53 protein-coding genes (2 of these 53 cut by a window edge) are annotated in these 57671 nt (G+C 46.2%); 2 read left to right on the top strand and 51 right to left on the bottom strand.

Features of this window, described 5'->3' with window-relative positions; all coding sequences use genetic code 11:
• Positions 1-277: the beginning of a YneB family resolvase-like protein gene (locus MTR82_RS01815; RefSeq protein WP_246807494.1), read on the bottom strand. It extends 377 nt beyond the left edge of the window; 277 of the gene's 654 nt are visible here — the first part of the coding sequence; it begins with the start codon at positions 275-277; its stop codon lies beyond the left edge, outside the window.
• Positions 274-591: a cell division suppressor protein YneA gene (gene yneA, locus MTR82_RS01810; protein WP_246807493.1), complete on the bottom strand. Its 318-nt coding sequence runs from the start codon at positions 589-591 to the stop codon at positions 274-276. The genes MTR82_RS01815 and yneA overlap by 4 nt, the downstream gene beginning before the upstream one ends.
• Before the next feature lie 165 nt (positions 592-756).
• On the opposite strand from yneA, the gene lexA reads away from it, so the two are divergent.
• Complete coding sequence (lexA, locus tag MTR82_RS01805; protein WP_052651332.1) at positions 757-1377, top strand: transcriptional repressor LexA; 621 nt, start codon at positions 757-759, stop codon at positions 1375-1377.
• Between the two features lie 41 nt (positions 1378-1418).
• On the opposite strand, the gene MTR82_RS01800 is transcribed toward lexA, so the two are convergent.
• The 8 genes from MTR82_RS01800 to MTR82_RS01765 form a co-directional block, all read right to left on the bottom strand.
• On the bottom strand, positions 1419-2150 hold the full coding sequence (locus MTR82_RS01800) for a class I SAM-dependent methyltransferase (RefSeq protein ID WP_246807492.1): 732 nt from the start codon (positions 2148-2150) through the stop codon (positions 1419-1421).
• 66 nt (positions 2151-2216) lie between these two features.
• Complete coding sequence (locus MTR82_RS01795; RefSeq protein WP_052651330.1) at positions 2217-2411, bottom strand: hypothetical protein; 195 nt, start codon at positions 2409-2411, stop codon at positions 2217-2219.
• Between the two features lie 58 nt (positions 2412-2469).
• Complete coding sequence (locus MTR82_RS01790; RefSeq protein ID WP_052651329.1) at positions 2470-2895, bottom strand: hypothetical protein; 426 nt, start codon at positions 2893-2895, stop codon at positions 2470-2472.
• Positions 2896-3017: 122 nt separating this feature from the next.
• Positions 3018-3224 carry a hypothetical protein gene (locus MTR82_RS01785; protein ID WP_052651328.1) on the bottom strand — a complete coding sequence of 69 codons (207 nt, stop codon included), beginning with the start codon at positions 3222-3224 and terminating at the stop codon, positions 3018-3020.
• A gap of 124 nt (positions 3225-3348) precedes the next feature.
• Positions 3349-3573, bottom strand: a complete 225-nt coding sequence (locus tag MTR82_RS01780) for a hypothetical protein (RefSeq protein WP_246807491.1) — start codon at positions 3571-3573, stop codon at positions 3349-3351.
• Positions 3574-3678: 105 nt separating this feature from the next.
• Positions 3679-5013: a type I glutamate--ammonia ligase gene (glnA, locus tag MTR82_RS01775; RefSeq protein ID WP_052651326.1), complete on the bottom strand. Its 1335-nt coding sequence runs from the start codon at positions 5011-5013 to the stop codon at positions 3679-3681.
• A 41-nt stretch (positions 5014-5054) separates the two neighbouring features.
• Positions 5055-5438, bottom strand: coding sequence for a MerR family transcriptional regulator (locus MTR82_RS01770; protein ID WP_052651325.1), 384 nt, complete (start codon positions 5436-5438; stop codon positions 5055-5057).
• Positions 5439-5559: 121 nt separating this feature from the next.
• Positions 5560-6792, bottom strand: coding sequence for a methionine gamma-lyase family protein (locus MTR82_RS01765; protein ID WP_246807490.1), 1233 nt, complete (start codon positions 6790-6792; stop codon positions 5560-5562).
• A gap of 109 nt (positions 6793-6901) precedes the next feature.
• Between MTR82_RS01765 and MTR82_RS01760 the strand changes: the two genes are divergently transcribed.
• Positions 6902-7507, top strand: a complete 606-nt coding sequence (locus MTR82_RS01760) for a trimeric intracellular cation channel family protein (RefSeq protein ID WP_052651323.1) — start codon at positions 6902-6904, stop codon at positions 7505-7507.
• Positions 7508-7552: 45 nt separating this feature from the next.
• Here MTR82_RS01760 and MTR82_RS01755 read toward each other — a convergent pair whose 3' ends face one another.
• From MTR82_RS01755 to dxr, 41 genes are all read right to left on the bottom strand, one after another.
• Positions 7553-7852: a rhodanese-like domain-containing protein gene (locus MTR82_RS01755; protein ID WP_246807489.1), complete on the bottom strand. Its 300-nt coding sequence runs from the start codon at positions 7850-7852 to the stop codon at positions 7553-7555.
• A 113-nt stretch (positions 7853-7965) separates the two neighbouring features.
• Positions 7966-8190 carry an RNA chaperone Hfq gene (hfq, locus tag MTR82_RS01750; RefSeq protein WP_052651321.1) on the bottom strand — a complete coding sequence of 75 codons (225 nt, stop codon included), beginning with the start codon at positions 8188-8190 and terminating at the stop codon, positions 7966-7968.
• A gap of 23 nt (positions 8191-8213) precedes the next feature.
• Positions 8214-9161, bottom strand: coding sequence for a tRNA (adenosine(37)-N6)-dimethylallyltransferase MiaA (gene miaA / locus MTR82_RS01745; RefSeq protein ID WP_246807488.1), 948 nt, complete (start codon positions 9159-9161; stop codon positions 8214-8216).
• Positions 9154-10074, bottom strand: coding sequence for an alpha/beta fold hydrolase (locus MTR82_RS01740; RefSeq protein WP_246807487.1), 921 nt, complete (start codon positions 10072-10074; stop codon positions 9154-9156). The genes miaA and MTR82_RS01740 overlap by 8 nt, the downstream gene beginning before the upstream one ends.
• Positions 10075-10126: 52 nt before the next feature.
• A complete protein-coding gene (gene mutL, locus MTR82_RS01735; RefSeq protein ID WP_246807486.1) occupies positions 10127-11980 on the bottom strand; it encodes a DNA mismatch repair endonuclease MutL in 1854 nt (617 codons plus the stop codon).
• 4 nt (positions 11981-11984) lie between these two features.
• Entirely contained in the window at positions 11985-14510 is a 2526-nt protein-coding gene (gene mutS / locus MTR82_RS01730) for a DNA mismatch repair protein MutS (RefSeq protein ID WP_246807485.1), read from the bottom strand.
• Positions 14511-14768: 258 nt separating this feature from the next.
• Complete coding sequence (locus MTR82_RS01725) at positions 14769-15194, bottom strand: YlbF/YmcA family competence regulator (protein ID WP_052651316.1); 426 nt, start codon at positions 15192-15194, stop codon at positions 14769-14771.
• Positions 15195-15342: 148 nt separating this feature from the next.
• Positions 15343-16140: a TIGR00282 family metallophosphoesterase gene (locus MTR82_RS01720; RefSeq protein ID WP_246807484.1), complete on the bottom strand. Its 798-nt coding sequence runs from the start codon at positions 16138-16140 to the stop codon at positions 15343-15345.
• A gap of 66 nt (positions 16141-16206) precedes the next feature.
• Positions 16207-17766 carry a ribonuclease Y gene (gene rny, locus MTR82_RS01715; RefSeq protein WP_052651314.1) on the bottom strand — a complete coding sequence of 520 codons (1560 nt, stop codon included), beginning with the start codon at positions 17764-17766 and terminating at the stop codon, positions 16207-16209.
• A 234-nt stretch (positions 17767-18000) separates the two neighbouring features.
• Positions 18001-19062, bottom strand: coding sequence for a recombinase RecA (recA, locus tag MTR82_RS01710; RefSeq protein ID WP_052651313.1), 1062 nt, complete (start codon positions 19060-19062; stop codon positions 18001-18003).
• Between the two features lie 173 nt (positions 19063-19235).
• The gene (locus MTR82_RS01705) at positions 19236-20489 is read right to left on the bottom strand and encodes a competence/damage-inducible protein A (protein ID WP_246807483.1); all 1254 of its coding nucleotides are present in this window, start codon (positions 20487-20489) and stop codon (positions 19236-19238) included.
• 32 nt (positions 20490-20521) lie between these two features.
• Positions 20522-21100, bottom strand: a complete 579-nt coding sequence (gene pgsA / locus MTR82_RS01700; protein WP_246807482.1) for a CDP-diacylglycerol--glycerol-3-phosphate 3-phosphatidyltransferase — start codon at positions 21098-21100, stop codon at positions 20522-20524.
• Positions 21101-21147: 47 nt separating this feature from the next.
• The gene (locus MTR82_RS01695; RefSeq protein ID WP_234398942.1) at positions 21148-22026 is read right to left on the bottom strand and encodes a helix-turn-helix domain-containing protein; all 879 of its coding nucleotides are present in this window, start codon (positions 22024-22026) and stop codon (positions 21148-21150) included.
• Between the two features lie 8 nt (positions 22027-22034).
• A complete protein-coding gene (locus MTR82_RS01690; RefSeq protein ID WP_052651310.1) occupies positions 22035-22832 on the bottom strand; it encodes a YmfK family protein in 798 nt (265 codons plus the stop codon).
• A 190-nt stretch (positions 22833-23022) separates the two neighbouring features.
• Positions 23023-23742: an elongation factor P 5-aminopentanone reductase gene (gene ymfI, locus MTR82_RS01685; RefSeq protein WP_052651309.1), complete on the bottom strand. Its 720-nt coding sequence runs from the start codon at positions 23740-23742 to the stop codon at positions 23023-23025.
• Positions 23739-25040, bottom strand: coding sequence for an EF-P 5-aminopentanol modification-associated protein YfmH (yfmH, locus tag MTR82_RS01680; protein ID WP_246807481.1), 1302 nt, complete (start codon positions 25038-25040; stop codon positions 23739-23741). The genes ymfI and yfmH overlap by 4 nt, the downstream gene beginning before the upstream one ends.
• Positions 25033-26307 (bottom strand): EF-P 5-aminopentanol modification-associated protein YfmF, encoded by a 1275-nt coding sequence (yfmF, locus tag MTR82_RS01675; protein ID WP_246807480.1) that lies wholly within the window; start codon positions 26305-26307, stop codon positions 25033-25035. The genes yfmH and yfmF overlap by 8 nt, the downstream gene beginning before the upstream one ends.
• A 124-nt stretch (positions 26308-26431) precedes the next feature.
• Positions 26432-27391 (bottom strand): ABC transporter permease, encoded by a 960-nt coding sequence (locus MTR82_RS01670; protein WP_052651306.1) that lies wholly within the window; start codon positions 27389-27391, stop codon positions 26432-26434.
• Between the two features lies 1 nt (position 27392).
• A complete protein-coding gene (locus MTR82_RS01665) occupies positions 27393-28439 on the bottom strand; it encodes an ABC transporter permease (RefSeq protein ID WP_052651305.1) in 1047 nt (348 codons plus the stop codon).
• Positions 28429-29973: an ABC transporter ATP-binding protein gene (locus MTR82_RS01660; RefSeq protein WP_246807479.1), complete on the bottom strand. Its 1545-nt coding sequence runs from the start codon at positions 29971-29973 to the stop codon at positions 28429-28431. The genes MTR82_RS01665 and MTR82_RS01660 overlap by 11 nt, the downstream gene beginning before the upstream one ends.
• 165 nt (positions 29974-30138) lie before the next feature.
• Positions 30139-31221: a BMP family lipoprotein gene (locus MTR82_RS01655; RefSeq protein ID WP_052651303.1), complete on the bottom strand. Its 1083-nt coding sequence runs from the start codon at positions 31219-31221 to the stop codon at positions 30139-30141.
• A 48-nt stretch (positions 31222-31269) separates the two neighbouring features.
• A complete protein-coding gene (locus MTR82_RS01650) occupies positions 31270-31998 on the bottom strand; it encodes a GntR family transcriptional regulator (protein WP_052651302.1) in 729 nt (242 codons plus the stop codon).
• A 176-nt stretch (positions 31999-32174) separates the two neighbouring features.
• The gene (locus tag MTR82_RS01645) at positions 32175-34496 is read right to left on the bottom strand and encodes a DNA translocase FtsK (RefSeq protein WP_246807478.1); all 2322 of its coding nucleotides are present in this window, start codon (positions 34494-34496) and stop codon (positions 32175-32177) included.
• A 168-nt stretch (positions 34497-34664) separates the two neighbouring features.
• Entirely contained in the window at positions 34665-36332 is a 1668-nt protein-coding gene (locus tag MTR82_RS01640; RefSeq protein ID WP_235196556.1) for a ribonuclease J, read from the bottom strand.
• A 129-nt stretch (positions 36333-36461) separates the two neighbouring features.
• A complete protein-coding gene (locus MTR82_RS01635; RefSeq protein ID WP_246808544.1) occupies positions 36462-37472 on the bottom strand; it encodes an aspartate-semialdehyde dehydrogenase in 1011 nt (336 codons plus the stop codon).
• 111 nt (positions 37473-37583) lie between these two features.
• Complete coding sequence (locus MTR82_RS01630; protein WP_246807477.1) at positions 37584-38810, bottom strand: M16 family metallopeptidase; 1227 nt, start codon at positions 38808-38810, stop codon at positions 37584-37586.
• Between the two features lie 144 nt (positions 38811-38954).
• A complete protein-coding gene (gene pnp / locus MTR82_RS01625) occupies positions 38955-41069 on the bottom strand; it encodes a polyribonucleotide nucleotidyltransferase (protein WP_052651295.1) in 2115 nt (704 codons plus the stop codon).
• Positions 41070-41217: 148 nt separating this feature from the next.
• Complete coding sequence (rpsO, locus tag MTR82_RS01620) at positions 41218-41487, bottom strand: 30S ribosomal protein S15 (RefSeq protein ID WP_052651293.1); 270 nt, start codon at positions 41485-41487, stop codon at positions 41218-41220.
• A gap of 137 nt (positions 41488-41624) precedes the next feature.
• Entirely contained in the window at positions 41625-42575 is a 951-nt protein-coding gene (ribF, locus tag MTR82_RS01615) for a riboflavin biosynthesis protein RibF (RefSeq protein ID WP_246807476.1), read from the bottom strand.
• Between the two features lies 1 nt (position 42576).
• Positions 42577-43506: a tRNA pseudouridine(55) synthase TruB gene (gene truB, locus MTR82_RS01610; protein ID WP_279576951.1), complete on the bottom strand. Its 930-nt coding sequence runs from the start codon at positions 43504-43506 to the stop codon at positions 42577-42579.
• 177 nt (positions 43507-43683) lie between these two features.
• Complete coding sequence (gene rbfA, locus MTR82_RS01605; RefSeq protein ID WP_052651284.1) at positions 43684-44037, bottom strand: 30S ribosome-binding factor RbfA; 354 nt, start codon at positions 44035-44037, stop codon at positions 43684-43686.
• An 18-nt stretch (positions 44038-44055) separates the two neighbouring features.
• Entirely contained in the window at positions 44056-44334 is a 279-nt protein-coding gene (locus tag MTR82_RS01600) for a DUF503 domain-containing protein (protein ID WP_052651282.1), read from the bottom strand.
• Positions 44331-46589: a translation initiation factor IF-2 gene (gene infB / locus MTR82_RS01595; RefSeq protein ID WP_246807475.1), complete on the bottom strand. Its 2259-nt coding sequence runs from the start codon at positions 46587-46589 to the stop codon at positions 44331-44333. Before infB ends, MTR82_RS01600 begins: the two co-directional genes overlap by 4 nt.
• A gap of 4 nt (positions 46590-46593) precedes the next feature.
• Positions 46594-46911, bottom strand: coding sequence for a YlxQ family RNA-binding protein (locus MTR82_RS01590; protein ID WP_052651278.1), 318 nt, complete (start codon positions 46909-46911; stop codon positions 46594-46596).
• On the bottom strand, positions 46911-47192 hold the full coding sequence (gene rnpM / locus MTR82_RS01585) for an RNase P modulator RnpM (RefSeq protein WP_052651276.1): 282 nt from the start codon (positions 47190-47192) through the stop codon (positions 46911-46913). Before rnpM ends, MTR82_RS01590 begins: the two co-directional genes overlap by 1 nt.
• A 20-nt stretch (positions 47193-47212) precedes the next feature.
• A complete protein-coding gene (gene nusA, locus MTR82_RS01580) occupies positions 47213-48370 on the bottom strand; it encodes a transcription termination factor NusA (protein WP_052651274.1) in 1158 nt (385 codons plus the stop codon).
• 24 nt (positions 48371-48394) lie between these two features.
• The gene (rimP, locus tag MTR82_RS01575) at positions 48395-48880 is read right to left on the bottom strand and encodes a ribosome maturation factor RimP (RefSeq protein WP_246807474.1); all 486 of its coding nucleotides are present in this window, start codon (positions 48878-48880) and stop codon (positions 48395-48397) included.
• Positions 48881-49004: 124 nt separating this feature from the next.
• A complete protein-coding gene (locus MTR82_RS01570) occupies positions 49005-53312 on the bottom strand; it encodes a PolC-type DNA polymerase III (protein WP_052651270.1) in 4308 nt (1435 codons plus the stop codon).
• Between the two features lie 270 nt (positions 53313-53582).
• Positions 53583-55286: a proline--tRNA ligase gene (locus MTR82_RS01565; RefSeq protein WP_246807473.1), complete on the bottom strand. Its 1704-nt coding sequence runs from the start codon at positions 55284-55286 to the stop codon at positions 53583-53585.
• 97 nt (positions 55287-55383) lie between these two features.
• Positions 55384-56643 carry an RIP metalloprotease RseP gene (gene rseP, locus MTR82_RS01560; protein ID WP_246807472.1) on the bottom strand — a complete coding sequence of 420 codons (1260 nt, stop codon included), beginning with the start codon at positions 56641-56643 and terminating at the stop codon, positions 55384-55386.
• Between the two features lie 42 nt (positions 56644-56685).
• Positions 56686-57671, bottom strand: the 3' portion of a protein-coding gene (gene dxr, locus MTR82_RS01555) for a 1-deoxy-D-xylulose-5-phosphate reductoisomerase (protein WP_246807471.1). The gene runs 160 nt beyond the window's last position; 986 of the gene's 1146 nt are visible here — the last part of the coding sequence; the start codon falls outside the window, past its right edge; it ends in the stop codon at positions 56686-56688.

The following is a 57671-nucleotide window of genomic DNA, read 5'->3' as shown; positions in this document are numbered from 1 at the left end:
CATGCAAGAGCGCAATACGGGCATGCCCTCTCCCTAGGCGTGTTTCATCTTGGATAAAAACAGCGTCAAATTTTCCGGTCTTTATGCAATTGAGCATCTCTAATAAGCCTTCGCGGTCCATTTCGTAGCCGCTATGCTGATCTGAAAAGATTTCTTCCACAATATAGGATTGCTCAAATGCAAATTTGAGCAATTCCTCTTCTTGCCGTTCAAGCGAAGTTTCTTGAGTGTCTTTCGTGGTGCTGACGCGGCAATAAATCAACGCAGATTTCTTCATTCTGCATCACCCGCCAGTTTTACAGTTTCGTCTGGGGCATATTTAAGTTGATCGCTTGGAATCTTAATCGATTGGCCAACGATAATTTTTGGGGTCTCTAATCCATTTTCCTGCATAATGTCCTCTATCCATTCATGATGTGGGATATCGCCGCTGAAAGATTCAGCCAGCGTCCATAACGTATCGCCTTCTTTGACTTGCACTTGGCTCATCGTTGCTTCACTGCTATTGTATGAAAAAATCGTATAAATAGATACTAGCAGAACTAATAGGAAAAATGCTGTAAGATAAGAATTTTTTTGGATGAATGTCATATGAACCGCCTCCTAGGAATGTGTGTTCGGAATGTATGTTCTTATAATAATGCGAACAGGTGTTTTTGTCAACAAATAAATTCGAACCTATGTTTGCATTTCATATCCCAAGTTGGTATACTTATGGTAGAAAACATACTGAACAACTAAAAAGAGGTGAAACTGTTGAAAAAAGTATCAAAACGGCAGGAAGATATTTTGACATTTATAAAAGACGAGGTCCGGGCTAAAGGCTATCCGCCTTCCGTACGGGAAATCGGAGAAGCAGTTGGTTTGGCATCCAGTTCGACTGTCCATGGACATCTAGCGCGGCTTGAAAGCAAAGGCTTGATCCGCCGAGATCCAACAAAACCGAGAGCGATTGAAATTATCAGCACTGAAGATGCATTAATCGACAAAAGCCCTGTGCTTCATGTCCCGTTAATTGGTAAAGTTACAGCAGGATTGCCGATTACAGCGATAGAGAATGTTGAAGAGTATTTCCCTCTTCCTCAATCCTATGGTACGGAAGACGATCACATTTTCATGCTCGAGATCATGGGTGAAAGTATGATCGAAGCAGGCATCCTGAACGGGGACTATGTAGTCGTCAGACAACAGCAAACCGCTAATAATGGTGATATTGTCGTTGCGATGACTGCCGAAGATGAAGCAACCGTAAAACGTTTTTTCAGAGAAGAAGGCTTTTTCCGCTTACAGCCAGAAAACTCATCGATGGATCCAATCATTGTCGAACAAGTTTCGATCTTAGGAAAAGTAGTCGGCGTATACCGCCAACTTCATTAAGAAAAGAGCTGAGAATTTCTCAGCTCTTTTTTTCATCAATTTCACTTTTCACACGAAAAGATCAACATGATCGGCACACGAGTCCTTCTGATGTATTCCTCTTCTGTCGCAAAGCGGCTCCGTTCAGGCTTCCCTTCTCTCAATGCTTTTAACTGAAATCCAGCAGCCAGCAAAGCCGTTATGTAATGTTCGGTTGTCCAATGGTATTTTCTCACCGTCTTATCAATCCATGGTTCATTCCGTTCACCTTCAATAAAATAATCATCCACAATCCAATCTTCTCTTCTGCCGCTTTGTTCTTTGCTCTTAAAAGAAGATGTAGTCAGCGGATGCTGAATGCTGAAAATGAAGCGCCCTTTTTCCTTTAGCGAGGCATGGACTTTTGCAAATAGGCTTTCAATGTCACGAAGATAATGGACGACAAAACGCGACGTCACCAAATCATAGATGCCATCTCCCAAATCGGCGGCTTCAAGCGATTCGTTTATTATTTGAATGCCCGATCCGGCTGTTGTTTTTTTCGCGAGTTCAGCCATCTGCTTTGATCCTTCAATTCCTGTATAGCTCCTCGCCCCTATTTCCATCAAATCCAATCCATATGCCGCATCTCCGCATCCTAAGTCCAATACGTCCTGCCCCTTTACCGTCTGGATAAGTTCCATCAGTATCGGTTTTTCAATCGCATTATTCGGGCTTTCCTCCCGGTTGCGCCGCTTTAAATAATTTTCCAGAAAGCTTTCCTCATTGTATGCACTCGGCCCTTTATAAATCATTCCAATCACTCCTTCAAGTTATTTCCGCATGGAAAAGGCATCCTTCAAATGAAGGATGCCTAAACGTTAAATTTCAGTGACAACTATATATTTAACAAGATTGATGGTGATGCGGTAAAGTTTTCCGGTCACTTCATCGACCATCTCATACGTGCCATTAGACGGGATTTTGTTCAATGCAGATTCGCGGTCGGTTCCTTTTACATTTTGCACAATGGTATTGCCTTGATCAAAATAAAATTCGACTTGGAATGTTTTCATGAAGGCCTCCTAAACTGTGTCATTTGAACTCTTTTACCAGTTTAACACAGCCTTCTGCTTATTGCTGTTTATATAATTCCTTGTAAGCGAGAACTTTCAGCGCAAGCATCTCTTCTTCGCTTAATTGGGTTTCGAGCTTTTGAATCGCTTCCTGCTGGGTCATAGTGCCTTTTTTCACTTCCGACTGCATCGTTTTCAATTCACTGATGCCCACTTTTTGGATTAATACACGAGTCGCCTCGCCTTTAGTTTTGATAGGTAGATCACGGCCTTCCGCTTCTTTAGCCTCTTCAATATAACCAGACAATTGCGGGTCCTTTTCTACATAGGTTTTGATTTCATCCATTTTTCCGCTCTCTGCAAGTTCGCTCGTGGCTTCTTCCACGATTTTATCCGAAGCGATATTTGTGCCGACATAATAAACGCCAATGCCTGCCGCCGCCAAAATGATTGCAAATACAAGAAAATATTTTAAAAAGCGCATTCGCCATTCCTCCATTGTTTCCGTACTGCTAAATAAGACGCATAACTCCATCAAAAGTTACCGAAAAGGCAAAACCCCGATGCCAGTCACTTTTCAAGGCTTGGCATCGGGTGGATTGCGGTCTATTCTGTTAACCTACTGAGTTGGTTCCTCTGTTCAGTTACCCACCAGTCGATATGATCTTTGTCAAATATCAACATGTCGCCAAAAGGCTGGCTGTGCGGTATTGTCCGCAGGGTTATCAAATTTCGGATTTGCGCTTCAGTCATTGGGCATTCTTTTGAATTCAAGTATATTAAAAGATTTTCAATCCCTTGAATTTTTTTCATCTAATCACCCCCACAAAATTTTCCTTGCGCTTTCAAAGAAAACTCAGTACGGATCATTAAATTTAGAAAGCCTATTTTACTAATACCCTGAATGTTAAACTTATAACCCTTAGTTCCCGCTTTATTATCCCCCTCTTCGCGAAGTGGTGACCGGTTCAGTGTAATTCTTAATCTTCACTAATTTTACGTCCTCTTTGCTGAAAAGGTTTAATTCCCCAAAATTGTCTTCAAAACGGACAATTTTTTCTGAAAGTGCCATATCAGCTATTTGATCACGGCTAGCGGCTTCAACTGTCCGTTCAACAGCCAGCCCTTTTTCCAAAAAGTATTGGATCACAAATTTAGGCATCAGCTCACCTCCTTATTAAAAAGTTCTGGATGCAGCTTGCCCTTTCCTCCTTCTTTTGTAAAATAAAAAACTGCAAGAGCTTTAAAGCCCTTGCAGCCGAACTGATTAATACATTTTGAGATATTGCTCGCGCTCCCATGGGTGCACAGCGATGCGGAACATGTCCCATTCGATTTCTTTCGCTTCGACGAAATTGTTCAAGATGTGGCTTCCAAGAGCTTTTGTCATGACTTCGTCATTTTGAAGCTCTTGCAATGCAGCATATAATGTCGGCGGAAGATCTTTGATGCCTACTGCTTCACGCTCTTTTTTGTTCATAGCATAGATATTGCGGTCAACCGGCTTCGGTGCTTCCAGTTTCTTTTTAATGCCGTCAAGGCCCGCACTCAAAAGAACCGCCATTGCCAAGTAAGGGTTCGCCGATGGGTCAACTGAACGGACTTCTACGCGAGTCGACAAGCCGCGGGAAGCTGGGATGCGGATCAACGGGCTGCGGTTTTGGCCAGACCAAGCCACGTAGCACGGTGCTTCGTATCCAGGAACTAAACGCTTGTAAGAGTTGACCGTCGGGTTCGTAACAGCTGTAAATCCTTGGGCATGCTCTAAAATTCCCGCTAGGAACTGGTAAGCTGTTTCGCTCAATTTCAATTCGCCGTCTTCATCGAGGAAGGCATTCACTTTGTCTTTAAACAACGAAACGTTCATATGCATTCCTGAACCGTTGACGCCGAAAAGCGGTTTTGGCATGAAAGTAGCATGCAGGCCATGTTTACGGGCAATCGTTTTCACCACTAATTTAAATGTTTGGATATCGTCGCAAGCTTTGATGGCGTCTGCGTATTTAAAATCGATTTCGTGCTGTCCTGGAGCCACTTCGTGGTGGGAAGCTTCAATTTCAAAGCCCATTTCCTCCAATTCCAATACGATGTCGCGGCGGCAGTTTTCGCCAAGGTCCATCGGTGCCAAGTCGAAGTATCCGCCGTTGTCGTTTAATTCAAGAGAAGGCTCTCCGCTTGCATCCAATTTGAACAAGAAGAATTCCGGCTCTGGCCCTAGATTGAAATGCGTGAAGCCCATTTCTTCCATTTCTTTCAGAACGCGTTTTAAGTTGTTGCGCGGATCTCCTTCAAACGGAGTTCCGTCTGCACGGTAGATGTCGCAGATTAAACGGGCTACTTTCCCTTTTCCTGTAATCCACGGAAATACAACCCACGTATCCAGGTCAGGGAACAAGTACATGTCTGATTCTTCGATGCGAACGAATCCGTCGATAGAAGAACCGTCAAACATCATTTTGTTGTCGAGTGCTTTGTCCAATTGAGAAGTCGGAATTTCAACATTTTTGATTACGCCGAGAATGTCTGTAAACTGTAAACGGATAAAGTTGACTTCTTCTTCTTTCACTAATCGCTTAATGTCTTCTTTAGTATACTTGCTCATCTTCTTTCCACTCTCCTATGTAAGTTTTATATTCACTCGCCTCATTTGAAAAAGCGAGATAAATCACCTTGCCGTAAGCCTCCGCGTTCATAAGAGCGAAGCTGCTGCATTTCTTCCCTTAAAATTCTGCGCAATTCTGCGTCGCTGATATTTTTGGGTTCAGCCTTTTCGTTTTCTGGTTGGTCTTTCAGGTTATAGATTTTCTTGATCCCCGCCATATTCAATCCCTGCTCCAGATACTCTTTAATTTCGAGCAGCGTATCGACATCATTCAATGAGAACATGCGTTTATTGCCTTCTGTACGGGCTGGGCTGATCAATTCATGCTCTTCGTAATAGCGGATCTGGCGCGCAGTCAATTCTGTCAGCTGCATCACAATGCTGATGGGCAGAAGCGGCATCGTCCGACGAACCCGATTCGTCATTGTTTTCACCCTTTTCAGTTTTACTACTCTTTCAGTATAAGACACGTCAGGAAAGTTGTCAATCACATGTTACATTACCTGACATAAAAATATTCCTGCACTCTTTCAAGTGCAGGAACACTTATAAAAGACCAGCTTCTTCTAAAGCTGCGATTGAATTCAACACAGCAATTTTTACATGTTCATAAGTCAATCCGCCTTGCACGAAAGCGGTATAGGGCGGCCGAATCGGGCCGTCTGCTGTAAGTTCGATGCTTGAGCCTTGGACAAATGTTCCGGCTGCCATGATGACATCGTCTTCATATCCTGGCATATAAGCGGGTTCCGGCTTGAATTGCGCATTCACCGGAGAACTGTTTTGGATCGTTTGGCAAAAAGCGATCATCTGTTCAGCTGTTTTAAAAGAAACGGACTGAATGAGGTCGGTCCGCAGCGCCGAATAATGCGGCGTCGTTTCCATGCCCACCGATTCTAATAGGGCTGACGTAAAAATCGCGCCTTTTAATGCTTGCGATACGATATGGGGAGCCATGAAAAACCCTTGGTACATATCCGGCAAGGCATTTAATGAAGCTCCTGCCTCTCCTCCTATACCCGGTGAAGTCATCCGGTAACCGCATTTTTCGACTAAATCTGCTTTTCCGGCAATATAGCCACCGATTTTCGCCATTCCGCCCCCCGGATTTTTAATCAACGATCCGGCAATGAGGTCTGCCCCCGCTTCAATCGGTTCCCGCTCTTCGACAAATTCGCCGTAGCAATTGTCCACAAAAATAACGGCATCTTCTTTAATCGTTCTGACACGACGAACCATTTCTTCAATTTGATCAACTGTGAAAGAAGGGCGCGTGTCGTATCCCCTTGATCTTTGGATCGCAATCACTTTCGTTTTTCCAGAAATCTTTTGCTCGACAGCTGGCCAATCCACCTCATTTTTTGAAGTCAAATCGATGTGCTGATAGCCAATGCCGAAATCTCTTAAAGACCCTGTATCTTTTTTGCCCCCTGACACAATGGAGTCCAGTGTGTCATAAGGTTTCCCGGTAATGTACATCAATTCATCCCCCGGGCGCAGCATACCGAACAGCGCAATGGTGATTGCGTGGGTTCCGGAAATGATTTGCGGCCGGACCAAAGCAGCTTCCGCTTTAAATACGTCGGCATAGACCCGTTCTAATGTATCCCGCCCTTCATCGTCATAGCCGTAGCCTGTAGAAGGATGGAAATGATGGTCGCTCACTTTTTGCCGGTGGAAAGCATCCAATACTTTTTTCTGGTTCAAGTAAGCGATGTCGTCTGCATGCCGCAGCTCTTTTTGGATGGTTTCTTCTATTGATCGGATTGTTGTCTGCATGTTAATCTCCATTCTTTTTTAATGCCCTATCCATTATGACGCGAAACTTGAAATTGCGTCAAACTCTGATACAATTCATAGAGTTAGTTTTTCGGGGAGGATCAGTGCAATGGCTTGGGAAGTTTTAAGTGCAATCGGGACCGTCGCGTTTGCCATTTCCGGTGCGATTATCGCAATGGAAGAAGAATATGATATTTTTGGCGTTTATCTTCTCGGAGTCGTTACCGCGTTCGGTGGAGGGGCGATCCGCAATTTACTGATTGGCGTTCCCGTTTCCGCTCTGTGGGAACAGGAAATGATGTTCCAATTAGCAGCCATTTCGATTACCATCGTTTTTCTTTTCCCGCATAAATTGCTCGGACCGTGGAGCAGGTGGGGCAATTTCTTTGATGCAATCGGCTTGTCGGCATTTGCTGTACAAGGCGCGTTATATGCTGTTGATTTGGACATGCCGATTATCGCTGTCATGGTAGCCGCCATTTTAACCGGTTCCGGCGGCGGCATGATCCGTGATTTATTGGCAGGTAGAAAGCCGCTCGTCCTGAAAGCGGAAATCTATGCGCTGTGGGCGGCCATTGCAGGCATCTTGATCAGCATCGACATGATTCGCTCAGATGCTGTCTTGTACGGGCTGTTCCTTGCCATCACCATTTTGCGCATCCTGTCTTATACGTATAAATGGCGGCTGCCGTCCAGAAAAATTCAGCTGCCGTAAAAAAAACAAGCCATGCGGCTTTCAGCTGCATGGCTTGTTTTCTCTTTAAGCGATGACTTCCCCGTTCCAGTTCATCATGCCGCCTTCAATATTAACGGTTTCAATGCCGTTTGCTTCCAAAAAGTCGCATGCCATCGCACTTCTTCCGCCAGCTTTGCAGATGACGTGGACAGCAGTACCTGCCTCCAGTTCATCTAGCCGTTCTGGCAGCTGCCCGAGCGGAATGTGCTTCGCTCCGGGTATCATGCCATAAGCCACTTCTTCGTTTTCACGCACATCTATCAAGTAAATTTCTTCGCCGCGTTCGACGATTTCCTGCAATTCATCTGTTGTAATGGATTTCAAGGCTTATTTCCTCCTGTTAACTGTGTAAGTTTAAGCTACTTAAAAAGGGTATACCCCCCTTCCGCTTCTGTCAAATGAAAAAACCAGCCGGGTCGCTCCGGCTGGCTAATCGCTTATTCTTGATGTTCGATGTTCACGGGTTTTGCAGGCGAGAACGTCGAAATGGCATGCTTGTAGATCAATTGCTGTTTGCCTTCCGTTTCAACCAGCACCGTAAAATTATCATAAGATTTGATGGTTCCTTTTAGTTGGAAGCCATTCAGTAAAAAGACGGTGACAAAAATATTATTTTTACGCAGCTGATTTAAATAGACATCTTGAATGTTAACTGGTTTCATGAATATCCCCCTTAGAATAAACCCTACTCTGTGATTTGCCGTGCTATTAGCTCTATTCGACGGCCCCGTTCATTTTCCTGCATCATCGCTTCAATTTCTGCCTGCTTTTTTTCATCGGCTGCTAAAGCATCAATCCAAAAGATCGGCAATTTGTTTTTAAAATACGTAAATTGCCGTTTTGCATACTTTCTGGAATTTTGTTTGATTTTGCTGACGGCCTCATCCAGTGCAAGTTTCCCGTCAAAATAAGCAAGAATTTCTTTATAGCCAATTGCTTGAACCGACTGGGCCTCGCGAATGCCGCGGTCGTACAGCCCTTTCACTTCATCCAGCAGCCCTTTTTGGAGCATGGCATCGACGCGGTCGTTGATCCGTTCATATAAGACCGGTCTTGGAATATCCAAACCGACAATCAGTTCGTTGTACATCGGAGACAATGCCTTGGTCCGCTCTTCCTTCGCCTGGCCGCCCATATTGATTTCAATGGCACGCAGCACTCTGCGTGTATTATTCGGATGAATATCCGCCTCCGGGTCAAGGGCCAGCAATTTTTGATGCATGGCCAAAGGGCCTCTCTGCTTTAGTTCTTCAGCCAATTTCCCGCGAAGTTCTTCATCCGCCTGCTGCTCCGAAAAGCGGTAGTCGAAAAGCACAGCTTGGACATAGAGGCCGGAACCGCCGACGATAATGGGAAATTTGCCGCGCGATTTTATTTCCGAAATTTTCTCTCTGACCAATTGCTGGTACTCCGCAACAGAAAAGGGTTCTTCCGGATCCTTGATGTCCAACAAGTGATGGACTACCCCATCCATTTCATGTGCTTCGATTTTAGCGGTGCCAATCGACAGTCCGCGATAAACTTGCATCGAGTCGCCGTTGATGACTTCCCCGTTGTGCCGCTTTGCCAGTTCCAAACTCAGTGCCGTTTTGCCGGACGCAGTCGGTCCGACAATGGCCATTACATCAATCATTGTTTCCCATCCATTCTACTAAGGTGTCAAAATGCTGTTGTTTATTGGTTTCATGCAGCAATTCATGCCGGCCGCCTTCGGCTAAATACAATTTCACGTTGGTCATGCCGGCTTCCTGATATTGTTTGGCTGCTGCGAACACCCCTTTGCCGCTGTCTCCAACCGGATCTTCTGCGCCGCTGATGAGGAGCATGGGCAAATCTTTGCGTATTTTATCGATTTCCGCTTTTTTATGGATCATACTCAACCCGTGGAACAAATCCACATAAAATTGATTGGTCGAAGGCTGTCCGCTCATCGGGTCATTTTCGTATTTCTCGACCGCTTCCTTATCCCGGCTGAGCCAGGCAAATAACGATCCTTCGTCTTTGAACGGTTTGATGAAACTGCCGAAAGTCAGTTTGCCAAGCGTCGGGCTGACGGCTTCTTTCCCGGAAAACTTTGCAGCGGCCAAAGCGTATAAAAGCCCCGCTTTTCCTGCGACACCCGGGTCTCCCCCGGTGCCGGATATCACAGCTTTCGCTATTTCATCGCTGTGCAATTGGATATAGCGCCTTGCGACGAAAGAGCCCATGCTATGGCCGAAGAGGATGAATGGCAGTTCGCCGATTTGAGATTGGACACCTTTCACTACTTCACCGGCATCTTCTACAATACGGTTGAAGCCATCGAAATCAGCAAAGAAGCCTTGTGTGCCGTTCCGTCTTGCCGTCTTTCCGTGCCCGCGTTGATCGTGCCCTGAAACAACAAAGCCATGATTCGCCAAAAACCGGGCAAATTCTTCGTAGCGCCCGAAATGTTCCGCCATGCCATGAATGATGTGGACATGGGCAACCGGGTTTTCCGGTTCATAAATTTCGTAGTAAATTTCTACGCGATCACTTGCCCGGATAAAATTCTTCGTAATTTTCAATGCATGACCCCTCCCGAGAATAAGATGTACGGCATTCATTTTCTATATCCGATTACATCACGCGTTTAAACATTTTTTCTACATCATATGTTTTAAAATGGATAATGACCGGACGTCCGTGCGGACAAGTGAATGGCTGCTCTGCATTTTTCAAATCGGCCAGCAGCCGTTCCATCTCATGCTTTTGAAGATAATGGTTCGCTTTGATGGAACGTTTGCAGCTCATCATGATTGCGGCATCTTCCCGCAATTTCTTCACATCCACTTTTCGTTCATCCAGCACTTGTTCGATCAACTCTTCAATGACTTCCTGTTCAAATCCGGAAGGGAACCAAGTCGGGTGCTCCCGGACAATGAAAGACTTATCGCCAAATTCTTCTAAAAAGACCCCGCTTTCAGCCAAAAGGTCTAAGCTGTCTTTTAAGCGCAGCGCTTCGTCCCGGCTGTAATGGAACGTCAGCGGCAGTAATAGCGCCTGCCGTTCCCCGGCATCGATATCACCGACTTTCTCCCGGAAAAATTCATATTTGATCCGTTCCTGCGCCGCATGCTGATCGATCAAATAAAACCCGTCATCGCTTTGCGCCACGATATAGGTGCCATGGATCTGGCCCACTACTTCAAGCTCGGGAAATTGCGGGCTCGTGTCTTCTTCGAATTCGGGTCCGGCTGGAGGCATTTCCGGCTGTTCATCGTACAGCTTTTCTTCCAGTGTTTCAAAAGGCGTGGTTTCGGACACTTTTCTTTCTTCCGCCGGAGGATGAACCGATTCTTTAATAGGCGAAGCTTCCGCAAAAATCGGATCTTCTTTTCCACGCAGTTCCTCCACCGCTTCTTTGACGGTAAACGAGGATTTCCAAATATCCAGCTGCTTGGAAGGGGTTTGTTTCGGTGCTTTCGGCTTTTCGATGACCGGTGCCCGGACGGCAGAAGAAATGGTCCCGCGAATGGTGGCATGGATCAATTCCATCAATTCTTTTTCTTTGCTGAGCCGGATCTGCTGCTTCGCAGGATGTACATTGACATCGGTCAAATAAGGATCGCCTTCAATGTTCATGACGACGATGGGCTGCCGCTCCAACGGCAAAAACGTGTGATAGGCTTTATGGACCGTGTTCGCAATTGCGTAATGCTTGACCCATCGCCCGTTTACGAATAGCGAAATGTAATTTTTATTGGCACGGGTGATTTCGGGAAGTGAAGCATAACCCGATATCTTGTAGTCATGCGATTCGCCTTCAAACGGAATCATTTTTTTCGCAATGGAAACGCCGTAAATATCCGATATCACCCGTTTGATGTCGCCGCTGCCCGATGTTTGAAGAATCATCCGTCCATCATGCGACAATTTAAACGAAATGCCCGGATAGCTTAAAGCGAAGCGGTTCATCAGATCAATGGAATGCCCGAGTTCTGTCTGCAAGGTTTTCATGTATTTCAAACGGGCGGGCGTATTGAAAAACAATTGGTCGATTTGAATATCGGTTCCTTTTCGGAGCGCCCCTGCCCGGTGTTCGATCAAACGGCCGCCTTCCATGTGCACATACGTGCCGGATTCGCCGTTTGACGTATGGAGCGTCACTTTGGAAACCGAAGCGATACTCGCTAACGCCTCGCCCCGGAAGCCAAGCGTCCGGATACGGAATAAATCATGTTCGTTCGCAATTTTGCTGGTGGCGTGCCGTGAAAATGACAGGAGCGCATCTTCTGAATCCATGCCGGCGCCATTATCGACGATTTGGATGGAAGTCAGGCCCGCTTCCGTCAGAAGAACTTCAATGGCGGTACTTCCAGCATCGATGGCATTTTCAACTAATTCTTTGACGACGGATGTGGGCCTTTCGACCACTTCACCTGCTGCTATTTTGTTTGATAACGGCTCGTCCATTAATCGAATAATCCCCATATCCTCACCCCTTCTTGCTTAATTTCACTTGCAGATCATTCAATAATTGAAGCGACTGCAACGGCGTCATAGCTGCGATATTGGCATCAGCTATCGCTTGAAGCACTTCTTCGCTTTCGGTATCGCGATCATCAAAAAATGACAATTGCTCCACTTCGCTGACGTGTTTCTTGTTCTCTGATTCGAAACTCACGAGCAGTTCACGGGCCCGCGAAAGAATCGGCTGCGGCAGTTCGGCAAGCTCCGCCACATGGATCCCGTAGCTTTTATCAGCCGGCCCTTTCTTTACTTTGTGCAGGAATACGACTTTGCCGGACTGCTCCATGGCCGCTACATGGACATTGCTTAATTTATCCAACGTCTGGTCGAGTGCCGTCAATTCATGATAATGAGTAGAAAACAGCGTGTTTGCCCCAATGTTCTCGTGGATATACTCAATTATCGATTGCGCAAGCGCCATACCGTCGTAGGTGGATGTACCCCGTCCGATTTCATCGAACAACAGCAAACTGCGTTCCGTCGCATGCGTAATCGCATATTGCGATTCGAGCATTTCGACCATGAAGGTACTTTGCCCGGATACCAAATCATCCGCGGCCCCGATGCGGGTAAAGATCTGGTCGACAATCGGCAAATTTGCGGATTCCGCCGGAACGTAGGAGCCGATTTGCGCCATGACAATCGTTAAAGCGACTTGGCGCATATACGTACTTTTACCGGACATATTCGGCCCGGTGATCAGGAGCATGTTTTGGTCATTCGTCAAGACGCAGTCATTTGGCACATAATGCTGTTTATTCAGCATTTTTTCGACGACCGGATGGCGTCCCTCGATAATGGAAATTTCTCGTGAACTATTGAAATCGGGCTTTACAAAGCGGTATTTTTCCGCCACATTCGCAAAACTCATGAGGACGTCAAGTCCGCTTAATGTTGCGGCCAGTTCCTGGATACGCGCAATGTACTGCTTTACTTCTTCACGGATTTTCACAAACAATTCATATTCCAAAGTTAAGCTTTCTTCTTCTGCCGTTAAGATCAAACTTTCTTTTTCTTTTAATTCAGGTGTGATATAGCGTTCGGCATTCGCCAATGTCTGCTTTCGCTCATAGCGCTCCAGATCGGCTAAATGCATATTCGCTTTGGAAATTTCAATGTAATAGCCGAATATCCGGTTATAGCCGATTTTCAGCGATTTGATCCCCGTCCGCTGGCGCTCTTGCTGCTCTAATTGCGCAATCCAATCTTTGCCGTTGCGGGAAGCGTAGCGGTATTCATCCAGCTTTTCGTGATAGCCGTCCCGGATGACCCCGCCTTCTTTAGAAGACAACGGCGGATTTTCACTGATCGCATCCAGCAATTCGCATACCTCGCCGCAGCGGTCCAACTTGCGGCTGAAATCCTGCAGCACATCATCGCCGGAATTTTGAAGTTCCACGATGATCGCTGGAACTCTCTCCAATGAACTGCGCAGTTGGGCAAGGTCTCGCCCGCTGGCACTGCCGAAAGCGATGCGTCCACTGAGACGTTCCAGGTCATACACTTCTTTAAGCAAGGATTGCAGTTCAACCCGTACAAAATAATTTTCAATCAAAGATTCAACCATAAACTGGCGTCTTTCGATTTGCCGTTTATTGGCAAGGGGCTGGTGCAGCCATTGTTTCAGTTTCCGGCTGCCCATCGCTGTGACCGTATCATCAAGCAGCCATAGCAAGGTCCCTTTCGTCTCTCCTCCGCGAATCGACTGCAATAATTCCAAGTTCCGTTTTGAATGGAAGTCTATCGACAGGAGCTGGCCGCTCTCGCTATAGGAAAAGGCCTGGATGTGTTCGAGGGACTGCTTTTGCGTCCGCGCAATATAGGAAAGCAAGCGCTGGATCGAGAGCCGCAAGTCTTCAGGACATGCAGCCAGCAGGCGCTCCTCTGCCTGGTAGACTTCATCCATCGTCTCAATCGAAAGAACGAGATCTTGCGCTTCTTCATTAAGCAGCAAGAACAATTGGTTCGATACAACCAACTCACGGATTTGCAGCGATTGCAATTCCTGAAGCAGTGCTTTTTCAGTTCCGGTTATGTATGTAGCTCTCGCTTCACCTGTGCTGATATCCACATAAGACAAGGCAAACCCATCCGGCAATTGATCCGCTGCCGCTAAAAATAGATTGGATTTGGAATCGATGCTCTTTCCTTCCGTATGCGTGCCTGGCGTAATAAGGCGTACCACTTCCCGTTTGACGACGCCTTTTGTCAGTTTCGGATCTTCCACTTGTTCGCAGATGGCCACTTTATGGCCTTTTTGAATCAATTGGTCGATGTAATTCTGTGCGGCATGATGCGGAACGCCGCACATCGGAATGCGTTCATCCCCATTGCCGCCTCTGCTCGTCAATGTAATTTCAAGCAATTGAGAAGCATTAAGTGCATCATCGTAAAACATTTCATAGAAATCCCCCAGGCGGAAAAACAAAAACGCATCCTGGTATTCGGATTTCACTTGCAAATATTGTTGGATCATTGGTGTAGGTGCCATTTTCATACCTCTTTCGCGAGCTTTTCGTCGTTCCTCTATTATAGCAAAAAGATAGGGAGAAAAGAAAAAACTGAAAGAGCAAGCTCTTTCAGCTTTTTTCATTTTTAACATTGATTTTAGCGTTTCCGCTTTTCTTTGGCCAGACTCCAACGGCCAGCCCCTCTGATCATAAGCCTTTCTTCCTGTGCGGCAAAAGGCGCCGCTTCGGAAGCTCGTCTTATGCCTTTCGGAGCTGAACGGCCGTTTCCGCTTTTCGAATTAACAGTTGCCTGGCGTGCTGTTTTTTACTTGCGATCCTGTTTCGCCGCGAAGAAGGTCGCCGCCAGTCGATACGATGATGTTGTTGGTCACTTGGTTAGCGATAGCGGTCGATACCATTTGAAGCAAAGCATTGACATCGCTTTGAGACTGTTTGAATTCCTGGACAATCGGCACAGCATCGATTTCTTCTTCGATTTTTTGGATTTTGCTTTCGATCAAATTCAACGCGCGTTCTTTGCCGTACGCCTGGAAATTGACCGCTTGTTTTTGCAAGCTCTTCATGCTGGCAATTTTTTCACGAACTTTTTGGTTTTCGTTTATTTGAGCTTCTGCACGTTTGAAGAATTCCACTTCTTCTGTTTCAGCGATCATATCCGCCACTTCGCGTGCTTTTGCAATAATTTCTTCTTTTGAATACGCCATTCTTTAGACACCCACTTCTCGGCCGATGCTAGTATCCTTCCTTCCAGCATTCGTGGCCATATTTTTATACCTTATTATACTGAATAAGCACTCCACTCTACAAGGAAGCCGCTCCAATTGTCGGAGAATCGACAAGAAGGCGCAACGGTCAGCCTTTAAAAGGGTAGTCATCATTGATATATACGCGTTCGAATGAAACCGCTTTTCCAGTTGCGTCGTCAAGCTCAGTAAAAAATCCGCTGACCACTGAACGGCCGCGCTTCGGCACTTCAAAGCGGGTCGGCATATTTGTCTTGAAACGGTACAACACCGATTCCTTCGTCATCCCGAGGATTTCGTCGTATGGACCTGTCATGCCGACATCCGAGATATAAGCCGTACCGTTCGGCAAAATGCGTGCATCCGCAGTCTGTACATGGGTATGGGTCCCGACCACGACGGAAGCCCGGCCATCCAAATGCCAGCCCATCGCAATTTTTTCGCTTGTTGCTTCTGCATGAAAATCAACGAAGACAAGCGGAGAAATCGCTTTGGCTTCTTCTACTAGTTCATCCGCTTTTTGGAATGGATCTTCATGCGGCGGCAAGAACACACGGCCGTGAAGATTGATGACCGAAAGCGTCTTCCCGTTTTTGGTCACTGTGGCCATTCCCTGTCCAGGGGCCTCCTCCGAAAAGTTCGCGGGCCGGATCAAATAATCCACTTCGTCAATAAAATCGAAAATCTCTTTTTGGTCCCACGTGTGGTTGCCCATGGTGATCATATCGACGCCCATGAAGAGCAAATCCTGATAGATGGCTTTCGTAATCCCGCGGCCCGCTGCAGCATTTTCACCATTCGCGATCACCACATCCGGGTTGTATTTTCTTTTCAAACGCGGCAAATAGGACTCCAGCGCTTCTCTGCCGATTGAACCGACGATATCTCCAATAAATAATACTTTCATTCTGTTCACCTTTTTCCATAAGAAAAAGGCTTCTTTGAATAGACATTCATCGAAGCCTTTATCCTATTATTTTGCGTATTCAACTGCTCTTGTTTCTCGAATCACGGTCACTTTGATGTGGCCCGGGTAGTCCAGTTCTTCTTCAATCCGCTTGCGGATGTCGCGTGCGAGACGATGCGCAGTCATATCATCGATCTGTTCCGGACGAACCATAATGCGGATTTCGCGTCCTGCCTGAATCGCAAATGATTTCTCTACGCCTTCATAAGACTCGGAAATCTCTTCAAGTTTTTCAAGGCGGCGAATATAGTTTTCCAATGTTTCGCTTCGAGCACCTGGACGTGCAGCTGACAAGGCATCAGCGGCAGCGACAATCACCGAAATGATAGAGGTCGCTTCTGTATCGCCGTGGTGGGAAGCGATGCTGTTGATCACCACTGGATGTTCTTTGTATTTCGTTCCAAGTTCCACTCCGATTTCAACATGGCTGCCTTCGACTTCATGGTCGATCGCTTTACCGATGTCATGAAGCAAACCTGCGCGTCTTGCGAGTGTCACATCTTCTCCAAGTTCCGCTGCCATTAACCCGGACAAAAACGCTACTTCGACAGAGTGCTTCAAGACATTCTGTCCATAGCTTGTACGGTAACGGAGACGGCCAAGGATCTTAATCAAATCTGGATGAAGGTTATGGACGCCGACATCAAATGTTGTCTGCTCTCCGATTTCCCGGATTTGCTCATCCACTTCTCTTCTTGATTTTTCGACCATTTCTTCAATGCGCGCCGGGTGGATTCGGCCATCGGAAACCAGCTTTTCAAGTGCCAATCGAGCGGTTTCACGGCGAATTGGATCAAAGCCGGATAGGATTACCGCTTCTGGCGTGTCATCAATGATTAGATCGATGCCCGTCAACGTTTCCAATGTACGGATGTTTCTTCCTTCACGTCCGATAATCCGGCCCTTCATCTCGTCATTCGGCAAGTTGACCACTGAAACCGTAGTTTCAGCTACATGGTCAGCTGCAAAACGCTGCATGGCCAATGACAGGATATTTTTCGCTTTTTTGTCCGATTCTTCTTTCGCACGCGCTTCTGTTTCTTTCATCATCACTGCAATATCCGTCGAAAGTTCATTTTCAACTTGCTGGAGGATGATCGATTTGGCTTCTTCGCGGGTTAAAGAGGAAATGCGTTCCATTTCGGACTGTTGCTGACGAACTAATTCTTCAGCTTTGCTTTCCATCTGTCCAATATGCTGTTGTTTTTCTGCAAGCGATTCATCTTTGCGTTCAAGACTCGCTTCTCGTTTGTTTAATGCATCATCCTTGCGATCCAAATTTTCTTCTCTCTGCAACAACCGATTTTCTTGCTTTTGAAGTTCTAATCGGCGTTCCCGAATTTCAGATTCTGTTTCAGTACGCAATTTATGATTTTCGTCTTTCGCTTCCAATAAAGCTTCTTTCTTCAACGCTTCCGCTTCACGTTTTGCATCTTCAATAATTTGCTCCGCAGAATTTTTAGCGCCTGCTATATTGGAGTCGTTTGCTTTCTTTAACACAACATATCCAACAACTGCACCGACGATGATACCAAGCAAAGCGAAGATGATCTCGGTAAACCCCATTCGGACACCTCCTCTTGCTATTCTTTTCCTTTTTCAAAAGATCAATTAATATTGCGGGTCACACTTTTCAATCGTTGAAAAATTAGTAAATTATACAATTTTAATTGTATAGATGGACTTATAAAGTGTCAACCCATTGAGAATAAGGATTCAGCACACAGGGAAGCCTTGCGGCAGTTCCGGCTAATAGAGAAAAGCCGCAAAGCATATGGCTTCGCGGCTTGGATCCCTTTTTTATTCTTCTTCGTCGATCAGAAGATTGAACTCTTCCGGTTCTTCGTCTTTATTGGCGGCAATCGTATACGTTGCAGCTGCCATGCCGTAGGACTCACGGATTTTGTTTGAAATTTCGTTGCGGATTTCCGGATTCGCAAGCAAGAACTGCTTCACATTTTCGCGGCCTTGGCCAATGCGTTCGTCATTATATGAATACCAAGAACCGCTCTTCTGGATAATTTCAAGGTCTGATCCAATATCCACAATTTCACCTTCACGGGAAATCCCTTTGCCGTACATGATGTCCAATTCCGCTGTGCGGAACGGCGGAGCCACCTTGTTTTTCACAATCTTGATCTTCGTTCTGTTACCAATAATGTCAGAACCCGACTTCAATGCCTCAGCACGGCGAACTTCCAATCGTACCGATGAGTAGAATTTCAACGCACGGCCGCCTGGAGTTGTTTCCGGGTTGCCGAACATAACGCCGATTTTTTCACGAATCTGGTTGATAAAGATCACAATCGTATTTGACTTGTTGATGATCCCTGACAATTTACGAAGAGCTTGAGACATCAGGCGCGCCTGCAATCCCATGTGGGAATCTCCCATTTCGCCTTCGATTTCAGCTTTCGGTACCAATGCAGCAACGGAGTCCACTACTACGATATCTACTGCGCCGCTTCGTACGAGGGCTTCAGCGATTTCAAGGGCTTGCTCACCAGTATCTGGCTGAGATAGGAGCAACTCATCAATATTCACGCCAAGATTTTTGGCGTATACAGGGTCCAGCGCATGCTCTGCATCGATGAATGCAGCCGTTCCGCCTGTCGCTTGCACTTCTGCAATAGCGTGAAGGGAAACCGTTGTTTTACCTGAACTTTCAGGTCCGTAGATTTCGATAACGCGTCCACGCGGATAACCGCCTATTCCTAGTGCAGTATCAAGCGCCAATGAACCACTCGAAACTGATGATACATTATAGTCGCTTTTCTCGCCTAATTTCATCACAGATCCTTTACCGAACTGCTTTTCTATACTTTTTAACGCCATGTCTAACGCTGCTTTACGATCGCTCAAAAGAAATCCTCCTCTAATTAAAACCAATTTTTCTACCTGTCTCTAGTATACTTGCTCATTGAGAAATACGCAAGGAAAATGCGAACGTTTATTCGTGTTCGCATCGCAAAAATGATTTTTAATCGCCTTATACGGACCATTTTCCCGTTTTGAACATAAAAAAACACGCAAAATTAAATTTTGCGTGCATTTCCGTCGGTCAGTGTTCGTATAATATAGGACAATGCCAATTTCACGGCTCTGAGGCGATTCGTATTGCGCATCCCGGATAATTGCAGCCGGTAGGCTTTCGTTTCTTCTTCCGTTGCAATGCCGATCCATACGGTGCCGGCAGGCTGGTCGCCATGTGCGTCCGGTCCTGCAGCACCGGTTAGGCTGACACTGATGTCCGTGTTGAATTTGGAACGGACCGCTTCAGCCATGGCAATGGCAGTTTCTTCACTGACAACGCCGAACTGGGCAAGCACTTCACTTGAAATGCCCAACTGGCTGATTTTCATTTCTTCATTATAGGTGATGACGCCGCCAGCCAAAACCGAACTCGCCCCGGCTACAGCCGCAAGTTCAGATTGAAACAGCCCAGCAGTTAAGCTCTCGGCAGCTGATATGGTCTTCTGCTGCTCACGAAGCAGATCAATCGCTTTCGAAGCGAGCGAATCATCGTCATAGCCGTACAAGTAGTCGCCAACACGTTCAAGCAGGGTCGCTTTCGCTTCCTCGATTAACTTCCAGGCCTGCTCTTCCGTATTCGTTTTCGCTGTAATCCGCAGCGTCACTTCCCCGTCAGAAGCAAGCGGCGCAATGGTCGGATTCGTCTGCTGTTCTAAAATATCCTGGATGCGGTCTTCAAGTTCCGCTTCCCCAATGCCATAAAAACGCAAAACGTGTGACAAAATGACGTCTGCCTGATTCAGCAGTTTAGCGAGCTTTGGCTTCGCTTCATACTGGAACATCGGCTCCATTTCTTTAGGCGGCCCAGGCAGCAGCATATACGTATGCGTTTCGGTTTTATAAAGCATGCCCGGTGCCATCCCATGGTTATTGACCAGCACCTCGCTGCCTTTTAAGACCAAGGCCTGCTTTTTATTGTTTTCCGTCATCGCTCTCCCAGCCCGTTCGAAAAAGGCCACGATGGAATCAAGCGCTTCATGGTCCATCTCTAACGTCGTCCCCAAATGGCGGGCAATCGCTTCTTTCGTCAAATCATCTTTGGTCGGCCCTAAGCCGCCTGTGAAAATAATCAGATCTGCTCGGTTTTCCGCAATGTTAATCGTATCTTTCAACCGCTCCGAATTATCGCCGACTACCGTATGGTAATAAACATTAATTCCAAGCTCTGCTAAATGGTTCGATAAAAAACGGGCGTTTGAATTCGTAATCTGCCCGAGAAGCAGTTCAGATCCTACAGCAATTATTTCAGCATTCATCCATCTTCACCCCTTGAACGATTTTTCGTTTATTATTTAGATGCCATCAAGCCTTTGCGGTTTGCATAGAAATAATCCCAGCCTGACCAGACCGTGAAAATCAATGCGATGTAAAGCATAATTTCCCCAAATGGCACTCCCATCAGAACAAAAATGGTATCGTGCAGCAATAGGGCGGAAATGGCGAGAATCTGAGCAGTGGTTTTAATTTTCCCTAAGCTTCCGGCAGCGACGACTTCGCCTTCTCCTGCGAGCACAAGACGCAAGCCTGTGACAGCGAATTCCCGGCTGATAATGATGATGACGATCCATGATGCCGCAAAGCCCAGCTCCACTAAAATGATCAATGCCGCTGAAACCAGCAATTTGTCTGCGAGCGGATCCAAAAACTTGCCGAACGTCGTGACAAGATTGTATTTTCTCGCGTAGTATCCGTCAACCCAGTCAGTCAGGGATGCCACGATGAAAATCAGCCCTCCGATAAAATGGGAGACCGGCATCTCTGCACCGAACAAGGTCATGGTGCCCCAACCAAAATCGACCAGCATGGTCACCATAAATATCGGAATCAGCAAGATTCTCGATACCGTAATGCGGTTTGGAATATTCATATGTTTGCCCCTTTCCTTTCTCAAGAAAAATAGCCATCAAAAGATGGCTATTCTGCGTCCGTAAATTGAATAACGATATTTTGGGTAATCAAGTCTTGCGTATATTCAATCGGTTCGCCATTTACCGTAAGTTTGACATTCGAGCTGGCTCCTAGTCTTACACGCACTTGTGCAACGCCTGAAACGTCTATAGCTTCACTGTCGCTCGCCTGCATCGTACGCGCCGGCTGCATCAGCTCCTGCTGATTCGGGCCAGTCGCCGATACCCAAGACGGGCCGCTCGCTTCGATTTTCAACTCCCGCGTTGCGGGACCTTTCCAAGCAAAAGTCGTTGTTTCTCCTTCAGAGCCAACGACAGACAGGCTCGTTTCCGGCTCTGCAGGTTCCTCCGGCTCTTCCGCTGGAGTTTCTTCCGGCTGTTCTTCTGCCGGCGGTGCTTCTTCGTCAGCCTCGTCCGTTTCTTCGTACGGAACGCCTTCTTCATCTGCCGCATCTTCTAACGGATCGTTTGTCGCCAAATTATTATAAAAGAAAATAACAACAGCTAAGATGACGACAATAAACAAAGCGACAATCACTTTCGGCATAATTTCGCCCATCCCGCTCGAAGAACTCTTAGCTAAGGTTTGGCGCCGGGAAGGAGTCGGCGGCGTCAGTGTCGGCCGAACTTCTTCTTTCACAGAAACTGGGACCTCCGATTTATGCTGTTCGAGCAATTCATCCGAGTTCAATCCCACAGCTTCTGCGTATTGTTTAATGAAGGCACGGACATAAAACGGTCCGGGCATCATGCTGTGGTTGCCTTCTTCAATTCCCGCTAAATAGCGTTTTTGTATCTTTGTTACATCCTGTAAATCTTCCAAACTGTACCCTTTAGCGATTCTCGCCTCTTTCAACCGAGTACCTAATTCACTCAATACGATCACCTGCCCACTTAAAAGTTAAATCCGCCGAACATATCCGCTTGATTCTGGTCGCCCATGAAGTGGTTTTTCTCCAACACTTCATATGTAATCTTTTCTTCTGGATGATGGCGCAATTCGATTATATAATCGAAATCTTCGATGCTGTACTCAGATTGCTGGACAAACATATCGGGATGTTCCACAACTTTAATCGTTGGCATACGCATCATTTCTCGAACCAGCTGCAAATGGCGTTCATCTCCGGAACGGCGTGTAACGATGCCATCCAGTATGAAGATGTTGTTCGCGTTATGCTCATCTCCCATCAACTGATTTCTCACCGTTTGCTTGATCATCGTCGAAGATAGGAAAATCCATTTTTTATTAGCGCTTACACTTGCTGCGACAATCGATTCCGTTTTTCCAACCCGCGGCATTCCGCGAAGGCCGACTAATTTATGGCCTTCCTGTTTGAAAATTTCAGCCATGAAATCGACCAATAATCCGAGTTCATCACGGACAAAACGAAAAGTCTTGCGATCATCCGCATCTCTTTGAATATAACGGCCATGGCGAACAGCTAAAATGTCACGGAGTTTCGGTTCACGGAATTTCTTCACCGCGATTGTCTCAATCGTAGAAACAATCTGTTCGAAGCGTTCCAGCTGAACATCATGCTCTGCACGCAGCAGCATTCCTCGCCTGCCTTGGTCTACGCCATTGATGGTGACGATGTTTACTCTGAGCATACCAAGAAGAGAAGCTATATCCCCTAATAAACCCGGACGATTCACTTGAATTTCGTATTCAAAATACCATTCTCTCATTCATCATCCGACCTTTCATTGCCAATATTTGACCAAAAAGTTCCTAACTCTTATGATAGCTGATTTAGTGCCCTAAGAAAAGGGGCAATAAGAAAGGAGTTGGCCCAAAACCTTTGGGAACAACTCCTCGATTATGAAGCGAACGGAGCAACTAGATGGATAATTTAGTAAAAACCGCACAATGGGCAACTCACATATGCCATCCGCCATTAATCCGGAGAACTTGGCCTGTCATGTAATCCGCTTTGCCGTTCACCAAAAAGTCAACAGCATCTGCCACATGGCGAGGCGCCCCTAATCCGAGCGGAATTTCTTCCTCGATCACAGCAAGTTCTTCTGCGGTAAAATTCCCATTCATTTTTGTCTGAATGAAACCCGGAGAAATTGCATTTACCCGGGTGCCGGAAGCTGCCATTTCTTTGGCGTACGCTTTGACAAAAGCCAATTGCGCCCCTTTTACAGAAGAATAGACAGTTTCAAGAGCAGCACCTGTCTCTCCCCATATAGACGAGATGAAGACGACATAGGTTGCCGGATGGCGATGAAAATAACGTGAGATTCTGCGGATGGCCGAAATCGGATTTTTGACGTGGACATTCCACAAAGCGTCCATTTCGGCATCTTCCGTATCAATCAGCATTTTTTGCAACGCATGGCCGCTTGCCACCACAATGCATGCGGCATCATAGACTTGGGCTGCCAGCCGCTCGGCTCCGTCCGAACGGGTGAAGTCGGCTTGGACAGCAATAAACTCCTGTCCCGGAAACTTTTCGCTTAAATTTTCCGCAAGCCGATTGACGGGAGTGGAGTTCCAGTGAAGATAAAGCGACCAGCCATCAGCTGCAAGCTGTAGAGCGATGGCTTCGCCAATTTCTCCGGAAGCTCCCATTACGACGGCAAACCGTTTCACTGGCGGTCCTTCTTCGGCGGCATAATCGTAAAGTTTGAACGCTGGCTGGCTGAACTCACTGTTGCAAATGCAGCTTGCAGATCCGGCACTTCTATTTCTTCGAGCATCGGCACGACGTCGAATAAATTCATCTCATTAAATGCATACCGCGTAAATTGGTTGGCGATAAATTCAGGCGAATTTAGCGCTCTCAGGAAAAAGCCAATCTTTTTGCGGCGGATCCGGTCAAGATCTGCTTGTCCGAACGGCCATTTCTCTATGGCTTGGTCCAGCGTATGGTTGATTTCTTTGATTAATTGCTCAGGTTCATTGGTATCAGAGCCGATCAGCGCATAGCCAAAACCATTTTCCAATGAGTAATCGAAAGAATAGGACTCATCAATTAAATTGCTTTCGTACGCATGGTGATAGAAATCTGAAGTCCGCCCGAACAGCAATTCGAAAGCCAGTTCTGCTGCCAACTCGTGCTTCAGCATCGATTTCCCTGAGTAATGGAGCACTTCCGGCTTGATGCCGACAAAGATTTTGGGCTTTTGCACACTCATTTCAAGAGTCCGTTCCTTAATCGCCACTTCCATCGGCTCATCCGGATAGATGCGCTTGATTTCTTTTGGCTCTTCAAACGTCTTTTGATCCTGGTTTGCTTTGACGAACTCCATCATCTGCTCCGGATCCACAGCACCGACCACGAACAGCACCATGTTGGATGGATGATAGAACGTGTTATAGCAAGTGTACAAATGTTCGGCTGTAATATCCTGGATGGAATCGACTGTTCCAGCAATATCAATTTTCACCGGGTGGTTCTTATACAAGTTTTCGATCATGCCGAAATACAAACGCCAGTCCGCTTGATCGTCATACATCGTGATTTCCTGTGCGATAATGCCTTTTTCTTTCTCCACGGTTTTCTCGGTGAAGTAGGGGCTTTGGACAAAATCCAGCAGCGTTTCCACATTTTCATTGATTTGCCCGGTCGCTGAAAACAGATACGCAGTGCGGGTAAAGGAAGTGAAGGCATTGGCAGAAGCGCCTTGTTTGCTGAATTGCTGGAAGACATCGCCGTCTTCTTTTTCAAACATTTTATGCTCCAGGAAATGGGCAATGCCGTCTGGCACTTTAATCGCTTCTTCTTCCCCGTAAGGCACAAAATGATTATCGATTGAACCGTATTTTGTTGTGAACGTAGCAAAGGTTTTGGAAAAACCTTTTTTCGGCAAGATATACACTTCAAGCCCGTTCGCTAGTTTTTCGTGGTACAGTGTTTCATCTAATTGTTCGAATTGAACTTTATTCAACTGAATCGTCCTCCTTGCCTGCTAGGAAATAGGTCATTTCCAACGATAATTGTTGAGCCGCTTCAGCAATGTCTTCTTTTGTGACCGCATTCCATTTGCTGATCAAATAATCCGGTTCAAATGCTTCATCCAGTTCCATGTATTGATCATAAATGTCGATTTGGCCTCTAGCCGAATCCAGCGCTTCTTTTAATTGATTGATCAAAAGCGCTTTCGTTTGGCCCAGTTCCACGTCTGAAATATTGGCTTTTCTCACTTCTTCCAATTGTTCAAGGATGAGCTTCACAGCTTTTCCTTCCAGTTTCGAATCTATTCCGGCGAGGATGAACATCAAGCCGAATTGCGAAGCGTACGAACTTGAAACGTAGTAAGCCATGCTTTCTTTTTCACGGATATTGACGAACAGTTTCGAATGGGCGTAGCCTCCGAGAACCCCGTTCATCAACTGCATTACCGGGAACTTTTCGTCGCGGAAAGTGATCGGTGTAAAGAACGCCATATGCAGTTTCCCTTGTTTCATATCTTCGTATTCGATCACGCGAGACTCTTCCGGAGATTTCAGTTCCGTTGAAAGCCCTTCCACTGCCTGGTCACGGCCTTCGAAATGAAAGTACTCTTTAATATAGGAAGCAATCATGTCCGGCTTGATGTCGCCGACCACATAAATTTCAATTTCATTCTTGTTCAATAAGGTTTCATATTCTTTCACCAATTGCTCGTTCGTCACTTTCTCCAGTTCTTCGAGCGAACCATTTGCTTGAATGGAAGCGGGATGCCCCGGCAGAGCATGTTCCATCATGCGCTGCTGCGCGTAGCGGGTCTTTTCGTCAAAGATCGATTCAATCCGTTCTTTGATGGTCTGCTTTTCGCGCAGGAAAATGGATTCTTTGAAGAGCCCGTTTTCCATATTCGGCTTGAATAGGACGACATACATCAAGTTTAAGACTTTTTCCAGTACGCCTTCTTCGGAAAGATATTGGTCATTCACCGTTTCTACATTCAAAGTGACGATGTGTTCATTGCCCCGTTTTGAAGAATCTATGTAGAGGGAAGTGCCATATAAATCATCCAACACCATGCGCAGCGCTGTATGAGATGGATATACCTCATTGCTGTGCTGGAGCACATTTGCCAAAACGGAACGGGCAGATGCTTTTTCAGGTGTTAAACGGTCTTTGAATTTAAAAGAAAAATTTATCGTCTTGAATTGAGTCGTTTCATTTACGTGGACATTCACGCCTTGTGCGATCTTAATAGATTGAAACATCAGTAAATCCCCTCTCAGCTTTCTTATTCTAACTATACCGAACCACTGGAATGAAATGCAAATAATGAAGAATGCCCATGCGGCCAAAAAAAAGAACCGCCGCTTGGGCGATTCTTTTTTTGGATTAGCGCTGCCCTTTGATGTAAGGGATTCCGTTCGCTTTTGGCGCATTTGCACGGCCAATAAAACCGGCCAGAGCTAAAATGGTCAAAACGTATGGAAGAATCAGCAAGAAGACATTCGGGATGTCTTGGATGATTGGAATAGATGAGCTGGCGATACTTAACGCTTGAGCTAAACCGAAGAACAAAGCGGCTCCCATCGCACCAAGCGGATGCCATTTACCGAAGATCATCGCCGCGAGCGCCATGAACCCTTGTCCATTGATCGTCGCGTGTCCGAAATCACCGGAAATCGTCTGCGCATAGATGGCTCCGCCGATTCCAGCTAAAGCTCCGGAAATCATGACAGCAATATAGCGCATTCTGTTTACGTTGATTCCCATTGTATCTGCTGCCATTGGATGTTCCCCGACTGAGCGGAGGCGCAAGCCGAACGGCGTTTTATAAATGATAAACCAAGCAATGATGGCAATGAGGATTGCCAAGAAAGACGTGTTATAAATTTTCGTGAAGAACATCGGCCCGATAAACGGAATATCCGATAGGACCGGGAAATCATAGCGCGTAAAACGCTCGGTGATGAAATCCGTCTGCCCTTTCCCGAAAATTTTCTTCACCAGGTAAAGAGACAAAGCAATTGCCAGCAAGTTGATGGCAACCCCTGATACTGTTTGGTCCGCCCGGAACGAAATCGATGCGACCGCGTGAACCAATGAAAGCAACAGCGCTGCAACCATTGCAGCGATCAACGCCAGCCAAGGAGTTGCGTCGCCAAAAGTATCGGCAAATAATAAGTTGAACAAAATGCCCACGAATGCGCCAATGACCATCAAACCTTCGAGGCCGATATTAATAACGCCCGATCGCTCGGAAAATACACCGCCGATTGCTACTAAAATAAGCGGAGCTGCATAAAATATCGCTGAAGGAACGATGAAATACAAAACTTCCAAGAAACTCATATTACTTCGCCTCCTTCTTCTTAGCCGCGCGCAGCAGGAATAGACGGATGATGTATCCTGATGCTACAAAGAAAATAATAACGGCAATTACAATTTCCACAATCTCAAGCGGAATGCCCGCAGCATTCGGCATATTGAGGGCGCCGTATTTCAAAGAACCAAAAAGAGTAGCCCCGAAAATAACGCCGAGCGGAGTGTTCATTCCAAGCAAGGCAACCGCGATCCCATCGAATCCGATGCCCGTAAATCCTGCTTTGGAAGACACGTATTCAAATGTTCCAAGAGCTTCCATTGCACCGCCTAGGCCGGCAAATGCTCCTGAAATAACCATTGCTAAAATAATGTTTTTGTTGACATTCATGCCCGCGTATTGAGAAGCGTTGTGGTTGAACCCGACCGCTTTCAATTCAAATCCGAGCGTCGTTTTTTCAAGAATAAACCACATGACACCTACCATGACAAGCGCAATGATAATGCCGTAGTGAAGACGCGAAAACTCCGTTAAATTTTCAAGAAACTCTGACCGAAGGGAGGCGCTGGCGAAAATGGATTCCGTACGGTCTCCGCCGCCTGATACCGTTTTGATCAACGCGTTCGTTGTATGAAGCGCGATATAGTTCATCATGATCGTGACAATAACTTCATGGACATGGAATTTCGCTTTTAAAAGTCCAGGAACAAATCCCCATAACGCACCTGCTGCCGCCGCAGCTAAAATAGCAAGCGGCAAGTGGATGATCATTGGAAGTTCAACCGCTACTCCGACATACGCGGCAGCAAACCATCCAACGATCAATTGCCCTTCAACCCCGATATTGAACAAACCTGAACGGAAAGCAAACGCTACCGCAAGCCCGGCCAATAAATAAGGAGTGATTTGGCGAATAGTTTCTCCTATTGTATATAAGTCACCGAAAATCCCGTTCCATAAAGCGGCATAGCCGTCAATTGGATTATAGCCGCTGATCAACATGATAATTGCACCGACTATTAAACCAAGAATTACGGAAATGACTGGGACCAGAATATTTGTTGCTCTAGTCGACATGCTGATCCTCCTTATGTTCAGAACCCCGAACCGCATGCCCTGCCATCAGCAAGCCAAGTTCCTGTTCTGTTGTTTCTTCTGGAAGCACCGTATCGACAATTTCACCGTCATGGATAACGGCAATGCGATCGGATACGTTCATAACCTCGTCCAATTCAAACGAAATCAAAAGGACTGCTTTTCCATTATCCCGCTGTTCAATCAAGCGGCTATGGATAAATTCAATGGCCCCTACATCAAGGCCACGCGTCGGCAATGCTGCAATCAGCAGTTCCGGATTCCGGTCAACTTCACGGCCAATAATCGCTTTTTGCTGATTCCCGCCTGATAAAGCCCGGGCAGGTTCGTGCGGTCCTTGAGTCCGGACATCATACGCTTCAATAATTGCTTTTGCTTTTTCATCAATCTTATTGTAATCAATGATGCCGCTTTTTGAAATTGGCTGTTTATAATACGTCTGCAGGGAAATGTTATGGCCAATCGGGAAATCCAATACTAAGCCATGCTTATGGCGATCCTGCGGGATGTGGCCAACCCCTGCTTCTGTAACTTTACGCGGCTTTAACCCTGTGATGTCCTTGCCGTGGAGCGAAATGGTTCCGCTTTTTACTTTGCGCAGCCCCGTGATCGCTTCAATCAACTCCGATTGTCCATTCCCGTCTATACCGGCAATTCCGACAATTTCACCTGCACGGACATCCAAATTAAGATTCTTGACCTTTGCTACTCCGCGGTAGTCATCGACGACTAAATTTTTGACGCTTAGAATATTGTCTTTAGGAGACGCTGGACTTTTCACTGTTTTAAATTCCACTTGGCGCCCAACCATTAAAGAAGCCAGCTCTTGCGGATTGGTCTCAGACGTGATTACAGTGCCGATGCCTTGCCCTTTTCTAATAACGGTAACGCGATCGGAAACATCCATGATTTCTTTAAGTTTATGCGTAATCAAGATGATGGATTTGCCTTCCGCAATCAACCGCTTCATAATCTGGATCAATTCCGTGATTTCCTGAGGCGTCAAAGAAGCAGTCGGCTCATCGAAAATTAAAATTTCTGCACCGCGGTACAAAGTTTTTAAAATTTCGACACGCTGCTGCATGCCAACCGAAATATCTTCGATGATAGCGTATGGATCGACGTTCAACCCGTACTGTTCAGAAAGAGCTTGAACTTTTTTGGCTGCGTCTTTTTTGTTGGTCACTCCGTATTTAGTCGGTTCACTTCCCAGAATGATGTTTTCAGTTACTGAGAAATTTTCGACTAGCATAAAGTGCTGGTGCACCATGCCGATTCCTAAATCATTTGCTACGTTCGGGTCTGAAATGTCCACTTTTTCTCCGCGCACTCGAATCTCGCCGCCTTCAGGCTGGTAAAGGCCGAACAGCACGTTCATTAAAGTTGATTTCCCTGCCCCATTCTCTCCCAATAACGCATGGATTTCGCCTTTTTTAAGTTGCAGCGTTATATTGTCATTGGCAACGAATGTCCCAAATTCTTTGCGAATATTGAGCATCTCGATTACATATTCCATTGTTTTCACTCCTTCGAAAACTGGTAACTTAATATTTGTTTAAAATTAATACATGAAAGGCTTTTACTGAGAAAAGCCTTTCATCTAATAATTCATAAAAATAGGCGAAAAAAAATCATAAAGGCCGGTAAGACCGGCCTTTATGATGACCGTATTGAGGAATGCTTAGTTTTCTAGAGTTTCAGGAACGACGATTTCGCCGCTAGCAATTTTCTCTTTGTACTCGTCAATTTTAGCCATAACGTCTTCTGTGATTGCTCCGCGTGAATCCGCAAGGCCAACACCGTCTTCAGCCAAACCGTAAGTCAATGTTTCGCCGCCAGGGAAGTTGCCTTCCATCGCTTGGTTTGAAATGTCGATTACTGCTTGGTCTACACCTTTAAGAACCGAAGTAAGTGTTACGTTAGCATCGCCGACTTGACCTTCGTCGTATTGGTCAGCATCTACACCGATAACCCAAATGTTTGTATCCGGATCTGCTTCTTTGCGTTCTTTCGCTTCAGTGAATACCCCGTTGCCTGTTCCGCCAGCTGCGTGGAATACGATATCCGCTCCAGCAGAGTACATGCGGTTAGCTGTTGTTTTACCTAATTCCGCTTTATCAAAAGCACCTGTATATTGTACATCGACTTCAACTGCAGGATCTGCAGCTTCAACGCCTGCTAGGAATCCAGCTTCAAAGCGCTCGATTACTGGAATTTCCATTCCGCCAACAAAACCAACTTTGCCAGTTTCAGTCATAAGAGCTGCTGCTACACCCGCAAGGAATGCACCTTCTTGCTCTTTGAACAATACGCTGGCTACGTTTGGAGCGTCAACGACAGCATCGATAATGGCAATTTGAGCGTCCGGCTGCTGTTCAGCGATTTCTTTAACAGCGCCTTCCATTAAGAACCCAATTCCATAAACGACGTCGAAGTCACGACGGATCAAGTTGTTTAAGTTCGTATTATAGTCTGCATCAGAAGCCGACTGGAGATAGTCAAATCCGCCGTCTCCTTTTTCAAGGCCATTTTCTTCCCCAAACGCTTGCAAACCTTCCCAAGCTGATTGGTTGAATGATTTATCATCCACACCGCCGACATCTGTAACCATTGCTACTGAGAAGTCGCTTGTTTCTTCTGAACTTCCGCCGTCGCCAGATCCAGTGTCACCATTTGAAGTATCTTCGTCGCTGCCGCACGCAGCAAGCATTGTTCCCGCTGCAAGCATTAAAGATAGACCTAGACCAAATTTACGTTTCGTCAATGTAATAACCCCCTGAGGTATGTTTGATATTAGCAGGAATTTGCCGTTTTACACACGTTTTCGAACTACATGAAAACTAAACTTATCAGCTCTGAAGTAATTCTTTGAGTAAAGCACCACACGATCGTCCTCATCGTAGTGGAGCTGTTTTAACACCAATAATGCTGTTTCCGGATCGCATTCAAGAATCGGCGACGCATCTTCATGGTATCCGATTGGATCTATGAATGTGACCGCATAGGCAATGCGGGTTTCTCCGGACTCTTCTATCGCTGAGAAGATCGAGCTTTCTTTGCGTCCGAGAAAATCAGCCGGCAGATAAGCCGCTGGCACTTTGTCGATGCAATAGACGACAGGTTCACCATTTGCTGTTCGGACGCGTTCAATAGTAATTATGGATTCATCGGCATCGCAATGAAAGCGTTTTATATCTTCTTCGGACGAAAGGCTCTCACCGGTGCTTAGATAAATCACGCCGGGTTCCATGCCTGCCTGGCGAATCATGTCGGAGACGCTTGTCAATTGTTCGATGCCTGTCGAAAATACAGGTTTTGGATTGACAAAAGTCCCGACGCCATGCCGCCTTACGATAATATTATCTTCTTCCAATAACCGCAGTGCTTCTCTTAAAGTCGCACGGCTGACTCCAAGTGATTTCGCAAGTTCGAACTCGGATGGCAGCTTCTCTTTCTCTTTGTACAATCCGGCCGCAATGTCTTGCTTCATTCGATCAATCACTTGAAGGTACAACGCTCGATGATCCGATTTAATTGTCATAAGACTCACCACCAATGACAGAGATCAGACATCTGATGTAAAACATTCCTACTAATCAAAATTACTATAACACTTATTCTAGACGAAATAAATAGTCTTTTGTCGAATTTCGCGAATTTTCATTGCAAATATTTCATTCGATGTAATCAGATTGTCACAAAATTTCTGATATTTCCTTAATATTCCTCCTGCTTTGGAACTAAAACAGTTCGCGGTTTGCTGCCTTCATAAGGGCCTACTACTCCCCGCTGTTCCATCTGGTCAATGATTCTTGCGGCTCTTGAATAGCCGACCCGGAAGCGGCGCTGCAGCATGGAAACAGAAGCAGTCTGCATTTCTGATACGAGCTGCACAGCTTCGTCATAGATTTCGTCGGTCTCGTCGTCAATCGCTGCTTCTTCGACCTCAGACGGAATCATGTCTTCCTGGTATTGGGCTTTCTGCTGTTCAATAGCAAAGTCCACGACTTTTTCAACTTCTGAATCCGACAAGAACGCGCCTTGAACCCGAACCGGTTTTGATTGGCCTGCTCCTAGGAACAGCATATCACCCCGGCCCAGCAATTTTTCCGCTCCGCCCATGTCCAAAATCGTACGGGAGTCAATCGCAGAAGAAACTGCAAAAGCGATCCGCGAAGGGATATTGGCTTTAATGACACCGGTAATGACGTTAACGCTCGGGCGCTGCGTGGCGATGATCAAATGGATGCCTGCTGCACGGGCCATCTGCGCTAAACGGGTAATGGCGTCTTCCACTTCATTTGAAGCGACCATCATCAAGTCCGCTAATTCGTCAACAATGACAACGATAAACGGAAGCTTTGGATGCTTTTCTTCGTTCTCTTCATTGAAAATCCGGACATAATCGTTATAGCCTTCGATATTCCGTGTGCCGGTATGCGAGAACAGTTCATAGCGGCGCTCCATTTCTGAAACGATTTTTTTCAATGCCTGGGCCGCCTTGCGCGGGTCCGTTACGACCGGCGCCAATAAATGGGGAATGCCATTGTAGACGTTCAATTCCACCATTTTGGGGTCAATCATCATCATTTTCACTTCATGCGGCTTTGCCCGCATAATGATGCTGGTGATGATGCCGTTGATGCAAACGGACTTACCGCTCCCTGTAGAACCAGCTACTAATAAATGCGGCATTTTGTTCAATTGCGTCATGACGGCTTGGCCTGTAACGTCGCGGCCTAGGCCGAAGAGCAATTTTGCATCCGGCTTATTGTTTTCTTCTGATTCGAGCACTTCCCGCAGGCTGACAATCGCCACTTCTGAATTCGGCACTTCGATGCCGATGGCTGATTTTCCGGGAATCGGCGCTTCAATCCGGATATCCCGCGCTGCAAGGGCAAGCGCCAAATCGTCGTGCAAGCTGACAATCTTGCTGACTTTCACGCCTGTATCCGGAAGCACTTCGTATTTTGTCACAGCCGGCCCTAAATGGACTTGCGTCACTTTTGCGCGCACACCGAAGCTTTGGAAGGTTTTTTCAAGCTTCTTCGCATTTTTTTGAATGCCTGCATATTCGCCGCTTTGGTCGCTGTGCGGCGGCAAAGTCAACAAATCGATCGGCGGCAGCTGATATTCTTCATTTTCCATTTCTTCATGAGTGGACATGAGTTTGACTTCCCCGTCATCCGAATCTTCCAGTTCCGGTTCAATCGGCGCCGCTTCCGCTTTTTTCGACTTTACGTTTTCAGTGAACGCCGAAATGATCGGTTCTTCATGCACATCCGGGTAAATCGTTTCCTCTTCGTCGTATTCCAGTGCATCATCGACTTCCATGATGTGTTCCGGCTCTTCCTGTTTTTCTGCTTTTTCCGCTTTTTTCCGCGGAGCTGCTAGCCGTTTTGTTTTCGGCTGTTTCAAGCGAACCAATATGCCATCAATTGCCGGGCGCATGCTTGGGATTTTCTCTGCAATATAAGGGGCAGCTGTTTTCCCGGTTAAAATAATTGCTCCGATCGAAAGAAGAAGAATGGCAATTATCCAGGTTCCGGCCGTATCGAATAGAACATGGAACATGGCATACAAAAATCCGCCGAACAAACCGGCTCCGCTGGCGTCATAGCTTTGCCAAATCGAACCCGTCAACCGGGTGGATTTGACCGTCTCGGCTATCACATTGCCCGATGTAAGCGGCAAAATGGATCCAGCCGCATAGACCAAATGGCAAATCAACGCAACGCCTGTTAAAATGAACAGCCCGCTCACTGCCACCTTCAGCCTTGGCCTTGGCCATCTTCGGCGCACCATGACATGGATAGCCGTAAAGAGCAAAGCCAGTGGAATTAAGAAGGCTAAATTCCCCATTAAAAGCTCTGCTGTGTTTAACAGCATTTTCCCGATGATGCCCAATTGGAACGCCATTAGCACTGCCATGACGATTAACAGCAAGCCGATGACTTCATAGCCGATCGGAGGAAACTGCTGTTTTTTCTTGGATGCCGGTTTTTTCTTTTTTCTATTTTTTGCTGGAGTCCGCGGCATGTTAATCCCTCATTTCCTTCATTTTTACGAAAAGCGCAATCGCTAGATTCGGCTTTGGAGCCCCGAAGCGTTCATCTTGAATGTTTCTCGCGCTGATCGTTTTCCTAAACATTGAAAAAGGATTTCCACCGCGTGAGGCGGTATGGAAATCCTTTCACTTTTACTCTCTTAATATTCCATAATAATCGGAATGATCATTGGGCGGCGCTTTGTCTGTTGGAATAAATAAGAATTCAATGTGTCGCGAATTTCCTGTTTAATATTATTCCATTCAAAAGCATCTTTAATGACGTATTTCTCGACTACTTTCCGTACCAACTGGGTGGATTCTTCCATTAATTGCTCCGATTCACGCACGTAGACGAATCCTCTTGAAATCATCTCAGGCCCTGAAGCAATTTTCTTTTCTTTGCGGTTCAATGTCACAACAACGATGAAAATCCCGTCTTGCGACAACAGTTTGCGGTCGCGAAGGACGATGTTGCCGACGTCTCCGATTCCAATGCCGTCAATTAGAACATTGCCGGCCGTGACGCGCCCGCTCATCCGGACTTTGCCGTCTTTGTATTCGACGATATCGCCTTTATCGGCGATGAAAATATCCGATTTGTGCATGCCGACTTGCTGTGCCAATTTAGAATGTGCAATTAACATTTTGTATTCGCCTTGGATGGGGATGAAATATTTTGGTTTCATCATGTTAAGCATCATTTTTAAATCTTCTTGGCTGCCATGTCCGGATACGTGGACTTTTTTGCTGGACGTTAACACATTTGCTCCGGCTTTCGCCAATTTGTTCATCGTTTGGAACATTGGCACTTCCATGCCAGGAGACGGGGTAAACGTAATCAAAACGGTATCCGTTTCTTTGATTTTCACGTCTTTATGCTGTTTGCGGACCATCTTATCCAATGCCTCAAGCGGCTCGCCCTGGTTGCCTGTGACGATGATGACCACTTCTTCATCGTTGTAGTTTTCCAGGTCTTTCAAGGAAATGACCGTATCTTCGTGCACGGTTAAGTAGCCTAAGCGCAATCCCACTTCATAGCTGCTTTCCAAGCTTTTCCCAGCAACTGCCACTTTTTTGCCTGTCGCATGTGCCGTATCAAAAACTTGCTGGATCCGTATGAAGTTCGACGAATACAAGGAAACGAGAATACGCCCTTGAGCGGCGATAAACGCAGACAGCAGATGGTCTGCAATGACTGTTTCCGAAGTTGTGTAGCCTGGACGCTCCGCTTCAGTTGAATCGGAAAGCAGCATCAAGACGCCGTCTTCTCCAAGTTTCGCCATTTTTGCGATATCCGGCTTGTAGCTGCCTTTGGCCGACTGGTCAAATTTGAACTCGCCAGTATGGACGATAGCACCTTCAGATGTATGGAAGACAATTCCTAAAGCATCCGGAATGCTGTGCGTCGTATGGAAAAACGTTACATGCGTCTTGTCGAAATTCATACGGCTCTTATTGGTTACCTCAAAGAACTTCACTTGCTTTAATGAACCTTGCTCTTTTACATGCTCTTTTGCTAAAGCGATCGTCAATTTCGATCCATAGACAGGCGCCTGCACTTTTTTCAGCAAGTAAGCGATTGACCCGATTGCATCTTCATGTCCGTGCGTCAGGAAAATCCCTTTTACTCGGTCTTTGTTTTCTTCTAAAAACGTAATGTCCGGGATGACGATATCGATGCCCAGCATTTCATCTTCAGGGAACATCAATCCGCTGTCTACGACAAAGAGGTCTTCATCAATTTCGATGACATACATCGCTTTTCCGATTTCACTGACTCCGCCGAGCGGAATTACTCTGATGACTTCATTCTTTACTTTACTCAAATTATTTCCTCCTAAAATTCACCCGTACACATCCATAGACTTTATTATACGGGAATTAAAGGTAACAGTCCAAACAAAAAATAAACCGGACGGCTGTCCGGCTTAGTTTTTCTCAATTAGAAGCAACTCTTAGATGATTTCCTGTTCAATCATCGATTCGGCGATTTGCACCGAATTCAAGGCTGCGCCTTTGATTAAATTATCAGCGACTATCCATAAATGGAAGCCGTTCGGGTTATCCAGGTCCTGGCGGATTCTCCCTACGAACACTTCGTCTTGGCCGGCTGCCATTAACGGCATTGGGTAAACTTGGTTAGAAGGATCGTCCATCAGCACAACGCCCGGTGCATCGGCTAACGCTTTTTTCACATCGTCCACTGTCGGCGCACCCGCCAGTTCCACATAGACCGATTCAGAATGGCCTGTCACAACCGGCAAACGGACGCATGTGGCCGCTACAGCCAAGTGCTCGTCATGCATAATTTTTTTCGTTTCATTGATCATTTTCATTTCTTCAAACGTATAGCCGTTGTCTGTAAACTGATCGATTTGCGGAATCGCATTGAACGCAATCGGAAAATGCCGTTCCGCTGATTTTACCGGCAGCACGTTCGCTTCAGCGTTCGGAGCATTTTCAAAGTCTGCCGCCTGTGCTTTCAGCTCATTGATGGCCGCTAGCCCAGCTCCTGAAACGGCCTGATACGTGGACACGACCACTTTTTTCAGCCCATACTGCTCTTTTAACGGCTGCAGTGCGCAAACCATTTGGATCGTTGAACAGTTTGGATTCGCAATAATCCCGTTATGTAAAGTTAAATCTTTCTTGTTTACTTCCGGCACGACAAGCGGCACTTCTTTATCCATTCGGAAAGCACTTGTATTGTCGATAACAACGGCTCCGCGCTTCACGGCTTCCGGTGCAAATTTTTCGGAAATGCTTCCGCCCGCACTGAATAAGGCAATATCAATGCCTTCAAACGATTCAGGAACCGCTTCCTGGATAAGATGGGTTTTGCCATTAAATTCGATTTCCTGGCCCGCTGAACGACTTGATGCTAAAAATACAATCTCTTTTACCGGGAAATTCCTTTTTTCCAGCTGGTCTTTCATCTGCTGTCCGACGGCTCCTGAAGCTCCCATGATTGCTACATTATATGTTTTCACAAAATTCGCTCCTTCTCTGTATATTGGCGTTATTGTACCATAATTCATCCTGATAAAGCAGTGAATTCCATACAAAAAAATGCTTCCTTAAGTAAAGGAAGCATTTTTTGACTGTATGATTGAAATAGCTGGATTCTCAGTCAATAAACTCATCAAGTTCTGGACTTTTTCCGCAGACACTTGTTCAATCAACTCGATGATTTCTTCATGCGGTTGGTGTCTTTGCAATAATAATTCGTTTTTTCCATTGCGGCTCATCCGGGAAGAAGTGCTTTCCAAACCGAGAATGACATTGCCTTTCAATTGTTCTTTTGTATCTTCGATTTCTTCGCGCGTCAGGCCGTTCGTTTTAATCGCCGCGAGTGTATCCAGGATCACTTCCTGCAGTTCTGGCATCTGCTCATTTGAAGTGCCGCCATAAATCGCTAGTGCCCCGTGGTCTGAATACGCCGAATGGTAGCTATAAATCGAATACGCAAGCCCGCGCTCTTCCCGAATTTCTTGGAATAAGCGTGAAGACATGGAACCGCCAATGACATTATTCAATACCGCCAAATTGAAAATATCAGGATGCTGCATCGATAACCCCGGGTACCCGAGGCAAAGGTGCCCTTGTTCGGTTTCTTTGGTTTTAAAGGAGTGGCCTGCAGTAAAATCAGGAAGCAAATAGTTTTTCGGCCGGTTTGTTCTGTTGAATGTGCCGAAAAGCTTCTCGATCAATCGAATCAATTCCGGCGTAATATTTCCCGCTACTGAGATGACCGTATTTCGAGGGGTATAATGCCGCTCCATGAAATCTTCGATCTTTTCTTTTGTAAAACTTTGCAGCGTCTGGACCGTCCCTAAAATCGGCGCCCCGATCGAATGGTGGGGATACATGACTTTCCACAATTGTTCGTGGACATCGTCATCCGGCATATCTTCAGTCATGCTGATTTCTTCCAGGACCACTTGCCGTTCTTTATCTATTTCCACCGGATCCATTTTCGAATTGAAAAACATATCTGCCAGCACCGTCACCGCAAGTTCTGCATGATGGTCAAGCACTTTCGCGTAATAGCAGGTATATTCTTTTGATGTATAGGCATTCATGTCTCCGCCGATGCGGTCAAATTCCCGGGCGATTTGTTTCGCCGAACGCGTTTCCGTTCCTTTGAACAGCATATGTTCAATGAAATGCGTCAATCCATTTTCTTCAGGCAGTTCATCTCTTGAACCGGCATTCACAAAAACTCCAACAGCCACTGACCGAAAATGCGGAATTTTTTCAGAAACGATCCGCAGCCCGTTTCCGCATACATGTGTATTTACCAAATTTCTTTTCCCCCTAATTTAAGAAAAGCGCCAACGCTCTTAAGGCTTATGGCCTGGAGCGCTGATGCTAAATTGCAGTTGTCCCTAATTATCCTGTCATTTGAAAAAAATTGCCAACGTAAGCTGGCAATTTCGTTGAAGATCTTATTGGTTTTCTTTTTCAGCTGCTTCTTTTTCTTCTTTCAAGACCACTTTGCGTGAAAGGTTGACGCGCCCTTGACGGTCGATTTCAATGACTTTCACTTTGACAACTTGGTCCATTTTCAGAACGTCTTCTACTTCTTTCGTACGCTCTTCCTGAATTTCAGAAATGTGAAGAAGCCCGTCTTTGCCAGGGAATAGTTCGACAAAAGCACCGAATTTCTCAATGCGCTTCACTTTGCCTTCGTAGTATTCGCCGACTTTCGCTTCACGTACAATATTTTCGATCATCGCTTTGGCTTTCGCATTCATTTCTTCGTCTACAGATGAAATGAAGATGGTGCCGTCTTGCTCCGTATCGATCTTAACGCCTGTTTCATCAATGATTTTATTGATGACTTTACCGCCAGGTCCAATCACATCGCGGATCTTATCAGGATTGATCTTCACCATGATGATTTTCGGTGCGTATTTAGAAAGCGTCGTTCTTGGTTCAGCAATTGTTGCAAGCATCGATTCCAGGATATGGATCCGTCCGATTTGTGCTTGCGTCAACGCTTCCTCCAATATTTCACGGGATAAGCCGTCAATTTTAATGTCCATTTGAAGTGCTGTAATCCCTTTTGCCGTACCTGCCACTTTAAAGTCCATGTCGCCAAGATGGTCTTCCATCCCTTGGATATCTGAAAGAACTGTATAGTTTTCGCCTTTTTTCACAAGGCCCATCGCAATACCGGCAACCGGCGCTTTCAATGGTACACCTGCATCCATCATCGCAAGCGTTGATGCACAAATACTCGCTTGTGAAGTAGATCCATTGGATTCAAGAACTTCCGCCACTAAACGGATCGTATATGGGAAATCTTTTTCATTTGGAATCACGGCTTCAAGTGCCCGTTCACCAAGTGCCCCGTGCCCAATTTCACGGCGGCCCGGCCCACGAAGGAATCCAGTCTCACCTACTGAGAACAACGGGAAGTTGTAATGGTGCATAAAGCGTTTTGTGTCTTCAATGCCAAGGCCGTCGATGATTTGAACATCGCCTAAAGCACCTAGCGTACAAATGCTCATTGCTTGCGTTTGCCCACGCGTGAATAATCCAGAACCGTGTGTGCGGTTCAAGATGCCCACTTCGGAAGATAACGGACGGATTTCAGAAGGCGTACGGCCATCCGGACGGATTTTCTCATCCGTAATCAGGCGGCGCACTTCATCTTTGACCATTTTATCAAGAATTTGGCCGGCTTGTTTTTTCACCGCTTCATCCGATTCTTCATATGCAGCCAAAGCGCGTGCTTTCACTTCTTCAATCGCTTCGTTGCGCGCTTGCTTTTCATTGATTTGGACTGCTGCATTCATATCAGCTTCTACCGCTTCCTTCAGCGTAGCCGTCAATTCAGCATCCAATTCATAAAGCTGGATTTCCGTTTTTTCTTTGCCGACTTCAGCTGCAATCTGTTCCTGGAATTCGATCAATTTCTTGATTTCTTCATGGCCGAACATGATGGCTTCCAAAATGACGTCTTCTGAAACTTCTTTCGCTCCAGCTTCTACCATGTTGATCGCATCTTTTGTACCCGCTACAGTCAAGTTGATCGAACTTTGCTCAAGCTGCTCGTTTGTCGGGTTGATGATGTATTCGCCATCGATCATCCCAACGATAACGCCTGCAATCGGGCCGTCAAATGGAATATCTGAAATCATGAGTGACAGCGATGATCCGAACATAGCGGCCATTTCAGACGGGCAATCCTGGTCGACTGACATAACCATGGAAATGACTTGGACTTCGTTGCGGAAGCCGTCCGGGAATAGCGGACGGATCGGACGGTCGATTAAACGGCTTGTCAGCGTCGCTTTTTCAGAAGGGCGCCCTTCGCGTTTAATAAATCCGCCAGGGATTTTGCCGACTGCATATAAACGCTCTTCATAGTTTACAGTCAATGGGAAGAAATCCAATGGTTTCGGCGTTTTTGATGCAGTGGCAGTAGAAAGCACTGCTGTATCGCCGTAACGGATCAGGGCAGCTCCGTTTGCTTGTTTTGCCAACTGGCCAACTTCAACTTGCAATTCGCGGCCGGCCCAATCGAATGTATAGACTTTTTTCGTTTGCTCCATAATCGAGCTCCTCTCTCTTACAATGTTTCACTATATGTATCCAATAGTTGTATCTAGTGTATCAAAAATCCAATCGGAGTGCGATTGAATGAGATAAATTTTATCCATAAAGAAAAAGCGGGACGAATCCCGCTTTTACTAATTGCTATTATCGGCGTAAGCCTAATTTTGAGATAAGCTCGCGGTAGCGTGCTACATCGTTCTCGCGCAAGTATTTAAGCAAGTTGCGACGGCGACCTACCATTTTGAATAGACCACGACGTGAGTGGTGATCTTTCTTGTGAGTACGCAAGTGTTCGTTCAAGTTGTTGATGTCTTCTGTAAGAATGGCGATTTGAATTTCTGCAGACCCAGTATCCGTGTCATGCACTTTGTATTCATTGATCAATTCATTTTTACGTTCTTGAGTGATTGCCATACTGTTTCCACCTCCTAATTTCTGATATCCCCTATTACCGAGCAAACGTTGGTGATTCGATTTGCCAAGCAACGGTTCGTACGTTTTCAGTACTTTGTAATGATAGCATAAGACATTTTCAAAATCAACTATGCGTCTTATTTCCCCTCAGCAAAATACGCAATCGCCGTTTCTTTGTCTTTCTGGATTTGCACCTTCAGTTCATCAATGCCCGAGAATTTCTGTTCATCGCGAATGCGCAGCAACCAGTCGACATCCACCATCTCGCCGTAAATATTCCGATCGAAATCGATGATATAGACTTCAATGGTATTTTTCTTAATATCCGGATTATTGAAAGTCGGTTTATAGCCGACATTGCATACGCCGTTATAAAACTGGCCTTGAACGCGGATTCTCACCGCGTAAACGCCGCGTCCGGGTACAAAAGTGCCGATTTCCGGTTCGACGTTGGCCGTCGGAAATCCGATGGTTCTCCCGCGCTTATCGCCGTTCACAACGGTGCCGGAAATTCGGTACGGCCGGCCAAGCAGCCCGCTCACTTCTTTGACATCTCCCGTTTTCAGCAAACTGCGGATGCGTGTCGAACTGATTTTCTCATCAGCTTCGATTTGTTTTTCGATGGTCGTAACTGCAAAGAAACCTTCGCCTTTTTGCTGCATCGTCTCCATATTGCCTTTCCCTTTACTGCCGAACGAATAGTCAAATCCGGCAGTAACGTGGACCACATTCAGCCCTTTGATGAAATGCTCAATAAATTCATCGGGGCTCAGCTGGGCAAAATCAGATGTGAACCGCACAATAAAACAAATGTCCACGTTCATCGATTCGAGAATTTCCATTTTCTTTTGCAGCGGCGTGATGTAAAATACTTCTTCTTTCCTGCCGCCGAGAACTACGGAAGGGTGCGGATCGAATGTCATGACCGCCGACTTGATGTTTAATTTTTTCGCTTGGGCTATTGCTTCGCCGATTACACGCTGATGCCCTCTATGTACGCCGTCAAAAAATCCAAGCGCGAGTGAAATCGGACCGAAGGGCGCCTCCGGTTCAATATGATTGGGATAACTTAAATGAATGATTTCCATCTTACACCTCGTCCATCTTCGGAGAACCGAACATTTTTTCAGGCTTCATCTTGTCCGCTTTTTCCGGGTGCCGCTTATAAAGTGCAAGCGGCTCGCCTCCGACTGTGAACACCAGGAATTCATGTTCTGCCATGAGCGGATGGCGGTCTAGAACCTGCCCATTTTTAATCGCAAAAAGATCTTTGCGGTCGATTTCAAAAAATGGAAAGCTGCTAAGCCCGTAACTCAACGGTTTCAAAATTGTGCCGATAGCTCCATTTTGAGCAAGTTCCTCCACTTCGGCAAGTGTTTTGCAGTCTCTCGCATCAAATTTTCCAGAAGCCGTACGCGTGAGTTTCGACATATGCGCCGGGTAGCCGAGCTTTTCCCCTATTTGAACAGCCAATGTCCGGATATACGTCCCTTTGCCGCATCGGATGCGGATTGAAAATTTCAGCTCTTGGCCGCTCCATTGCTCCTCGTCGCTTAGCAATTCAATGGAGTCGATGCGGACAGTGCGTTTCGGCCGCTCAACAGGAATGCCCTGCCGCGCGTATTCATACAACTTTTTCCCATTCACTTTCACAGCGGAATACATTGGTGGAATTTGCGTAATTTCACCCGTCAAGGCTTCCAGTGCTTCCAGCAATTGTTTCCGCGTAACCGCCTTTTCAGAAAGGTCCGATTCTACAATGGCGCCAGTCGCATCTTCTGTTTCGGTCGAAAAGCCGATCGTTACTTCCGCCTCATACGTTTTGCCTTGGTCGGTGATGTATTCAGCCACTTTAGTGGCTCCTCCGATGCAGATCGGCAGCACGCCGTCGACTTCAGGATCCAATGTTCCTGTATGTCCGACTTTTTTTGTTTTCAGGATTTTTCTTAATTTAAAAACGCAATCGTGCGAAGTCATGCCTTTTTCTTTCCATAGCGGAAGCACTCCGTTAATAGCCATTCCTTGCCAACCCCTTTTTCAATATGTATAAAAAAAGCCTGCTTATCTAATAGTAGACAGCAGGCTTTTACTAAGCTTGGACGGCCAGATTTTCCCTTCTGCTATAAAAGGGACGGTCGCCGGCAACGTTGAACTTGCACTGATTTGCCGCTAATGCACTAGAAATCAATGAAATCCTTATTGGTCTTCTTTTGGCTCTTGAATATCACGCAAAAGTGAATCAATCCGATTTCCGTATGCAACAGATGTATCGAATTCAAAAGCGAGCTCAGGCGTTTTGCGCAGGCGAATCCGTTGGCCGATTTCCGACCGAATAAACCCTTTCGACTTCGACAGCCCCAGCAAAGTCTGTTCTTTTGTTTTTTCATCGCCTAGTACAGAGATATAAACCGTCGCTTGCTGCAAGTCCCCGGTTACTTCTACGTCCGTTACCGTAACAAAGCCGATTCTCGGGTCTTTCAGTTTGCGGCCGATAATATCGCTAAGTTCTTTTTTCATTTGCTCGCCTACACGATTAGAGCGCATTGTCATTGATTATTCACCTCGTTCTCACAAATATTCTTGATGAACTTCAAGACATTCCCATGCAGGATTGCTTTCCAGATAATAGAGCACTTGCGCCATTTCTTTATCTGCCACTTCTTTCGAGGAAGCGACGGTAACAAAGGCCAGGCGCGTGCGCTGCCATACATTCTGGTGGTCAATCTCTGCCGCTGAAACGTTGAATTTCTGCTTGGAACGGGTCAGCATGCTTTTCAGGACCGCCCGTTTTTCTTTTAACGAATGCGCAACCGGAATGAAGAATTCACATTCCATGTAGAGGATCATTTGCGTTCGATTTCTTCCATTACGAAGGCTTCAATAATGTCATTTTCTTTTACATCGTTGAAGTTTTTAATCGTGATCCCGCATTCGTAGCCTTTAGCTACTTCTTTAGCGTCGTCTTTGAATCGTTTCAATGTATCGATTTCACCTTCGAAAACGACAATTCCTTCACGAATGACTCGAACGCCGCTGTCGCGCGTAATTTTGCCGTCGATTACATAGCTTCCGGCAATCGTTCCGACTTTAGAGACTTTAAACGTGCTGCGGATTTCCGCTTGGCCTATGACTTTTTCCTCAAATTCAGGATCAAGCAAACCTTTCATGGCAAATTCAATCTCTTCAATTACTTTATAAATGATACGGTGCAAGCGAATATCTACACCTTCAGCTTCTGCAGCACGTTTTGCATTCACATCCGGACGGACGTTGAAGCCGATAACGATTGCGTTTGAAGCAGCGGCCAATGAAATATCAGATTCGGTAATAGCACCGGCGCCAGTGTGGATAATTTTTACATTTACACCTTCAACATCAATTTTCATAAGAGATGCAGCCATCGCTTCAACTGCGCCTTGAACGTCAGCTTTCACAATAAGGTTCAATTCTTTCATTTCCCCTTGCTTCAACTGATCAAACAAATTGTCGAGGGTAACGCGTGTTTTTTCAGAACGCTGTACTTGAAGTGCAGAAGTTGCACGGGTTTCACCGACCTGGCGAGCCGTTTTCTCATCTTCGAACACCACAAAGCGGTCTCCTGCTTGAGGCACATCGTTTAATCCCGTAATTTCAACTGGAGTTGACGGGCCGGCATCTTTTACGCGGCGGCCAATATCATTGACCATCGCACGGACGCGTCCGTAAGTATTGCCGACAACAATCGGGTCTCCGACGTTCAATGTTCCATCTTGGACGAGCAAAGTGGCAACAGGTCCGCGGCCTTTATCAAGTTCCGCTTCAATTACCGTACCGATAGCACGGCGTGCTGGATTCGCTTTTAATTCTCCTACCTCAGAAACGAGCAAGATCATTTCAAGCAGCGTATCGATCCCTTCGCCTTTCAAAGCAGAAAGCGGTACGAAAATCGTGTCTCCGCCCCATGCTTCCGGAACTAAGCCATGCTCGGTCAATTCTTGCATGACGCGGTCCGGATTAGCGCTTGGCTTATCCATTTTGTTGACTGCGATGATGATCGGCACTTCTGCAGCTTTCGCATGGTTGATCGCTTCCACCGTCTGCGGCATTACACCATCATCTGCGGCTACTACGATAATCGCAAGGTCGGTAACTTTCGCTCCGCGCGCGCGCATTGTTGTAAATGCAGCGTGCCCTGGCGTATCAAGGAAGGTGATTTTCTTGCCATTTTCCACTACTTGGTATGCACCGATATGCTGGGTGATCCCGCCGGCTTCGCCTGCAGTCACTTTCGTATGGCGGATTGAATCCAGCAATGTAGTTTTACCATGGTCAACGTGGCCCATGATGGTAACAACTGGCGGACGCTCTTCATTCAACGTTTCATCTTCTGCTTCGAAGTAAACTTCCAAGTCAGATTTATCAACGATGATTTCTTCTTCCACTTCCACTTCGTATTCTGCACAGATCAATTCGATCGCATCTTTATCCAGTTCTTGGTTAATGGTAGCCATAACGCCAAGCATGAATAATTTTTTGATGATTTCAGAAGGCTCGCGGCCTAATTTTTTCGCTAATTCACCAACTGTCAACGATTCAGAGAACGTAATTTTAGCTGGAAGTTCTTTTTCTTTTTTAGGCATTGGCGGCATCGGGTTTGCTGGGCGCTGCTGCTTTCCTTTGTTGCGGTTGCGGTTTCCGCCGCCTGGACGGTTTGAGTTGCGCTGTCCTGGTCCTGCAGTCGGTTTTGCAGCTTTTGGCGTAAAGTTAGAGCCTCTCGCTGCCGGTTTGTTTTGCCCCTGGCCGCTTTGTGGACGGGTTTGGCCGCCGCCTTGCGGGCGAGACTGGCCTTGTCCGGATGGACGCGAACCACTTTGCCCCCCCTGAGGACGGGATCCTTGACCGCCTTGTGGACTTTTTTGTGCATGCTGCTGGCGGGTTTGCGTTTGCATGCGCTGCCCTTGTGCAGATTTTTTGTAAATGCCGTCCAATTTGGAAACAGCGTTGTCCTCTAATGTCGCCATATGGTTGGCCACTTCAATATTTAGCTTTGACAACTGGTCAATAATTTCTTTGCTCGGTTTGTCTACTTTTTTAGCGTATTCATGTACTCGAATTTTGGTCATCTGCTCACCCCCGGTTTTTTTCGTCGAACAAGCTTATCAGTTTTTTGGCAAATCCTGAATCCGTGATTGCAATCACTACTCGTTCTTCTTTGCCGATTGCATGTCCAAGTTCGAAACGTGTTCCGAATACTCGAATCTCGACATCATATGATTTGCATTTATCATGCAACTTCTTGCTTGTATTGTCTGAAGCATCTTCAGCCAATATGATTAATTTTGCGTTTCCGTTGCGGACTTCGTTTACGGCCATTTCCTCCCCAGTGGTGGTCATGCGTGCACGAGTCGCCAATCCTAGTAATTGCAGGATTTTTTGATCATTCATTATTTTTTCAACTGCTCTCTGCGGACAACGCGAATTAATTCGTCGTAAATTTCAGCTGGAACTTTAACTTCCAATTGATTGTCCAAAACTTTCTTTTTCTGCGCCAAGGCGATCGCGTCTTCCGATTTGGAAACGTATGCGCCCCGGCCTGATTTCTTGCCCGTCAAGTCGACAAACACTTCGCCTTCTTTTGTGCGGACAACGCGAATCATTTCTTTTTTAGGATGCATCTCGCCTGTAGCTACACACTTCCGAAGTGGAATTTTCTTTTGCAGAGCCAACCGACATCACCTTTTCTTTCTTATTCTTCTTCGTTGTAGAAATCGAAGTCGTCTAATTCTTCACCAGATTCGACCAACTCGATTGATGAGTTTTCATTCGGATAGATTCCGAGTTCACGGGCATCCGTCTCACTCTTGATATCGATTTTCCAGCCTGTCAATTTCGCAGCTAAGCGTGCGTTTTGACCGCGTTTGCCGATTGCCAGTGAAAGCTGGTAATCCGGTACTACTACTGTTGTCGATTTATCTTCTTCATTGACTTGGACATCCAAAACTTTGGAAGGGCTAAGCGCATTGGCCACAAAAACAACCGGCTCTTCCGACCATTCCACGATATCGATTTTCTCTCCGCTTAATTCGTTGACAATCGTTTGGACGCGTGCACCTTTTGCTCCGACACATGATCCTACAGGATCGATGTCTTCACGGTGTGCGACAACCGAAATTTTCGAACGGTCACCCGCTTCGCGTGCGATAGATTTGATCTCGACAATTCCTTCGAAAATTTCCGGAACTTCGTTTTCAAACAAACGGCGAAGAAGGCCCGGATGTGTACGGGACACAAATACTTGCGGTCCGCGTGTTGTACGCTCAACTTTCGTGATGTAGACTTTGATGCGGTCATGAGGCTGGTAAGATTCATTCGGCATTTGTTCCGTCTGAGGAAGCACCGCTTCTACTTTTCCAAGGCCAACATAAAGATTGCGGGCATCCATGCGCTCCACAATGCCGTTGACGATATCATCGGCACGGTCAACGAATTCTTCGAAAATCAATCCGCGCTCCGCTTCGCGTACGCGCTGAGTCACGACTTGTTTCGCGGTTTGGGCAGCAATGCGGCCGAAATCACGAGGCGTCACTTCTTCCTCTACAACATCTCCAAGCTCATAGGCTGGGTTGATCGCCTTTGCATCTTCAAGCGAAATTTGCAGACGGTCATCTTCCACATCTTCCATGACATCTTTGCGTGAATAGACGAGCATCGTACCTGTTCCCAAGTTCAAATCTACGCGAACATTCTGCGCCTGGTTGAAATTGCGTTTGTATGCTGTCACTAAAGCAGCTTCAATCGCTTCAATCAGCACTTCTCTTGAAATCCCTTTTTGTTTTTCCAAAGCATCCAATGCTTCTAGCAGCTCATTGCTGCTGTTTTTGCTTGTTTTCTTGCTTTTAGCCATTAGTCAATTCACTCCCAAGTTTCTTCAATCAGGTTTCACAGAAAAGTCAATTGCCAAACGGATGACGGCAATTTTTTCCCGTGGAATCACAATTGTTTTTCTGCGTGTTTTGATTTTGATTTCAATTTCTACTTGTTCTTCATTATACGACAGCAAATATCCTTCGAATTCTTTTGCATCTTCAACGGGTTCATACGTTTTGATATAGATGAATTTCCCGATGGCCATGTCGAAGTCCTTGTCTTTCTTTAACGGACGCTCCGCCCCCGGAGAAGAAACTTCCAAGAAGTAATTCTGCTCGATCGGATCGATTTCATCTATAATTTCACTTAGTTTTTCACTGACCACTGCACACTGTTCAATATCGATCGGCGCTTCCGGATTGTCGACAAACACCCGTAAAAACCAGCTGCGGCCTTCCTTTACAAATTCCACATCCACGAGTTCCAAATTCAGTTCTTCGATGATGGGCATTGCGAGTTGTTCAATTTGTTCTGTAATTTTGCTCATACGTGCCTCCTGCCAAATTTATGCCATAACAACAGAAAAGAGCGGGAGATCCCACTCTTCTGCGACAGAGCTATCAGTAAATGTTACTACAATAATACCATAATGATCGGAATGGTGCAAATGCCTAGAAGAGCGACAGCTGGTTTGCATCAGGCATTCCTTCAAGGCAGCCATGGTCGTCCATGTATTCAATGATCGTCTTAGACACACGGCCTCGCTGCTGAAGATCTTCTTTTGACAGGAATGTCCCATGTTCCCGAGCGGCGACAATCGATTTGGCAGCGTTTGTCCCGAGCCCGGGAATGGCATTGAACGGCGGGATCAATGACGTTCCATCAATGATGAATTCATCCGCTTTCGATTTATACAAATCGACTTTCTGGAAAGTAAATCCGCGTTCCACCATCTCCAGCGCAAGTTCCATAACCGTCATCAAGTTTTTCTCTTTTGTCGACGCCTCTAAGCCTTTTGAGTTGATTTCCTCTACCCGTGCACGGATGGAAGAAGAACCTTTCGCCATGGCATTGACATCAAAATCTTCAGCGCGCACCGTAAAGTACGCTGCGTAGTAGAGGATCGGAAAATGCACTTTGAAATAAGCGATCCGAACAGCCATCAATACATAAGCCGCGGCGTGGGCTTTCGGGAACATGTATTTGATCTTTTTGCACGACTCAATATACCAGTTCGGCACGCCTTCTTTTTTCATTGCTTCTTCCATTTCCGGTGTCAGCCCTTTACCTTTACGGACCGATTCCATAATTTTAAAAGCCAAAGAAGATTCAAGCCCTTGGTAGATCAAATAAACCATGATATCATCCCGGCAGCCGATTACATCCGATAATTGGCAAGTCCCGTTTTGGATTAGCTCTTGTGCATTGCTGAGCCAAACATCCGTCCCGTGCGACAAGCCGGAAATCTGAACCAGTTCCGAGAATGTCGTCGGTTTCGTTTCTTCAAGCATCTGGCGAACGAAACGGGTACCAAATTCCGGAATGCCGAGCGTTCCGGTTTTACAGCCGATTTGCTTTTCCGTTACACCAAGCGATTCTACTCCTGAAAAGATTTTCATCACTTCCGGATCATCCGTCGGGATCGTTTTTGGATCAATGCCGGATAGATCTTGCAGCATGCGGATCACCGTCGGATCATCGTGGCCCAGAATATCCAGCTTCAGCAAATTATCATGGATGGAATGGAAGTCGAAATGCGTCGTTTTCCATTCTGAATCCTGTGCATCCGCCGGGAACTGGATCGGCGAGAAATCGTAAATGTCCATATAGTCCGGAACAACAATTATCCCCCCTGGGTGCTGCCCTGTACTTCGCTTAACGCCTGAACATCCCTGCACGAGCCGATCGATTTCAGCTCCGCGAAGCGTCATGTCCCGGTCATTGGCATAGCCGCGGACATAGCCGTAAGCGGTTTTTTCTGCGACTGTACCAATCGTACCCGCTCGGAATACATTGTCTTCCCCGAATAATTCTTTCGTGTAGTTGTGGGCCCGTGCCTGGTAGTCGCCACTGAAGTTCAAATCGATATCGGGAACCTTGTCCCCTTTAAAGCCTAAGAACGTTTCAAATGGAATGTCCTGCCCTTCTTTTTGGAAAGGGATGTTGCAATCCGGGCAGAGTTTGTCCGGCAAATCAAATCCGGATCCAACGGATCCGTCATCAAAAAACTCCGACTTCTGGCATTTCGAACAAATATAGTGCGGCGGCAACGGATTGACTTCCGTAATTTCCGTGAGTGTTGCGACCAGCGACGAACCGACCGACCCCCGCGAACCGACCAAATAACCGTCGTCCAAAGATTTTTTCACCAGTTTATGGGAAATCAAATAGATGACCGCAAAACCGTGTCCGATGATGGATTTTAATTCTTTTTCAATTCGGGCTTCGACAATTTCAGGCAGCTTTTCGCCGTAGATTTTATGGGCCATATTATAGCTCAATTCACGGACCTCTTCATCTGCGCCTTCAATTTTCGGTGTATACAAGTCGTCTTTGATCGGTTTGACCGTATCAATCATATCTGCAATGCGATTTGAATTTTCAACGACGATTTCATGCGCAGTTTCAGTGCCAAGAAATTCAAAAGCATCCAGCATTTCAGTTGTTGTACGGAAATGGACTTTCGGCAATTTATGGCGATTCAGCGGATTGGCTCCACCCTGGGAACCGATCAGCACTTGTCTGAAGATCGCATCGTTTTCATTTAAATAATGGACATTGCCTGTTGCAACGAGCGGAATTTCAAGCTTTTTGCTGACTTTCACCAATTTGCGGATGACGTCTTCCAAATTCCACTCATCCCGGATCAATTCGCGTTCGATTAAATGCGAGTAAACTTCTTTCGGATGAACTTCCAGGTAATCATAGAACTTCGCTGTCTGCTCGACTTCCTCCATCGATTTCTGCATGACCGCTTCAAATACTTCGCCTTTGTCGCAGCCCGAGCCGACCAATAATCCTTTTCGGTGGCGCTGCAGCAGCGAACGCGGGATGCGCGGCACGCGGTAAAAATAATCGATATGCGAAGCGGACACCAATTTAAACAGATTTTTCAAGCCTTCGTCATTTTGCGCAAGCAATGTGCAATGCGTCGGCCGCGAACGTTTATACGAATCTCCCCCGCCCACATAATCATTGAGCTCGTCATGGTAAAGAATCCCTTTTTGATGGGCTTCTTTCAACAGGTGCGTCAATAAATAAGATGTCGCTTCTGTATCATAAATGGCCCGGTGATGCTGGGTGAGTTCGATGCCGAATTTTTTCGCCAATGTATTCAAGCGGTGATTTTTCAATTCGGGATGCAGCATGCGGGCAAGTTCCAATGTATCGATTGTGGCATGTTTGGTCTCAATGCCATATTTTTTATAGCTGACATAGAGGAAGCCCATATCAAAGGAAGCGTTGTGGGCAACCATGATATGGTCGCCGGCCCATTCGTGGTATTTGCGGATCACTTCTTCAACTTCCGGCGCATTTTTTACCATGTCATCCGTAATGCCTGTCAAATCGATCGTCGTGGCTGACAATTCATGGTGCGGATTGGCAAAGCTCTCGAATTTATCGATGATTTGTCCGCCTTTGATTTTTACAGCGGCGAGTTCGATGATCGTGTCGTAAACCGCTGACAGGCCTGTGGTCTCCAAGTCAAAGACCACAAAGGTTTCATCTTCTAATAGGGCATGGCGCTCTTCGTAGGCAATCGGTACACCATCGTCCACCAAGTTGGCCTCCAACCCGAATATCGCTTTGATGCCATGCTTTTTGCTTGCTGCGTAGGCATCCGGAAACGATTGAACGCCCGCGTGGTCCGTAATTGCAATCGCAGGATGCCCCCATTTAGCCGCTTGCGCTACTAAAGAGTCCACCGAGGAAACAGCATCCATAGCGCTCATCGGCGTATGAAGGTGCAATTCCACCCGTTTTTGTTCTGCAGTATCTTTCCGGAAATCCGGTTTGATTTCTGCCATGTCCTGAGCCATCATGACCAAATCACGGACGAACGTATCCATTTGGATCGAGCCGCGCGCTCTCAGCCACATGCCTTTTTTCAGGCTGGCCATCAACGCTGCGTCTTCCTTGTCGCGCGAGAACATCTTCACAAGAATCGAATCGGTGTAATCGGTCATTTTGACGGTCAGAAGCGAACGGCCGCTTCGAAGTTCACGGACTTCCACGTCAAAGACGTAGCCTTCAATCGTTACTCGGCGTTCTTCATCAACGATTGATTTAATATCGGAAATGGCTTCATCCGGTTTGATTGCCGTACCCATTTGGAATGGCCCTGCAGGCACTCCGTTGTCTGCCCGGTCCGTTTCACGTTTCTTCATATCGGCGAGCGCTTTTTTCGCCATTTCTTCTTCTTCAATTTTGCGCTGTTCCATAAAGGCGAGATGGGCAGCTTCCTGATCGCCTTCTGCCAATTGGAAATCGATGCCAATGCGCGGGAAGCCGAACTGCTGGTATACTGCAGCCAACTTTTCCGTGTATTTGGATTTCAACGCCATCATTTCATGTTCATGGCTGCAGCAAAGCATCAGCTTGGAACCGCTCCATTCCGGAACTTGAGACAAAAGCTGATCCCGCAGCGGCGGTGCCATGTCAGAGAATTCTTCCACGACATATCTCCAATACTCAGTCACCAAATCGCCGTCTGCATTAGCCGTTTCACTTTGAATATTCAATTGGATATGAGCGATGCTTGAAAATGTCGTATGCAGGCGCTCTTTCAACAATAAGAATAATTCAAGCGGCAATACTTGTTTGACTTTGATCAAAAACCGCCATGTCCGCTCTTTCTTATGGACAGTCATCCGGGTTAATTCCGCTCCCTCAAAATATGGCATATGTACATCTTCTATAAGGTCGAGATGCTGAAGAAGTAGCTTGAAGCGCATCTTTGAATCTTGCTGGTTTGTCATAACTATCCCCTTCGTTAAAATGTATTCCCAAGATCTATAAACGAGTCTTTTATAAATGCTGATTTCCTGGAAAACCTCTGTTGTCCACAGCTTCTTCCGATATCTAATACTTAGCCGCTTTGTGTAGCTGGCAAGTTAATCGATTCTTTCATTCTTGAACGGATTGACTTCCAAACAACTTTTCAAGAAACTGAAATTTCATTATTTCGGGTGAAAATAAAGAAAGGAAAGCACCTAAGTACTTTCCTTTAATCATATCAGATTTAGAGATTATTTTTTAAAGAATTGCTGCACTTGCTCCAATAATTCTTCGCGATTCCACTCGAATGTGTCGCCAGTACGGCGATCTTTCACTTCTAAAATTCCTTCTGCCGCTTTCTTGCCGATCGTTATGCGAAGAGGAATCCCAATCAAATCGGCGTCGGCAAATTTCACACCGGCACGTTCATTGCGGTCATCCAGCAGCACTTCGTAGCGGTTCGACTTCAAAAGTTCGTGCAGCTCTTCTCCGAGCGTGCGCTGCGTTTCATCCTTCATATTGACAGGAACCAAGTGGACTTCATACGGAGCAACTGCATCCGGCCAAGTGAAGCCGCTGTCGTCTTGGAATTGCTCGGCGATTGCTGCCACTACACGCGATACGCCGATGCCGTAGCAGCCCATAATGTAAGGCGTTGCTCTTCCCTGATCATTCAGGAATGTCGCTTTCATATCTTCACTGTACCGCGTTCCCAGTTTGAAGATATGGCCCACTTCAATTCCTTTTGCAAAACGGATCGTACCTTGGCCGTCTGGAGACTGGTCCCCTTCTTGGACAAAGCGGAGATCCGCAAATGCTTCAACTGCAAAATCTTTTTCCGGATTTACGTTAATGTAGTGGAAGCCTTCTTCGTTCGCTCCCGTTACCCCGTTCACAATCGATTTAACGGCATTGTCTGCAAATACACGGATGGAAGCAGGCAATTGGATTGGCCCAAGAGAGCCGATTTCACAATTCAGCAATTCCTTTACTTCTTCCGGAGTCGCCATTTCGGCGACCGTTGCCCCAGTTGCATGTTTCACTTTGACATCGTTGATTTCGTGGTCGCCGCGTGAGAGCACGACGACAAAATCTTCATCTGCTTTGAACACCAACGTCTTAATGCATTTTTCTTGTGAAACGTTTAAGAAAGCTGAGACTTCCGCAATCGTTTTCTGATCCGGCGTTGGCACTTTTTCCATTTCTTTCACTGCTTCTTCTGATTTTGGATACTCCATGTTCACAGCCGCCATTTCGATATTGGCTGCATAAGAAGATGAGTCCGAATATGCAATCGTATCTTCGCCAATTTCAGAAAGAACCATGAATTCATGGTTGTCTTTTCCTCCAATGGCGCCTGAATCCGCAATAACTGCACGGAAATTCAAGCCGAGCCGCGTGAAGATATTGGTATAAGCCTGCATCATCACCTCATACGTCTCATCAAGGCTTTCTTTCGTTGCATGGAACGAATACGCATCTTTCATTAAGAACTCACGGCCGCGAAGCAGACCGAAACGCGGACGCTTCTCATCACGGAATTTTGATTGGATCTGGAAAAGATTCAAGGGCAATTTTTTATAGGATTTGATTTCGTCGCGCAATAGGCTCGTAATGACTTCTTCATGCGTCGCACCCAGTGCAAATTCACGGTTGTTGCGGTCAGTCAATCTCATCAATTCGTCGCCGTAGGAATACCAGCGGCCCGTTTCCTGCCAAAGTTCTGCTTGCTGCAAAGCCGGTAGAAAGACTTCTACACTGTTGGCAGCTTCCATTTCTTCGCGGATGATCGTTTCCACTTTTTGCAGAACCCGTTTGCCCATCGGCAAGAAGGAATAGATTCCACTTGTGTTTTGGCGGATAAAGCCTGCTCTTAATAATAACTGATGCGATTTCACATCGGCATCTGCTGGCGTTTCTCTTAATGTAGGGATAAAAGTTGCTGATTGTTTCATTCCAAAATACACCTCAACTGACTATGAATTTTTAATAAAAGATGGAATTATCCAGACTCCAGCTGCACAACTCCTTGAACCTATGTCGCTTTTCTATTTAAAAGAAGAATTTTTGAATATCATTCCAGGTAACCACAATCATCAGGACCATGAGAAGCATGATTCCGACAAAATGGACCATCCCTTCTTTTTGGCGGTCTACCGGTTTGCCTCTCAACGCTTCAATGATAAAGAACATCAAACGTCCACCGTCCAATGCCGGCAACGGAAGCAAGTTCATGATTCCCAAGTTGATGCTGAGCATCCCTGCCCAACTCATTAACGTGAAAATACCGTATTTCGCTACTTCTTCTGTCGTTTTGTAAATGCCGACTGGGCCTGAGAGGGCGTCAATGGTAAATTGCCCGGTCACCAGCATCCCAAGCAAACGGAAAATTTCCTGGAACCAGAACACTGTCCGTTCTGCCCCGTATACGAAGGAGCCTAGAAAATCTTTCTCGAACGGGCTTTGGTATAGAACACCGATAACGCCGATTTCTTCGGGAGATTGTTCAGAAACTTCAGGAGTAATCGTGAAATTCAGTTGTTCTTTGCCGCGCTCTACTTGGAATGGCAATGGATTGCCTGCATTATCTTGGACAATCGCTACCAGCTCATCCCAATTCGCAATCGCTTTGCCGTCGATATTCGTCACTAAATCCCCGTTTTGCATGCCGGCTTCAGCAGCTGGGCTGTCTTCCGTCACTTCCGTAATGATCGGTTCATTCGTTGGAATTCCCTGCATCATCCCGAGTGCCGAGAAAATGAAGAATGCCAGGATAAAGTTAAATAACGGACCTGCAAAAATGGTCATAAAACGGTGGCCAATGCTTTTTGAATCAAATTGGCGGTCATATGGCGCCAAGACGATTTCTTTGCCGTTTTCTTCGACAACTGCATCGCGGGCCACTTCGATGCGGACGAATTTCTCTTCTTCGTCGTATCCTTTAATGTAAAGCTCTTTTTCCAAATCGGCTTCTTCGACTTCCAGCAATAAAATATCCGGATACATCGTCTTTTGGTTCATGATCACTTTTTGGGCTTTGCCGTCTGCATTAAGCAAAACGCCAATGCGGTGACCAGCCTGAATCTGAATCGTATCCAAGTCTTCTCCAGCCATACGGACATAGCCGCCTATCGGCAAAAGCCGGACCGTATAAATGGTTTCACCTTTCGTGATGCCAAGAATTTTAGGGCCCATGCCTATCGCAAATTCACGGACCAGGATGCCAGCACGCTTCGCAAAAAGGAAATGCCCCAATTCATGAAAAAATACTAAAGCACCGAAAATTATGATAAACGATAATACTGTTTCCATATAAACCCATCCTTATAAACCGTTTCCGGTTTTAATCTTTAGCTATTTTAGCATGTTTTTAACGGATTTTCTTGTTTCAGCATCGACGTGCAGGATCGTTTCCAAATCTGGTGCAGAGATGACTTCATGATGGTCCATTGCGCGTTCAATCAATTCTTCAATTTGGAGAAACTTGATTTCTTCATTTAAAAACATGGCGACTGCCTGTTCGTTTGCCGCATTTAATACGGTGGTCATCGTGCCGCCTGTTTTGCCCGCATCAAAAGCAAGTTTCAGTGCGTGGAAGCGCTCAAAGTCCATTTCACGGAAATGCAATTTCCCAAGTTCGGCCAAGTTTAAGCGCTTTGCCTCCGGACGCGGCAACCGGTCCGGGTAGGAAAGGGCATACTGGATCGGCACCCGCATATCCGGCGTTCCGAGTTGTGCGATGACACTCGTATCTTGGAACTCGACCATCGAATGGATGATGCTTTCCCGGTGCAGCAAAACGGCAATATCTGCATACGGAAAGTCGAACAATACATGGGCTTCAATCACCTCGAGCCCTTTATTGATCATGGTTGCCGAATCGATGGTGATTTTTGCGCCCATGGACCAGTTCGGGTGGTTCAATGCTTCTTTGACGGTGACGTTTTTCAGCTCTTCACGAGTCGAATCACGGAAACTGCCGCCGGAAGCCGTTAAAATCAGGCGGCTCGCCTGCTCCCTTTTTTCCCCGTTTAAAGCCTGGAACAAAGCAGAATGCTCGCTGTCTACCGGCAAGACATCCGCCCCGTATTTTTTGGCGCTGCCCAAGACCAGATGGCCGGCAGTAACCAAGGTTTCTTTATTGGCGATGGCAATCGTACGCCCCAATTTAATGGCTTCCAACGTCGGTTCCAACCCAACACTGCCGATGACTGCATTGACCAGCACATCCGCATCGTATGTAGCCGTTTCGATTAATCCGGCATGTCCGAAGACAAAGGAGACGCCAGGAAATTCTCTTCTAAGTTCAGTTGCATCTTCTTCTCTCTGTACACAGACAA

This window comes from Planococcus ruber, from assembly GCF_022819085.1.
GTDB classification, from domain to species: domain Bacteria; phylum Bacillota; class Bacilli; order Bacillales_A; family Planococcaceae; genus Planococcus; species Planococcus ruber.
The sequence above is the reverse complement of the archived record's forward strand: the minus strand, read 5'-3'. Positions and strand labels throughout refer to the sequence as shown.

Excerpts from the sequence above, each read along its gene's own strand:
- yneA (WP_246807493.1), bottom strand. The coding sequence starts at position 591 with ATGACATTCATCCAAAAAAATTCTTATCTTACAGCATTTTTCCTATTA.
- MTR82_RS01800 (WP_246807492.1), bottom strand. The coding sequence starts at position 2,150 with ATGATTTATAAAGGGCCGAGTGCATACAATGAGGAAAGCTTTCTGGAA.
- MTR82_RS01795 (WP_052651330.1), bottom strand. The coding sequence starts at position 2,411 with ATGAAAACATTCCAAGTCGAATTTTATTTTGATCAAGGCAATACCATT.
- MTR82_RS01790 (WP_052651329.1), bottom strand. The coding sequence starts at position 2,895 with ATGCGCTTTTTAAAATATTTTCTTGTATTTGCAATCATTTTGGCGGCG.
- MTR82_RS01785 (WP_052651328.1), bottom strand. The coding sequence starts at position 3,224 with ATGAAAAAAATTCAAGGGATTGAAAATCTTTTAATATACTTGAATTCA.
- MTR82_RS01780 (WP_246807491.1), bottom strand. The coding sequence starts at position 3,573 with ATGCCTAAATTTGTGATCCAATACTTTTTGGAAAAAGGGCTGGCTGTT.
- glnA (WP_052651326.1), bottom strand. The coding sequence starts at position 5,013 with ATGAGCAAGTATACTAAAGAAGACATTAAGCGATTAGTGAAAGAAGAA.
- MTR82_RS01770 (WP_052651325.1), bottom strand. The coding sequence starts at position 5,438 with ATGACGAATCGGGTTCGTCGGACGATGCCGCTTCTGCCCATCAGCATT.
- MTR82_RS01765 (WP_246807490.1), bottom strand. The coding sequence starts at position 6,792 with ATGCAGACAACAATCCGATCAATAGAAGAAACCATCCAAAAAGAGCTG.
- MTR82_RS01760 (WP_052651323.1), top strand. The coding sequence starts at position 6,902 with ATGGCTTGGGAAGTTTTAAGTGCAATCGGGACCGTCGCGTTTGCCATT.
- hfq (WP_052651321.1), bottom strand. The coding sequence starts at position 8,190 with ATGAAACCAGTTAACATTCAAGATGTCTATTTAAATCAGCTGCGTAAA.
- miaA (WP_246807488.1), bottom strand. The coding sequence starts at position 9,161 with ATGATTGATGTAATGGCCATTGTCGGACCGACTGCGTCCGGCAAAACG.
- mutL (WP_246807486.1), bottom strand. The coding sequence starts at position 11,980 with ATGGGGATTATTCGATTAATGGACGAGCCGTTATCAAACAAAATAGCA.
- mutS (WP_246807485.1), bottom strand. The coding sequence starts at position 14,510 with ATGGCACCTACACCAATGATCCAACAATATTTGCAAGTGAAATCCGAA.
- MTR82_RS01725 (WP_052651316.1), bottom strand. The coding sequence starts at position 15,194 with ATGGCGTATTCAAAAGAAGAAATTATTGCAAAAGCACGCGAAGTGGCG.
- MTR82_RS01720 (WP_246807484.1), bottom strand. The coding sequence starts at position 16,140 with ATGAAAGTATTATTTATTGGAGATATCGTCGGTTCAATCGGCAGAGAA.
- rny (WP_052651314.1), bottom strand. The coding sequence starts at position 17,766 with ATGGGGTTTACCGAGATCATCTTCGCTTTGCTTGGTATCATCGTCGGT.
- MTR82_RS01705 (WP_246807483.1), bottom strand. The coding sequence starts at position 20,489 with ATGAATGCTGAAATAATTGCTGTAGGATCTGAACTGCTTCTCGGGCAG.
- pgsA (WP_246807482.1), bottom strand. The coding sequence starts at position 21,100 with ATGAATATTCCAAACCGCATTACGGTATCGAGAATCTTGCTGATTCCG.
- MTR82_RS01690 (WP_052651310.1), bottom strand. The coding sequence starts at position 22,832 with ATGAGAGAATGGTATTTTGAATACGAAATTCAAGTGAATCGTCCGGGT.
- yfmF (WP_246807480.1), bottom strand. The coding sequence starts at position 26,307 with ATGTTTCAATCTATTAAGATCGCACAAGGCGTGAATGTCCACGTAAAT.
- MTR82_RS01670 (WP_052651306.1), bottom strand. The coding sequence starts at position 27,391 with ATGAGTTTCTTGGAAGTTTTGTATTTCATCGTTCCTTCAGCGATATTT.
- MTR82_RS01665 (WP_052651305.1), bottom strand. The coding sequence starts at position 28,439 with ATGTCGACTAGAGCAACAAATATTCTGGTCCCAGTCATTTCCGTAATT.
- MTR82_RS01660 (WP_246807479.1), bottom strand. The coding sequence starts at position 29,973 with ATGGAATATGTAATCGAGATGCTCAATATTCGCAAAGAATTTGGGACA.
- MTR82_RS01650 (WP_052651302.1), bottom strand. The coding sequence starts at position 31,998 with ATGACAATTAAATCGGATCATCGAGCGTTGTACCTTCAAGTGATTGAT.
- MTR82_RS01645 (WP_246807478.1), bottom strand. The coding sequence starts at position 34,496 with ATGCCGCGGACTCCAGCAAAAAATAGAAAAAAGAAAAAACCGGCATCC.
- MTR82_RS01635 (WP_246808544.1), bottom strand. The coding sequence starts at position 37,472 with ATGGGAGCTTCAGGAGCCGTCGGACAGCAGATGAAAGACCAGCTGGAA.
- pnp (WP_052651295.1), bottom strand. The coding sequence starts at position 41,069 with ATGGAGCAAACGAAAAAAGTCTATACATTCGATTGGGCCGGCCGCGAA.
- rpsO (WP_052651293.1), bottom strand. The coding sequence starts at position 41,487 with ATGGCAATCACTCAAGAACGTAAAAATGAATTGATCAATGAATACAAA.
- ribF (WP_246807476.1), bottom strand. The coding sequence starts at position 42,575 with ATGGAAATCATTCATTTAAGTTATCCCAATCATATTGAACCGGAGGCG.
- truB (WP_279576951.1), bottom strand. The coding sequence starts at position 43,506 with ATGGCTATTAACGGAGTGCTTCCGCTATGGAAAGAAAAAGGCATGACT.
- rbfA (WP_052651284.1), bottom strand. The coding sequence starts at position 44,037 with ATGACAATGCGCTCTAATCGTGTAGGCGAGCAAATGAAAAAAGAACTT.
- MTR82_RS01600 (WP_052651282.1), bottom strand. The coding sequence starts at position 44,334 with ATGATCCTCTACATGGAATGTGAATTCTTCATTCCGGTTGCGCATTCG.
- infB (WP_246807475.1), bottom strand. The coding sequence starts at position 46,589 with ATGACCAAAATTCGAGTACATGAATACGCTAAAAAAGTAGACAAACCG.
- MTR82_RS01590 (WP_052651278.1), bottom strand. The coding sequence starts at position 46,911 with ATGAATGATCAAAAAATCCTGCAATTACTAGGATTGGCGACTCGTGCA.
- nusA (WP_052651274.1), bottom strand. The coding sequence starts at position 48,370 with ATGGCTAAAAGCAAGAAAACAAGCAAAAACAGCAGCAATGAGCTGCTA.
- rimP (WP_246807474.1), bottom strand. The coding sequence starts at position 48,880 with ATGAGCAAAATTACAGAACAAATTGAACAACTCGCAATGCCCATCATC.
- MTR82_RS01570 (WP_052651270.1), bottom strand. The coding sequence starts at position 53,312 with ATGACAAACCAGCAAGATTCAAAGATGCGCTTCAAGCTACTTCTTCAG.
- MTR82_RS01565 (WP_246807473.1), bottom strand. The coding sequence starts at position 55,286 with ATGAAACAATCAGCAACTTTTATCCCTACATTAAGAGAAACGCCAGCA.
- rseP (WP_246807472.1), bottom strand. The coding sequence starts at position 56,643 with ATGGAAACAGTATTATCGTTTATCATAATTTTCGGTGCTTTAGTATTT.